Consider the following 57671-nt stretch of genomic DNA (forward strand, 5'->3'; position numbering starts at 1 on the left):
ACAAAGCTCGAGGGCCTGAGCCCGGTGCAATACCGTGCTCAGGCCCTCGCGGCTTAGGCTCTTACTTACCCAGTCCAACTTTCGGGGACCAGTTCAATGGGCGTCCCTTTTCTTTGCGACCTCTAGCTCACAATGTGCTTGGCGAGGCGGGGCAGCGAATCGAACTTGCCCTTCTGGACCGACTTCAGGATCAGGGAAGCGGCGTTGAGCCGGGATGTCGTGTGGAAACTTGCAGCCCGGGCAGCTCCCTTCCAGCCCAACTTGCCAAAACGCTCGGCCTGCTCCTGGAAGAAGCGCCGCTCCTCATCAAACCGCCTGCCATCCAATGCACGCACCGATGAATCAGACGCCGAATGCCGGCGGTACAGGAATGCCAGGACCGGATCCACAACCATGGAGCCGTGCTCGGCAGCGATATCCAGCAGGAGTGCGAGGTCCTGGACCACGTCCAGGCCTTCGGTGAAGCCGATGCGCTTCACCGTCTCCGAACGCCACGCCAGCGAGGGGAAGTAAGCCCAGTCCGCGCGGACGAGGCTGGTTGCCATTGCCTCCCCCTTCAGTTCGATGCGCTCACTGGTCTTCGGGGCATAGACCTTCTTCACTGCATCCACCAGGGGGGTGCAGGCAATACCCTGTTCGTCGATCACCTGGACACCCGGCTGGACGACGTCTGCCTTGGGGTATTCCTCAAAGGCGCTGACCACAACGTCCAGATAGTTGGGGAGCATGATGTCGTCGGCACCCATGATGACCACATAGGGTGCTTCGACCAGGGTCAGTGCCTTGCGGTAGTTACCGTTGGCACCGAGATTCTGCTCGTTTTTCATGTACGTGACGCGGGGGTCCGTGATGGTTGAAAACCAGCGTTCGGGTTCCGGATCGGGGTACCCGTCGTCGATGACAACAAGCCGCCAGTCCTGGTTCTCCTGATTCATCACGCTGCGGGCGGCGAGCTTCATTTGATGGACATCGCCGTAGTACGGCAACATTACGTCAACGGTCATGGACCTGAGGTTCCTTCCGTGGTTTCCGCTCGAAGAGCTCGGCGGCTGCGTCCCCTCGAGTATAGTTGACCGGCACCCGCGTCCTTCCCGGCAAGCGCAGCTTGCTAGACTGCTTGGGACCTGCCCGCCCCGCTGGCACCGCCCGGAGGCACGAGGAGAAACTTATGGAGCCCGCATCCGCCCCAAACCCGCGCGTCAGCGTGTGCATGGCGGCATATAATGGCGCCCGCCACATCAAGGAACAAATCGACTCAATCCTGGCGGAAATCGGACCCCGCGACGAGTTGATTGTCGTCAACGACTGTTCCACCGACGAAACGCCGGCCATTGTGGCCGGAATGAACGACCCGCGGATCCGGCTGATCCAGGCGGAGCGGAACAACGGCTACGTGCGTACGTTCGAGTGGGCCCTCACTGAGGCCCGCGGCGAGTTCGTCTTCCTTTCGGACCAGGACGACGTGTGGCTGCCGGGCCGGGTGGAGCGCATGATCTCGGCCATGGACGGCAAGGACATGGTGGTCAGCAACTGCAAACACTTCGATGGGCCCCTGGGACCATTCCATGAGATCCGCCTGCGGCCCGAAGATTCATCACACACCGTCCGCAACATCCTCGGCATCCTGATCGGGTACCGGCTTCATTGGGGATGCGCCATGGCAGTGCGGCACAGGCTCCTCCAGCAGGTACTGCCTTTCCCGCCGTACATGAAAGAGTCCCACGACCAATGGCTGGCCACAGTGGGCAACGTTAACCGCTCCATCGTTTACCTGGAAGAAGACACCATCCTGCATCGTTTACACGGTGAAAACCTGACCCCACACGGCATCCGTTCCGCGTCCAAGATCCTGAAGGCGCGGATCGTCTTCCTCCGCAACGTCTATGAGGCGGTCCGGCGCGCGTGGCGGGCCAGGGCAGCGTGATGGCGCCCGAAGAGTTTGCAGCAACCCAGCCGTCACGGGACGTGTGCGGAGTCGTTTCGGCGTTCAACCCCGGCCCGGAAAACGTGGCCAACGTCACCTGGCTCCTGCGCTTTGTTGAGCACGTGGTGGTGGTCGACGATGGTTCACCCAGCGACGTCTCACAGTCGCTGGAAGAGATGGAGCGGGCGGGTGCTGTTGTCATCAGGCTCGGCACCAATTCCGGGATTGCGCGCGCGCTGAACGTCGGCATCAAGGAAGCCATTTCCCGCTGGAATCCTGAATGGGTTGTGACCATGGACCAGGACTCGCGGTTCACCGGCGACTATGTGGCTTCGGCGTTGGCTACGGCCTGTAACTCCCATGAACCGGAAACGGTAGGGATGGTCTGCGCTGAATCACACAACAATATCCCCCTGCCAACCTGGGGCAGCCAGGACGAACCCCAGATTTTCGATCCGATGACCAGCGGCACCCTGGTGCGCAGCAGCTCGTTCAAGGCCATAGGTTTTTTCGACGAGGGCTTCTTCATTGACTGCGTGGATTCAGAATTCAATGCCCGGCTCCGGGAGCGTGGACTGCGCGCCCTGGCTGGGAAGGGTTGCGACCTGGAGCACAGCCTGGGCAATGCACGTCCAATGAAGATCCTTGGCTGGCATGCACGGGTGGGCTCCAAGAAACTCTATGTCTACTACCACGCACCGTTCCGCGTGTACTACATCACACGCAACTCATTGATTCTCGCCCGCCGTTACGCCCTGAAACAGCCGACGTGGGTCCTCCGCCGGATCTACATGGAGATCCAGAGCCATGTTGTCAGGTTCGGATTTGGCCCCAACCGGAAAAAGCACCTCGTCGCCGCGCTGGCGGGCGTTCGCGATGCTCTCCGCCAGAGGATGGGCAAGATCGACGACTCCCTCGCCGCCCGGCTGCGGTAGCAATATTCCACCATTCAGCAGTGCCCTGGCCCGGCCGAGACCGAAAGACCAGTCATGACCACCACTTCAGGAAAAATCTTCGTCCTCTACCACAAGGGATTAAGGACCGGAGGCCCCGAAGCCCTTCACCAGCTCGTGGATATGCTCCGGGAGCTTGGGCAGGATGCCTACCTGGTTCCGCATCCCCACACGGCCCACAATTCGCGGGTGGAGCAGTACAGCGTCTACAACGCGCCCGAGGCTCCTGAAATCGTGGACGCGCCGGAAAACGTGGTTGTCTTCCCGGAAACCTACATCTATGAAATGCCGAAAGTTAAGCTCGCACGGCGCATGTGCTGGTGGCTGAGCATCGACAACTCGCTCACGTTCATGGCGGAGAGGATGTGGCAGCGCAACGCCTCCGGGCTGCTGGACAAGGCGAAAGAAGGCGCTGTTCCCTACGCGCGGATGTGGAAGAACAGGGTGAACCCCGGCATGCTCCGGAAGGACCGGGATGTGGTCCACCTGGTCCAGTCGTCCTACGCCTGGGCCTTCATCGCCACGCGCCTGGACGTCGTACCCTCTCTGCTTTCCGACTACACGCCAAACGCCGAGTTCCAAAGCAAGCCCGAGTCGCCGCGCAACCGGCAGCTGGTCACCTACAACCCGGCTAAGGGCGGACACCTTATTGAGGCCGTGAAGGCGCAGTGCCCCTCCTCCATCGAGTGGCGCCCCATCGCGGGGATGACCAGGTCCGAGGTTGTGGCAACACTGCAGGGATGCGGTATCTACCTCGATTTGGGGCACCACCCGGGCAAGGACCGGATGCCCCGCGAGGCGGCCCTGTCCGGTGCACTTACTGTGGTGGCCCGCAGGGGTTCGGGGGCCTTCTATGCGGATGTTCCTGTTCCCTGGGAACACAAGATCACGCCGGGCCGCGAGGAAGTGCCGGCAGCTGCAGCCATGCTTCCCCAACTCATCGACAACTTTGACGCCGAGGTGGCAAAGCAGGACACCTACCGGACGGCCATCCTCAACGAGCGCTCCAGGTTCAAGAGCGAAGTGGAAGATGTTTTTGTGCGGGGCCGGCTTGGCAAGGATGCGTATGACTACCTGTAGTGCGTGCCCCGGGCCAGGGGGACGGGCATGATCAAAAGGATCGCAGCGTTCGCCGGGCTGCCACTGCTGGGTTCGCTGGCGTCGTTCATCCTTCTGCCGATCATTGCACGCGTGGGTGGCGCCCCGGCTTGGAACTCCCTTGCCGTCGGCCAGGCGGTGGGCGCCATTGCCGCCATCGTCATAGCACTGGGATGGCCGCTCACGGGACCGGCTGCCGTGGCATCGGCACAGGAAGAGCACATACGACGGCGGCATTACGCGGTCAGCTTCGTGACCCGTTCCTTCATGTTCCTTTGCATTGTGCCCCTTATGGCGCTCGCCCTGATCTTCACCAGTGGCACCAACCAGTTTTGGGTCGCCTTCCTGATGGCATGCGCCCAGGCTGCGTCCGGCCTCACCCCGGCCTGGTACTGCATTGCGACCGGACATGCGGGACGGATAGCAAAGTACGACGTAGTTCCGCGGATGATTGCCACCCTTGGCGTCATACCGCTGCTGTTCGCAACGGGTGAGATCTACCTCTACCCCCTGGTGCTGCTGGCACTGGGTTTGGCAGGAACATTGTGGTTCAACAAAGACCATTCGAACCGCGAGGATTTCAAAGGACTCACTCCGCCCGTCGTGCTGAAAGAAATCTGGGGACTTCGGGCCGGCGCAGGTATTACCGTCGCCGCCGGGGCCTACGCCTCCACGCCTGTGCTGGTGGTGCAATTTGCCGCTTCAGCCGCCGGCTTGGCCGCCTTCGTCTCTGCAGAGAAGCTTTACCGTATCGGGCAACTTGCCACGGCAGCCCTGGGTAACAGCCTCCAGGGCTGGGTGAGCGAGTTCGGTGCTGACCACCGGCACCGCAGGAAGTTCTCGCTTATGGCGCTTACCGGGCTGGGCCTTACCGGCTGGTTAATTATGGCCCTGCTGGGACCTTGGGCCAGTGCGTTGCTCTTCGGTTCAGCATTGGCCGCCGACTTCTGGACGTGTTTCTGGTTTGGCCTGTCATTCCTGCTTGTCTGCGTGACAACATCCACCGGCGCCCATTGGCTGGTGCCGGCGAAGCGGATGCGCGTTGTATTCTCCAGCACCATCACCGGCGCGGTGGTGGGCCTGCCCGCCATGATCATCCTTTCCGGCCTCATGGGCGGCCCGGGCGGCGCCCTTGGCCTGGCGATCGGCGAAATAGCGGTCACAGCCATACAGCTGCGTGCGGTCCTGCAGCTCCTCCGGGACAAGGCGCAGGAGGACAGGACCGAGGAAGTACCTTCGTGAGCTGGATCGGTATCCTTCCCGCGGTGGTAGTGACCATCCTTCTGTTCTATATCCCCGGTGCTGTAGTGGCGGCATGCCTGAAATTCCGGCTGGGCGGCATCCTCGGCCTTGCACCGCTTCTGTCGACGGCGGCTGCCGGACTTGCGGGAGTACTCGCCGGGATGCTCGGCATCCCGTGGAGCGTCCTGCCGTTTGCCGCGGTGACGGCCCTGCTTGCCGGCGCCGCCTTGCTGGTCACACGAGGTCTCCGCCGGCGGATGGCGGGCGCGCCTCCCCGGCGGCAGTGGTTGCCTTTCGCTGCCATGGCCCTTGCCACTGTCCCTATTACCTGGCGCTTCGTCCAACTGGTCGGCTCACCGGAGCACCCGTCCCAGGTTTTCGACAACGTCTTCCATCTGAACGCCATCCGGTACATCCTGGACACCGGCAACGCTTCGTCCCTGAATCTCGCGTCGCTCCAAGGCGTCTCCGGCTTCGATGCCGTGTACCCTGCCGCGTGGCATTCGTTCGCGGCGCTCCTGGTCCAGCTGGCCGCCGTCGACATTCCTACGTCGCAGAACGTGCTCAACCTGGTCCTTTCGGCCATCCTCTGGCCGGCGTCGTGCCTGTTCCTGGTGGCTAAGACCATCTCGCGCCGGCCCGCCGCCCTCGTGGTGGCGTCAGTGATCGCTGCGGCCCAGGTCGCCTTCCCGTTCCTCATGATCGTCTGGGGTCCGTTGTTTCCGTATGCGCTGGCACTGAGCATGATGCCGGCGGTCATAGCCTGCCTTGCGGCAGTCGCCCGGCTTGGCCGTACGCGGACCGACCCGCTGCGCAGCTGGGTCTCGGCACTGTTCCTCGCGCTGGCGGGACTTGCCTTTGCACACACCAGTTCGATCAACACGACCATCGCCGTGAGTTTTCCGATTCTCGGGCTGCTTTGGTGGCACCTGGCGAGGAACACCAAGTTCCAGGCCAGCGTCCTGCGGGCATGGCTCTTCATCGGCGGGACCCTGCTCACCCTTGTGGTGGCAGCCGCTTTCTGGTTGAAATTGCGCCCTGCCCCCTACGACAACTGGGGTCCGACGGTGAAGCCGGGCGCCGCCGTCGGGGAAATCCTGACTGTAAGCCCCATGCAATCGGCCATACCGGCGCTGGTTGTTGCCATTCTCTCGGTTGCCGGTTTGCTCACAGTCTTCCAAACCCGAAGATTGCGTTGGCTGGCAGCCTGTTACGGCGTCGTTGGTGCGCTGTACGTGGTGGCCGCTTCGTTTCCCAAGGGTGCACTGCGCGATGCCCTCATCGGCACCTGGTACCAGGACACCTACCGGCTTGCTGCCCTGCTGCCGCTGTTCGCAACCCCGCTTGCAGTTGTGGGCGGCCTGCGTCTCTGGGATTCCTGGCGGAACTCCGCTGCTGCCCGCCGCCTGCACGGCACGCTGGAGCGGCGGTTGCGCTGGCTGGCTAACCGGGGAGCGGTTGCCGGGGCCGTACTCGCTTCCGTTGTCTTCGCACTGCTGGCGACATTCGCCGGCCCGGTCACGCACTATATTGGCGGTGCCTCCACTGTTTACCGGTTCGACGCGGCCTCAGAGCTGCTGACCCCGGATGAGCTCGCGCTGTTAAGGCGTCTCCCACATCATGTTCCTGCCGATGCGGTAGTAGCCGACAATCCGTGGAACGGCAGTTCCCTTGCCTACGCTTACACAGGCCGGCGGGTCTTGACCGCCCACCTGTTCGCGGAAAAGGACCAGGACGCAATCCTGATTGATGAACACCTGAAGGACACACCGGATGATGCCCGGATGTGCGAAGCATTGAAAAGCAAGAACGTACGGTACGTGTTGGACTTCGGGAGCCGATACCTGCTAAATCTCCCCGGATCCCGGGAGTATCCAGGCGTCACCGACATCGGGAATGCTCCCGGCTTCACCATGGTCGACTCACAAGGCTCCTCTGCCCGGCTGTACGAAATTACGGCGTGCGCATGACAAACCCCGTGCACCATCGAACGTTGGCCTGCCTCAACTTCCGTGGCACGGGCACTAGGCTGAAAGGGTGATTCCCGTTTCTCTCCGAGCAAAAATAAAGGCTGCCGCCTTGTTGTCGGGGCTCTTGTCCCTGTCTGCGTGTGCCACCACTCCCCCGGGCACTGTCCAAGGTGCCCTTACCGGAATCGGCAGCAACGCTGCCCAGGGCGCAGTCAGCGCATGGGGCCTGGCATGGGGCAGTGCTGTTAAAGGCACCTCGGTGAGCTTTTCGCCCGACGGTTCCGCAGCCGGGCTCAAAGCCCTCCAGGACGGACAGGCACATTTCGCGGTGGGTTCCGCGCCACTTACCCCGCAGGAAGCCACAGCTGTTCGCGGCATGTGCGCGCCTGGCGGTGCCATATCGGTGGCGGCGGGGGTTTTGCCTGTAGGCGTAGCCATCAAAATCAAGGGCGTCAATGACGTGGTGCTGGACGCCCCCACCCTTGCCGCCATCCTGCAGGGTGAAATCACGCGCTGGAACGATCCCCGAATCCTTGGCCTGAATACCGGAACGGACCTCCCCGACCTTGAAATCACGGTCATTGCACCGGAAGGTCCTTCGGATACGGTACGTCCGGTGAATGACTACCTCACCCGGGAGGCAGGTGTTGCGTGGGAGCCGGATTCCCAGGACACTTGGCCGTCCACGGTTATAGGGCAGGTATCGTCGCCGCCACTGGATCTCGCAGACAAGCTGGATGATACCAACGGCGGGATTTCCATCCTCGACGGAAGCATCATCGGCAACCGCTTCACAGCAGCGCAACTCGTCTTTGACGGCAAGCCGAGGCGGCTCCAGGCCTCCTCCGTCGTCGACGCCGTCACTACCGGGGATGTGGACTCGTCCCCGCACGGGGTGGTGCAGGAATTGGACGGGGCCTCCGGCTACGCGTTGGGCACCGTGATTTATGTACATATGTGCCGGGAATACTCCGAGCCCGCCTTGACGCGCTTGAGCCGGTCCCTGGGCCAGAGCCTCCTGAGCGAAGACGCGCAGAAGAACGCCAACGCCTTCGCCTTTGTCATGTCACCCAGCAAGACAGCAGTAAGCGAAGCCCGTGCACTGATCGGCACCAATGGAGACGGACAATGACCCTTTTCTTCAACAACGTCCGACGCGGACTTCCACGTCCCTTGCCGACGTTCGGGCTCCTGGCCACAATCTTTGCCCTGTTGTTCGGGCTGTGGGCGGTTGCCACCCCGCTTATGGGGTCGCCCGATGAACCCGCGCACACGATCAAGGCCGCCGCGGTGGTACGGGGCCAGGTCCTGGTGGAAGAAGGTACTTCCTTCGGCCACGGCGTCCATGTCCGGGTCCCTAACTACATCGCCAGCCTTCATGCCCAAAGCTGCTATAAATTCAACCGGGCACAAGCAGCCGATTGCGCAGCGCCGGTCTATGCGGACGACACTTTCACGAATATCGGCGTAACCTCCGCCGGCTCCTACAATCCGATGTACTACTGGGTGGTTGGGCTTCCCACTCTGTTCATGTCCGGTGCCCCCGCGATCTATGCCATGAGGCTCGTCAGCGCGGCGCTCTGTGCTTTGTTCTTTGCCGCCGGGTTCACCGCCCTGACAGAACTGCGGCGCCCCAAATATCCCGTCCTTGTCGCGGCCCTCACCATGACTCCGATGATCCTGTTCCTTGGAGGAGGCATCAACCCGAATTCCCTCGAAATCGCAGCCACCATGGCAGCCTTTGCCGGTTTCGTTGTGGTGCTGGACAACTGGCGCAACACAAGACTGGTCCTGCCTGCGCTTGCAACTGTCGTGGCCGCAACGGTGGTACTGGCAAACGCACGGCAGATTTCCCTTGTATGGCTGCTGTGTGCCCTGATCGTCGGCGTCTGTTCGTTCCGGCTGCGCCGCACGCTCGCTGTTTTCACCGACAGACGTGTGCTGACCGCCGTCGCGGTGGCCGTCCCGGGCGCTTTGCTGGGATTCCTTTGGATGTACGTTGCAGCCAACGGGCCGGCGAACGTAGGCGTGGCACCTGAGGGAATCGCGAATCCGCACCCGGATGCCCCCCTCTACCGCGGCTTCATGATCATGCTTGACCGGACCTACGATTTCTTCCCGCAGTACATAGGCACCATGGGATGGCTGGACACCCCGGCACCGGAACTGGTGACGCTTGTCTGGGGCGGTCTGATGGTCGCAGCGCTAATTGTCCCCTTCTGCGTCCGCCCCCTCCGCAACTGGACGGGCTACTGGGTGGCCCTGGCCATGCTCTACCTGGTCCCTGCGCTGCTGCAAACGGCCCTGTGGCGCGGCATGGGATTCATCTGGCAGGGCCGGTATACGCTGCCGCTCGTCGTCGTGCTGTTCGTCAGTGTTGGCTTGGGGCTCCGGAAGCTTCGATTCCCGACCTCCCCGGTTGCAGTGCACATTTCGCGGGTGTTGTTCTGGCTGATTGTTTTTTGCCACACCCTGACGTTCGTTTACGTTCTCCGCCGGTATGTGGTGGGAATCAGTGAGATTGCCAACTGGCAAACGCTCTTCTCTTCACCGGACTGGCAGCCGCCCCTCGGGTGGTTCACGTTGACGGCGGCCTATCTGCTGGTCACTGCTGCCGGAGTTCTGCTCCTGTTCCGCTACCTCCACCCGGGCCAGCCGCTTATTGTCCGGGCTGCCGCTGCTGGCGGTAAGGGCCTGGGACGGCTCAGGGCGGGCGGGCAGCATGAACAGCCGCAGATGGGCGGAGGGACTATCACCCCCGCGACTACCGGGGACCGTATTACTTCCGGATCCGGGGTATCAGCAGGACCGGGCCAGTCCTAGGTTCCAATCCCCTGCGAGGAGGAGACAAAACGTCCTCCTCGGCGGACGGCGTACAAAGCTACAGCCCCCTTTACCCTGGTAAAGGGGGCTTCTTTGTGTCGTCCGGCGGTACGGTCTCGGATTCGTCTGGGCTTGGCCTCAGGGCAGGAATCTAGTCCCCAGCCGTCTGACCACTTAAAGTCACGGGGTACCTGGCCGGTGGAGCTGGAGGAGCAACTTCTGGCGTGTTCAGAAGGACCCGCCAGTCAGCAGCAGCGTTATTCTCCGGAATCCCGCTTGAAGATCCAGTGGCGGTACAAGAAGTAATTCCAAACCGTGGTCATGACCGTGGCACATGCCTTACCGATGAGGTAGGACCAGCCGATGGCATCGAAGCCGGTCACCACGAGGTCGCTGACTGCGATGTTCACAATCACCAGCAGGATGTACTTGACGGCGGAAACGCTGCCCTTGTTGGTGGCCCGGAAGGTGAACATTCTCTGCAGCAGGAAATTGAACACCAGGCTGACGACGAATGCGATAGGTGTCGCAAGCCACAGTGCCACACCGAAAACCTCATGAAGCAGAGCAAGAAGCCCCAGATCAAGGGCGAAGGAAAGGCCGCCGACAAACAGGAACCGGACAACAGCGTTCTGGTACAGGCCGATGGCAAGCCCGGGAACTGAAGGGGGCGCGTCGACAGGCGATTGAGGAGACGACGATGCACCAGAAATAGAACTGCGCATCGTTGTTATCCTCCCCAGAAGCTGGAGCGCACAGATTTAAACCCCGTACGTCCAAAGTATGGTTAAACCTATCATGCAAAATTCCCTCACGCCGACGCTGCGGCGCCCGCTCAACTCCTCCCTGCCCGACAGAAAACGCCCTTCGCCGCTGCGCGTTTTGTTGGTGTCCTGGCTTCTGTTCGGTTGCATCGGGACCCTTTGGAGCTTCGCTTCCCCCCTGATGTCCATACCCGACGAACCCGCACACGCCATCAAGGCTGCGGCCGTCGCCAGGGGACAGTTCAGCGGTGCCAGTACTGGTGTCCAGGGAGAACGCCTGACCGTCAACGTTCCGGGTTATGTGGCCGGCCTCGACGCCTACAAGTGCTTCGCCCATCACCCCTATCTGACTCCGGCGTGCGCGCCGCCCATCGATGCGTCAGACCGAGGCCCGGTACCTGCACAGACTTCCGCTGGAAACTACAATCCGGTGTATTACGCCATCGTTGGACTTGGTAGCCGCGGTCTCAGTGGCGAGCCGGCACTGTACGCGATGCGGCTTATCAGCGCATGGCTGGTTGCGTTTTTCCTCGGGGCGATAATGTCCGCAGCATCGTCGCTGCGCCACTACCACCGGCCCGTCATAGCCAGTGCAATCGCCCTCACTCCTGCTGTCTTCTTCCTGTCCGGCTCCGTTAATCCGAACGGCCTGGAGATCGCGGCAGCGGGTGCTGTCTTCATGAGCCTGTGTGCCATATTCGAGCGGACTGCCGCCGGAATGCCTGGTAACAGGCTGCTCTTTGTCAGCGCAGCGCTGTCCGGGAGCCTGCTGGCCCATACCCGCCCGCTTTCCCTGCTCTGGCTTGCAATCGCCGCTGTGTCCGCTATTCTCTGCTTCGGAATCAAAGCGTTTATTCGAACTCTTGCGGTCCGTGGTTTCCAGCTGGCCGTCCTGGCCGTCGGCCTGTCAAGCGTGTTTGCCCTGTGGTGGGTGCTGTCCGCCAAGAGCTTTGACAGCCTGCTCGCTGGTGCCCCGTTACCGGCTGAGGAAGCCGCTGTTGCCATGCTGGACAAGACCGTGTTCTTCATGGTCGAGTACGTTGGCGTTCTCGGCTGGATTGACACCCTGCCTCCACCGGCTGCGGTTTATGCATGGGTCCTGGGATTCGGCGCCATGCTCTTCCTGGCTTTTACGGCGCGCCCTGTCCGGGGACGTTGGGTGATGGCCTTGCTGACTTTGACCGTCATCGTGGTCCCTCTGGCCCTGCAGGCCAGTTCCAGTGAGAAGCTGGGATGGATCTGGCAAGGCCGTTACACTCTGGCGATGGTTGTCACGCTGATCCTGGCTGCAGGAGTGACCACCCGCTTCCGCCGCTTCAGGGTCACTCCGTGGACAAAGTCCATGGTGCGGTGGGGTTTGGTGCTGGGAGCCCTGGCCCACGTTTATGTGTTCATGGAAGGACTCCGGCGCTACACGATCGGCGTCATGGACCACGTCAACTGGACGGAGATGTTCCAGCCGGAGTGGCAGCCGCCGGGTACCTGGCAGCTGCTCGCCGTCGCCTACCTCGTGCTGCTGGCCGTCAGCGGAACGTTGCTGTACCGGCTATTGACGGCAGCGCCTGCCTGGCGGAGCAGGCTGGCAACGCCGGCTACTACTGCCCGGCCAGCCGTGCATACGCACAGCGCTTAGTCAGCTGGAAGCCGCAGCGCTCCTGGCGGCGGGGCCACCAGCGTGGTCCTGCCCCGGGGCAGCTGCTTGGAAGGTCCTGCGCCAGGAGTCCATTGAGACCAGTTCCGGCAGGGCGGTTTTATAGGCCTCAGCGAGGCCGTCCCACTCTTTGTACAGCCGGGCATGCTGGCTTGCCGACTGCTTGAGCATCTCCCTGAGCTTCCGGGGGTCACGCTTATACCAGGACGCCGCGGTTCCCTCGGCATTGGACACAACCACGGAGTCGTAGTGCGCGATCCGGAACCAGCGGTTATCGATATGGGCAAGGTACGCCTGCGGGCGTTCCAGGGATTCCCGTGAAGGCCGCTTCAGTAGTTGCCGGGCCACTGTGGTGACTCCCCACTGGACCATGTCCTTCTTGGCCGGCATTTGGATGTCCACGGAGGTGGACAGCCCGGCACCCAGTGCCGGAGGGGGAAATTCGTCCACGTCCTCCAGCATCTGCGCGTCCGAGTAAGCGCCGCGGCGGGCCAGGATCTCGGCGAGCTTGCCGTGCAGTGAGGGATGGAGGTGCCCGGGGCCTGCCAGCAGGTCTGCCCTGGCGCTCAACCGGTTATGGACCGTGAAGTACTGGAGGGATACGAGGTGCTTGACGTCTTCCTGGAAGGACTCACGAAGAACGTTGCCGCCCTTTGGGTGGGGGCTGTGCAGCAGTGCGGTGATGAGCCTGTTGCGGTTGTGGAAGTATGCCTGCCATCCGACAAGATCGTCCTTGTCGATCCAGGAGATATGCCAGAGCGCCGCCCCGGGCAGGGACACAGTCCGGAATCCGGCGGCTCGTGCACGCAGGCCATATTCTGAATCGTCCCACTTGATGAACAGCGGGAGGGGCAGTCCAACCTGCCGGATGACGGAGGTGGGAATCATGCACATCCACCACCCGTTGTAGTCGACATCGAACCGCCTGTGCAGCCAGGGGGTTTGCCGAAGGTTGGACACGCTGAAGTCGTGCCGCATCTGCATATCCCGGTGGGGCTGGCTTGGGGAGAAGCGGCGGGAATCTATGGTTTCACCCATCGAGTACAGGGTGCTCCGGCTGTAAAGGTCGAACATGTGTCCGCCGACGATCGTGGGGCTCTTGCACCTGCCCGAAAAAGCCATCATCCGCATGATGCTTTCCGGTTCCATGACCACGTCATCATCCAGCAGGAGGACGTAGTCGCTGCCGTTTTCCACGCCTTCGTACATGCCGCGGGCGAACCCTCCGGAGCCGCCGAGGTTAGCCTGGTCGATGACGCGGAGCTTCTGACCGAGCAGGGCGGCTACTTCCGCAAACCCCGGCTGGTCGGCAACCTTCCGCGAGCCCTGGTCGACGATGATCACTTCCTTGGCGAGTTCCAAGGCTTCGGGATGGCCAGCGAGGGTCCGGACATTGGCCAGGCAAAAGTCCGGCTTGTCCATGGTGGTGATCTGGATTGTCACCGTTTCCCCGGTCCTCACCGGCGGCGGGCCCTCCCACCGTGCCTCCTTGAGGACGAGGTCTCCCCCGCTGGAGGCCAGATCGAACCAGTACCACCCGCCGTCGCCAAACGGCTTGATGGACAACTCAAATTCGGTGCGCGCGTCATTCTCAACCCTGGCACCATCCACGCGTTGGATGGTGCCGCGGGCATTTGACTTGTAGACGGTAACGGATCCCCGCCCGGCCGTCTCCACCACCAGGCGGATGTCCCGAAGGTGGGTCCAGCGGCGCCAGTAACTGGCAGGAAAGGCGTTGAAGTATGTTCCCAAGGAGAGCTGCTCCCCGGACCGCACCCGGACTGATTGGCGCGACAGCAGATCGTCCACGTGCACTTCGCGGGTATTGGAACCGACGAGGTGCAGTTTCTGTTCAACGGGTTTGGGGTTCCTGGCGAACTCATCGCTTTCCTTGAAGCGAACCCCGGTTGCCGGGCCGGCATCCGCATAGAGGGACATAGTGTCCACCCCCGACTCCGGCGGGAAAATTACCCTCTGAAGTGTTGACCAGCCCGGCGCCGCACTCATGCGTCGACGCCTCCGCTTTCCAGCTTGACGCCGCTCTCGAAGTGCGGCCGGATCTTGTTGTCGAACATGCTCAGTGCCGACCCGATGGCCATGTGCATGTCAAGGTACTTGTAGGTTCCGAGGCGTCCGCCGAACAGGACGTCCTTTTCAGCGCCCGCAAGGTCGCGGTACTTCAGCAGCCGCTCGCGGTCCGCAGTCGTATTCACCGGGTAGTACGGCTCATCGCCCTTTTCCGCGAAGCGCGAGAACTCGCGCATGATGACGGTCTTTTCCGTCTGGTAGTCGCGCTCCGGGTGGAAGTGCCGGGGTTCAATGACGCGGGTGTAGGGGACGTCGGCGTCGTTGTAATTGACGACGGACGTGCCCTGGAAGTCCTCCATGTCGAGTACCTCCTCCTCGAAATCGATGGTGCGCCAGGAAAGGTCACCTTCGGCGTAGTCGAAGTAGCGGTCGACAGGTCCCGTGTAGACGACAGGGATGTTGCCCACAACCTTGTTCTTGCTGTACTCGTGCGACTCGTCAAAGAAGTCCGTGTTCAGGCGCACCTCGATGTTCGGGTGCTCCGCCATCTTCTCGATCCACGCCGTGTAGCCGTTGGTCGGCAGTCCCTCGTACTTGTCGTTGAAGTACCGGTTGTCATAGTTGTAGCGCACGGGAAGGCGCGAAATGATCCCGGCAGGAAGATCCTTCGGATCCGTCTGCCACTGCTTGCCCGTGTAGTGCTTGATGAAGGCCTCGTACAGCGGGCGGCCAATCAGCTGGATGCCCTTGTCGTTCAGGTTCTGTGGATCTGTACCGGCGAGCTCACCGGCCTGCTCCTGGATGAGCTCCCGTGCTTGGCCCGGGGTCATGTTTGCGCGGAAGAACTGGTTGATCGTGGCGAGATTGATCGGCAGCGAGTAGACCTCGCCCTTGTGCACCCCGTACACCTTGTGGACGTAGTTCGTGAAGGTGGTGAACCGGTTGACGTACTCCCACACCCGCTCATTGGAAGTGTGGAAGAGGTGCGCCCCGTAGCGGTGCACCTCAATGCCGGTCTGCTCTTCTTTCTCGCTGTAGGCATTGCCGCCGATATGGTGGCGGCGGTCGATGACGACGACCTTAAGGCCGAGCTCGGTAGCGGCCTGTTCTGCGATTGTCAGGCCAAAAAAGCCAGACCCAACGATGACAAGGTCAGCGGTCACAAAATCTCCTGGTTTGAATGCGGGCAGCGCAATGATGCGCATTGTCTGCTGTTCTAGCCTACCCGAGGCATCGCGGCGCCCGTCGAATCAGCGGCCGGTCACGCCACCGGCGCTCGGCACGCGTAGTTGTCCACATAGAGGCTTACGGCGGGGGCGGTACCCGGCACGTCTGGTTAGCGTGGAATCAACGGCAAGAAGGATCGGTGCTTATGAGGCTGCACTGCACACTGGTGGGCGGACCCGGGTCCTGCCTGGCCCCCCACCCGCTCGAGCTGACGATCGAAGCCCCTGACGGCGCTCCAGGCACCCTGATCTGCCGGCAGCTCACGAAGAAATTCGGAACGGGTACGGTCACCGTCGCCGGCGAGGACCTGCAGTCGGCCAGGTTGGGGATCCCGCCCCTCGTCACAGGGGCAATACTGGTCGACGGCGGCACGGAACCGATGCGCCGGAAGCAACGGTTCCGTCCTTGCGGCGGCCATCCTGCCGGGCTTGTCCTTGCCGTCCACACTGGTGCCGGTGCCGGAACCGTCGTACCGCTGCAGCGCGGCGAATATACCGTGGGCAGGAGCAATACACGGATCGTCATTCCGGACGCTGAGCTTTCCCGGGAGCATGCGCGCCTTACGCTGACTGACCAAGACATCTTCATCGAGGACCTGGACAGCGCCAACGGCACCTACGTGGACGGCGGGAGGATCCGGTACTCGGCCCTCTCCACGGGATCAACCATAAGGTGCGGTAATTCAACCATGTCCCTGATGTTCGCCGACGTCCCGATCAAGTCCCTGGCCAAGGCCGGAGCATCAGCACAGGAACCGATCGCTGTCCCGGGACGGGCGGATGCGGGAAACCGGGCCGCCCTTCTTGTGACAGCTGCCCTCCCACTGGCCATAGGCGTCGGACTGGCCCTCTTTACGGGCATGTGGATGTTTTTGGCCTTCGCGGCCACCTCGGCGTTTGTCCTCCTGGTTCCCGTTGTTGCCGGACGGCGCCAACGGCGGGATACCGCCAGGGCAGTCAGGGAAGCGGTGACCCAGGACCGGGAAAGGCGCCTGGCATCCGGACCTTCGCTTGCGGCTATGGCTCTGGCCTTGCGGGATGGGACCAGGGCAGGTGCTGCCGCACCCGATGAAGGTGGCATCTGGCTGCGGCTGGGCGAGGTGGAGCAGGACGCCAATATCACAACGGTGCCGGCCGCCGCCCTCGACGTCCCATCCGTCGACTCGGTCCCGGTTACCTTCGACCTGCTGCGCCCCCGGACCGTCTTCCTCGGGACGAGACCGCTCCGGGACGGAATGATCAGGTCCATCATCATGCAACTCTCGGGATATCCCCTGTGCAGGAGCACGCGGCTCATCATCTACGGGCAGTCAACGAGCCTCCCCCTGGCCGCGCGATATCTTCCTGATGTCGTCCTCATGGTGGCAGCAGAGGCCTGCCGAGGTTCCTTGAGGGAGGGATTCGCACCCGGCTATGAGCACGGTGTCCTCCTTCTGGCAGACGCCACCGCTGACGGCAGGACGGCCGCCATACTCACGGAAGAAGCGCTCCGGCACGGCTGGCAGGTCCTGGAATTCCATTCCAGGGCAGCAGCCGCCACACCCAACGTTGACGTCGTCCTGCATCACCACGGCTCAACGCTGCGCGGACAGGGAGAAGACACCAGGTTCGTGGCCGACCTGGCACAGGATGAAGTCTTTGACGGATTTTGCCGGCAGCTTGCCACTGCCCCAAGCCGGCGGAACATTGGGAGGCAACCAATCCCGGGCACCTGCGCCCTGGAGGATGTCCTGCCACTGTCGCCCGCCCACGTGGCTGCACGCTGGGATTCGAGTATCCGGGAAGCGGGCCTTGCCGCACCGCTGGGACTCGATGCGGACGGGGCCAGGATGCTCGACCTCCATGCCGATGGACCGCATGTGCTGGTGGCCGGGACCACCGGGGCCGGCAAATCGGAGCTGCTGCGCAGCCTCACCCTGGCACTGGCACTCACCCATCCGCCCGACCGCATCAACTTCCTGTTCCTGGATTTCAAGGGCGGTTCCGGGCTCGGCCCGCTGACCGGCCTGGTTCACTGCGTGGGGCTGCTGACCGACCTGGACAGGGACGAACTGGAACGCACGCTGACCTCGCTGCGGGCGGAAATCCGGTTGCGTGAGGAAGCGCTGGCGGCCGCGCGGGTTCCGGACCTTGCCGGGTACAGGTCCACAGCGGAAGCCGAACGATTCCCCCTTCCCCACTTGGTGATCATCATTGACGAATTCCGGATGCTCGTCGACGATGCACCGGAGGTAATCCGCGAGCTGATGCGGATAGCATCCATCGGCAGATCCCTCGGTATCCACCTCGTCATGGCGACCCAGCGGCCGCAGGGAGCCCTGACGGCTGATATCCGGGCCAACGTCACCTCCAGCATCGCCCTGAGGGTGCAGTCGGAGATGGAATCCGTTGACATCATCGGTTCCAAGGAGGCAGCGGCCATCGGCGTTGATGCCCCGGGACGGGCATTCCTGGCCCGGGGCACGGAACCAGCTCGGGAGTTCCAGGCTGCAACAACAAATCTGGTCCACCCCCGGACAACCCCGGACGGGACCATCACCGTGCAGCTCACTACGGACCATCTCTCTTCAGGCATGCCTGAAGAAACGGAACCGCAGACTCCTGCGCAGGCGGTTGCGCCCCTGATCGCATTGATTCGTGAAGAATGGGCGTCCCGGCAGGGAGTTGTGCCACGTGTTCCGGTCGCCCCTCCCCTGCCCGATGAGATCATTGAGCCTCCTGCGGATGCCACCGGGTACAGCCCATCTTCCGGCGACCCTGTCTGGGCCATCACGCTCGGAGCATCGGACCTGCCGAAGGTGCAAGCTGTTCGTCCGCTCGTTTGGAGACCGGACGCCGACAGTCACCTGGCGCTGATCGGCGCCCCCGAATCCGGTACCGACGAAGCGGCGCAGCTGGTGCTTCGGGGTCTACTGGCCCACCCCGAGCCGGCGCACTGCTACGTCCTCGACGGCACTGGATCCTTCAGTGACGTGGCCAGGCACCCGCGCGTGGGTGCTTCCACCGGTGTTCATGAGCTTCGCCGTGCAGTGCGGATCCTGGAACGCGTAGCCCAGGAAATGATTCGCCGGCTCAGCAGGCCCGGGGAGGGGGCAGTTCCCCTGGTGGTGGTGGTCTCCGGCTGGGGCTCGTGGGTGTCGGCCTTTAGATCGGGTCCCCTGGCGTGGGCGGAGGAGCTCATGCACGATGTGGTCCGGGACGGTGGCCGGGCGGGCCTCACAGTGGTTATTTCGGGTGACCGTGAGCTCGTCAGCGCCAGGTTCTGCGGGGCTTTACCCAACAGGCTCTACTTTCCCGCCGGTTCAAACCAGGACAGCAGGGCGGGCTGGCCCCGTCTGCCGTCCACGATGGCAATCAAAAGCAGGGCCGTGGCTTCCGGCCCGGTTTCAGGCGGTGATTCCGCAGTTTGCCAGGTGTTCCGGCTGGCGCCCGGCCCGAACTGGCCCGGCGGTCCGTCGGGCGTTGGCCCCACTGAACCACCGCCATTCCGGGTGGAGCCGCTGCCCCTGCGGATCTCGGCGCCGCAGGTGCGCGGCCTCCAAGCGCCTGCGGCCGGGCCTGTAAACGCTGCACCCGGACAGACGCCGCAGGACCTGCTCATTGGAGTGGGCGGGGACGAGCCTTCCCCTGTTTACCTTCGGCTGGCTTCCGCAAATACCGTCGCCGTCCTCGGTCGGTCCGGCAGCGGCAAGACCAACACCTTGAAGGTGTTGGAGGAACTGAACCCCGGTCATCACTGGCTCCGCCCAAACTCTGGAATACCGGAAGCCAACCCATGGGCCAGGGTACTGTCGGCTGCGCGTGCCGGCGACTTGCCCAGGGATGCTGTGCTGCTCGCTGACGACGCAGACCTACTGTCGCCGGCCGCCATGCGTGACCTCTCGGAGCTGCAGGCACTCGGCAAGCCGTTGGTGTTGACTGCCGACTACAGTCCGCTGCTCCTGCAGCGGGTTCCGCCCGTCATGGGTTCCCGTGCTGCCGGAACGGCGCTGCTGCTTGGACCGGCGTCCGTTGCAGACGGCGACGCGTTTGGGGTGCGATTCGAAGTGGAACCGGCTCCACCCCCGGGCAGGGCGGTGCTCATCTCCGCAGGACGGGCCCACGCCATCCAAGTGGCATGGGCTTCCGGTGCCGGCATAAAGGAGCAGGCCGGCTACCGGACGGCTACTTCCCGTTACAATGCGGGCGGGGCGCTTCCGGTCCGGGATGCATAGCTGATGACCTTGTTATGGAACAGGAGCAGGGTGGCCGTTACCGCCGGCACGAGCATCGCCAGCCCGACGGCGACAAGGCCGCCGGTGAGGGTGGGGAAACCGATGGTGAGAACGAACAGTTGGGCCACAAGGGCAGCCGCACGGGTCCAGCGGTACCCCCGGTAGAGGAAGACCGCGACGGCGAAAAGCCAAACAGCGAACGCAAGCAGGAGTACGAGGGTGAAAACCGCCCCCCACAAGGACAGGACAGGGCTTCCGGCCAGCAGTTGATAGCCATACCAGCCTGCCGCGACCAGAAGAGCAGTCGCCTCAACGGCGACAATCAGCGCCACAATGATGGCGGCCGGCGGAGCACTTCCTCTTACCCCGGCGCTATCGCGGCCGGGTATGGGCTTCGCTCCCCTCGGGGAGGCCGGCGGTTCGGGATCTTCCGGGGGTCTTGACACACTGGCACCCTACCGGACATAGTCGGTCATTGGTGAGGGCCAGCATGGGCAGTGTGATGTATCGCTCAGCGTTACGGGGATATCGGGCGTTATTACCCCTTGTTTACACAGCGTTAACATGACAGGCTTGATTCAGATGACCAAGGGGGCCCTGCCGGGCCCTTTTCCTTTGTAGCTACTAGTGAATTATTTCACAAGAAGCACTTCCCAGAAATGGAGCAACTGATCAGCATGGATTGGCGTAACCGCGCAGCGTGCCTGGATAAGGACCCGGAACTGTTCTTCCCCGTGGGGAACACAGGCCCGGCCCTGCTGCAGATCGAGGAAGCCAAAAGCGTCTGCCGCCGGTGCGAGGTCGTAGACACCTGCCTGCAGTGGGCACTCGAGTCCGGGCAGGACGCCGGCGTCTGGGGCGGCATGAGCGAAGACGAACGCCGCGCCCTCAAGCGCCGCGCAGCCCGCGCACGCCGCGCTTCCTAACAGCAACGCAAGAGCCCCTTCCGCAAGCTGCGGCAGGGGCTCTTTCCGTTTAATACAAGCGGACGCCAACTGAGGCACGCCTGCCACGTCTACTTGCCGGCCAGGCTGAGCCGGATCTGTACGGCGGTGCCGCCTCCCTCGCGCGGCAGCCACTGGATGATGCCGCCCAGTTCACTGGTCACCAGCGTGCGCACAATCTGCAGGCCAAGTCCCTCAACGTGGGGCGTGTCCGGCAATCCCACGCCGTCGTCGGCGATCGTCACCGTAAGGTCCTCGCCGTCTTCCCCCTCGGAACGGTCCGCAATGAGCCACACGGTTCCCGCCCTGCCCTCCAGGCCGTGCTCCACCGCGTTGGTCACGAGTTCATTGATGACGAGGGCCAGTGGCGTGGCAAGGTCGCTCGGCAGTTCACCGAACGTGCCGGACCGCTCGGTCCTTACCTGCTGGGAAGGAGAAGCAACTTCCGCGGAAAGCCTGAACTGGCGTCCGATCAGCTCGTCAAAATCGACGCTCTGGGTAAGCCCCTGGGACAGGGTCTCGTGCACCAGCGCAATCGTGGCGACCCGGCGCATCGCTTGTTCAAGCCCCTGCTTCGCCTCTTCGCTGACCATCCGTCGGGACTGCATCCGCAACAGCGCGGCGACAGTCTGGAGATTGTTCTTCACACGGTGGTGGATCTCGCGGATGGTTGCATCCTTAGTCACCAGTTCCATCTCCCGGCGCCGCAGCTCGGAGACGTCGCGGCACAGGACCAGTGCGCCGAAGCGCTGCTGTTCGTCCCGGAGCGGAATGGCCCGCAGGGACAAGCTGACGCCGCGGGACTCGATCTCACTCCGCCACGGCATCCTGCCCGTGACCACCAGTGGCAGGGTCTCGTCCACCATACGCCGGTCCTTCAGAAGGCTTGCGGTGACCTCGGCGAGCGAGCGGCCCTCCAGGGATTCCCCGTCACCGAGGCGCCGGAACGCGGAGACCCCGTTGGGGCTGGCGTACTGCACCACTCCCTCGGCGTCGAGGCGGATCAGCCCGTCCCCCACGCGCGGGGCGCCGCGCCGTGATCCCGTGGGCGAGGCAAAGTCCGGCCACAGCCCGAGAGTGCCCATCCGCAGCAGGTCATAAGCACACTGCCGGTACGTCAGTTCAAGGCGGGAAGGCATCCGGGAGCTGGACAGGTCCATGTGGGTGGTGACCACTGCCAGGGTCCGGCCGTTGCGGACCATGGGCACGGCCTCCACCCGGAGTGCCATGTCGCTGCTCCAGTTTGTTTCGCTGGAGCGCTCGATAGCCCGGCTGTTCCACGCCTTGTCTACTAGCGGCTGCAGGTCCGACCGGATTCCCTCACCCACAAAGTCCCCGTGGAAGACCGTGTGGGTGGTGGACGGCCGGACGTGCGCCAGTGCGATATACCCATGGTCCGGGTGGGGGAACCAGAGCGCCAGGTCGGCGAACGCCAGGTCCGCCACCATCTGCCAGTCCCCCACCAGCAGGTGCAGCCACTCGGCATCGCCCGGCCCGAAATCAGCGTGTTCCCTGATGGGGTCCGTAAAGATTGCCACTGCACCTCCATTTGCGACGCCGAATTGGCTAGCGTCGGACGATTGACCTCAAGAGCCTCAATGCTACCGACAGTGAAGCCATATCGTCTGACTCGAGGGCGTTCACCTCGTCGAACATGCTCTTCGCCCGTCCCAGATGCTCGGCGTTCCGCGCCTCCCATTCCTTAAGGCGCGCCTCCGGCGAGTCACCCGGCTCTGTAGCGTCCAGCACCGCCGTCGTCATATCCGAAACTGTGGAATACAAATCGTCCCGCAGTGCCGCCCTGGCCAGGGCCTGCCACCGGTCCTGCCGGGGAAGGCTGCTGATCCGTTCCAGCAGCGAGTCTGCATGGAAGCGGTTGAACACGGTGTAGTAAACGGCAGCGATCTCCTCCACCGGTTCCTTCCGCGCCCGGGCTATCTTGGCGATATCCAGCAGCACGAAGCTCTCGAAGAGCTCGGCCCACCGCAGTGCAAGCCCTTCCGGAAGTTCCCATTCACGCCCTGTTTCAAGCCAGCCGGCAACCCGTTCCCGGTCATCACCGCGCAGGTAGTCCAGCAGGCGGGCACGCATCGGATCCATCAACGGCTTGAACTCGGCCACCACATCCGCAATCGGCTGGGAAATGGACCCCTGGGTGAGGAGCCACCTGACCGCGCGGTCCAGCAGGCGCCGGATATCGAGGTGCACGGTGCTCCAGTGCTCCGTCGGGAACGATGCAGGCAGGCTGTTGAGCTCCCCGACCATCGAATCCAGTTCGTAGATTTCCCGCAGCGCCACAAACGCCTTGGCGACAGCAACTTCACTGGCCGAGGTCTCTTCCATGACCCGGAAGGCGAAGGTGATGCCTCCGAGGTTGATGATGTCGTTGGCCACCACCGTCGCGATGATTTCACGGCGCAGCGGGTGGGTGTCCAGTTCGGCGTCGAAGCGCTCGCGCAGCTGCCGGGGGAAGTAGTCCCGCAGCGTCTGCCGGAACCACGGGTCGTCGGCAAGCTTGCTGTCCCGGAGTGCGGACGTCAGTTCGATCTTCGCGTACGCTGCGAGGACCGAAAGCTCAGGCGACGTCAGCCCCTGGCCTTGCTGCAGACGCTCGCGCAATGACTCCGTGGTGGGCAGCGCCTCGAGGTCCCGCTTCAGGTCGGCTTTCTTTTCCAGCCAGTCCATCAGCCGCTCGTAGCTAGGGCTCCACTCGGCCACCTTGGTCCGGTCATTCAGCAGCAGGATGTTCTGGTCGATATTGTCTTCCAGCACCAGACGGGCGACTTCATCGGTCATCGAGGCGAGGAACGCGGGCCGTTCCTCCGGGGAGAGCTTGCCCGCCGCAACCATCCGGTCGACGAAGATCTTGATGTTGACCTCATGGTCGGAGCAGTCCACGCCGGCGGAGTTGTCGATGGCGTCGGTATTGAGGATCACCCCTTGCAGTGCGGCTTCGATCCGGCCGCGCTGGGTCATGCCGAGGTTTCCACCTTCACCCACCACCTTGACGCGCAGGTCCCGGCCGTCAACCCGGATGGCATCGTTCGCCTTGTCCCCCACCGACGCGTTGGACTCCGTGCTGGCCTTGACGTAGGTCCCGATGCCACCGTTGTACAGCAGGTCGGCGGGGGCCAGGAGGATCGCCCGCAGGAGTTCCGGCGGGCTGAGTTCGGTCGTCTCGGCGGGAAGCCCCAGCGCTGCGCGGACCGGCGGCGATACCGGAATCGATTTGGTCTGCCGCGGGAAGACACCCCCGCCCTCGCTGATGAGCGATTTGTCGTAGTCGTCCCAGGACGACCTCGGCAGTTCGAACAGCCGCTGACGTTCCACGAACGAGGCCTCCTCGTCCGGGTTGGGGTCCAGGAAGATGTGGCGGTGGTCGAAGGCGGCCACCAGGCGGATGTGCCGTGAGAGCAGCATCCCGTTGCCAAAGACGTCACCTGACATGTCGCCGACGCCTACCACCGTGAATGGCTGGGTTTGGGTGTCCAGGTCGAGTTCGCTGAAGTGGCGCTTCACGGATTCCCAGGCACCGCGGGCAGTGATGCCCATGGCCTTGTGGTCGTATCCCACGGATCCCCCGGAGGCGAAGGCGTCGCCCAGCCAGAACCCGTATTCCGCGGCCAGTCCGTTTGCGATGTCGGAGAACGTGGCCGTTCCCTTGTCTGCAGCCACCACGAGGTAGGAATCGTCGTCGTCGTGCCGGACAACGTTCGACGGCGGCACGAGCCTTTCGCCGTCGCCTTCCGTTACGAGGTTGTCGGTGAGGTCGAGCAGGCCGCTGATGAACGTCTTGTAGCTCTCGACCCCCTCAGCCATCCAGGCGGCCCGGTCAACAGCGGGGTCCGGAAGCTGCTTGGCGAAGAATCCGCCCTTCGCACCGGTGGGCACGATGACGGCGTTCTTGACGGTTTGCGCCTTCACCAGGCCCAGGACCTCGGTGCGGAAGTCCTCCCGGCGGTCCGACCAGCGCAGCCCGCCGCGGGCAACCTTGCCGAAGCGGAGGTGGACACCCTCCACCCGGGGTGCGTAAACCCAGATTTCGAACATGGGCCGCGGGAACGGCAGCCCGTCGATCCGGGAGGGATCAAGCTTGAAGCTCAGGTGCCGCTTGTCCTGGTAGTAATTGGTCCGCAGTGTGGCCTCGATCAGGTTGGCGAACGTGCGCAGGACCCTGTCGGCGTCGAGCGTGGCCACCTTCTCAATCGAGGCAGCGAGCTCCTGCCGCACGGTCTCCTGGGCGTCCGCCCGCTCGGCGTCGTTGAGATCCGGGTCGAAGCGCGCAGCAAACAGCGCGCTCAGGCCCCTGGCGACGTCCGGGTTGGCCAGCAGGGTGTCCGCCATGAAGCCGAAGGAGTTGCTGTTTCCCATTTGCCGCATGTACCGGGCGTATGCGCGGAGCACGGTGACCTGCCGCCAGTGCATGCCCTCACGGAGGACAAGCCGGTCAAACGCATCCGATTCGGCGGCCCCTGTCACTGCGGCACTGAACGAGTCGGCCAGCAGTTCGCCGGTGGACACGGGATCCACACCCGCCGGGTACTTCAGCCCCAGGTCGTACAGGAAGAAGTCACGGCGGTCCGCGGTTTCAATCTCGAACGGGCGCTCGTCGAGGACTTCAAGCCCCAGGTTGTGGAAGTAGGGCAGGATCTGACTCAGGCTCTTGGGCTCAAGCATGTAGAGCTTCACACGGGCGTCCTCTTCGAGCGTCGCCCCTGCCCCTTCGGGAAGGTAGACGTGGACACCGGGCCGTTCCTGGCGGGCTCCCACCGCACGTTCGGCGGCCGCACCGTATTTCTCGAAGCGGGCGATGTCCTCCAGGGCATCCTCCACCTCGTAATCCACCCGGTAGCTTGCGGGGAAGGCTTCAGCCCAGATAGCGGCGAGCTCCTTCGCTTCCTCGGCATCCCGCCCCTCACGCAGGACCTCGGCGATGCCTTCGCTCCAGGAGCGGGCCGCGCGGACCAGCCGTTTCTCGAGTTCGGCCGTGTTCACGTGGCTGACGTCCGCGTTCTTGGGCAGGCGGATGCGGAAGAACAGGCGTGCGAGTGCCGACTCGGTCATGCGTGCCTCGTAGTCAATGGACACGGCCTGGAACGTTTCGCGCAGTTCCTGTTCGATGCGGAGCCGGACATTGGTGGTGTACCGGTCGCGGGGAAGGTAGACGACGGCGGACATGAACCGTCCGTAGATGTCCGGCCTCAGGAACAGCCGGGTCCTGCGGCGCTCCTGCAGTTTTTGGATGCCCAGGGCAGTTGCGGCCAGGTCAGGGACTTCAATCTGGAAGAGTTCGTCTCGGGGGTAGGTTTCCAGGATTCCCAGCAGGTCCTTGCCGGAGTGGGAGTCAGGCGGGAAGCCGGCGCTGCGCAGGACGGCGTCCACTTTCTCGCGGACAATCGGGATGTTCCGGACGGAGCCGGTGTAGGCGCTGGTGGCAAAGAGTCCGATAAATCGGCGCTCGCCGTTGACGTTGCCGGCGGCGTCGAAGCTCTTGACCCCGATGTAGTCCAGGTAGGCGGAGCGGTGGACGGTGGAGCGGGAGTTGGCCTTGGTGATGACAAGTGCCCGCTTTTCCCGCGCCTTCTTCCGCCCCGTGTCGGTGAGGTGCTGGATATGCGGTGAGTCGGCGGCCGCCCGCAGGAGCCCCAGCCCGCTGTCCTCGCGCAGCTCAAGGACATCCTCGCCGTCCACATTGATGAGGTCGTACTCCCGGTAGCCCAGGAAGGTGAAGTTGCCGTCGTCCAGCCAGCGGAGGAGGTCCTTCGCCTGCCGCAGCTCGGCAATCTGAGCCGGGTTTGCCACCTGGTCCAAGCTCTCGGAGATCTGGCGGGCCTTCTGGCGCATTTTCGGCCAGTCCTCCACGGCAGCACGGACATCTTTAAGGACGCGGTTGAGGCCCTCAAGCAATGAAGTCTTGGCTTCCTCGGACACGCGGTTAATTTCGACGGCGATCCAGGACTCCATGTGCGAGGCGTCTTCGCCCTGCGCAATGAGGTGGGACAGGCTGGGCATCGCCGCCGTGTCACCGCTGGAGATTCCGATGTGGGACGGGACCCTGTTCACTTTGACCAGGTTTCCGTTTTCCCTGTTGCGGGTGGCGACGATCAGGGGGTGGACCACCAGCTTGATTGCGGCGTGCTGGCGGACGAGTTCCGCGTTGACCGAATCAACCAGGAACGGCATGTCGTCCGTGACCACGAAGACGACACTGCTGTCTTCCTCGTCGATGATGGCGGTTTTCGCCTGGCCGGGCCGCCGTACAGCCGCAACCTCACGGTGGTTCTCTGCCCGGGCCACGAGTATCTCGCGGGGATAGCTCCGCGCGTCCTCCTCGGCCAGATGCTGGTAGTAGTCCCCAATGAAGCCCTCAGCGCCTTCAATAGAAAGGGGCTGATCCTCCACGCTGGATCCCGACGACATCGACACACGCCTCCATCACAAGTTTTTGCCGCTCCATTGCAGCTCTTATGGCGAGCCTAGTCCTTTGCCCGGCGCCGTGCTGTGGAAGAAAAAACAGAGGATCTGGACTTTTGCTGGTCAGGTGCACAAACGAGCCTACGCACTGCACGGCGAAGCGTCGACTCGGGTGCCGCCTCAAGCAGCAGTGAACCTGACAGGAGGGCTGCGTCCGCAGCTGCGGGGTCATAGGGAAGGAACTCCCTGAGGGCAGACGCCGGGCCAAACCTCTCCCAGGCGTCACGCAACTGCCGTTCAGGATTCCTGCCCACAGACGATGCACGTACCTTGTTCATCACCACAACCGGAGAGGCCTGCGGCACTGCGGCCTCAAGTTCTGCAAGCCCACGCACCAGGCGCGGCACTCCCACCGGATCCGCGGCGCCGACCGCATAAATTGTGTCGGCCAGCTCGAGCGGACGCAGCGTGGCGGCATTGCGGCGGGGGGCCATGGTGTCGAAGCTGAGTTCCTCATCTGCTTCGAGGCAAAACCCTGTATCGACAATGATGGCGTCAGCGTTCCGGCGTGCCCGCTCCAGGACCAGCGCAAGGGCGGGCGCCCGAAGCTCGGTCCACCGGTCTGCCCGGGTAATGCCGGTCAACACCCTGAAGGTGCCGGAAGCAGTGGCAACCGGGGTGGCAATCCGTTCCAGGGCGGAATCGTCCAGCCTCCCCTGGTCGGCCAGCCTGCAGGCCTGCGCCAAGCCGGCTGATTCATCCAGCAAACCCAGCACGGCGGCGATACTTGCTCCGTAACTGTCGGCATCAATGAGGAGCACCTGTTGCCCGTCCGCGGCCAGCTCGCCGGCGATGTTAGCCGCGAGGGTGGTGCGTCCCGGAGACCCTGCCGGACCCCACACGGCAATAATCCGTCCTGCCCCGGGACCCTCGGGAGAAGTTGCGGGTGTGTCAGCCGGCTCCGCCTGGAGGGCTGCGCCGGTGTCCGCAAGGGAGGAGGTACGGCCGGAGGATAGCCGGCCTGCAGTCGTTAATTGTTCTACTGCTTCCGCGATCCGTCGGGACAACTCAGCTGATTCCACCCCGGACAAAGCACAGGAGACGCCGATTTTCCGCAGCCTGGCGGCTTCTTCGGCATTATCCGTCAGCGCGATGATGGCGACTCCCACGGCTTCAAGCCTGTCCACGAGCGAAGCCGTCAATCCCTCACTGCCATCCGCAACCACAGCAGCCCGCGCCAGCCCGCTTTGGCATGCGGCCAGCAGTTCCGGGAGTTCGGCGCATCTCCTGACGACAGTGACAGGGCCGTGCAGCCGTTCAAGTCCGCCCACCAGATCCTCCCGGCTCTGGCCGACGGTGACCACCGGAATACTCATCGCGTTCCGCCACCCGGATTCCAGACAACCGAAATCTTGGCTTCGTTGGCCTGCGCGCCGAGCAGAGCCGGCATCTGGCCGTCCTCCACGAGGACCATGAGCACCGTTGTCTTGGTGGAGCCGAGCGCAGAGGAACCTTCTGCCACCTCAGCTATCTCAGCTCCGGGAAGAAGGAGCTTTGGCTCGCTGAAGCCGTTCTTCGCATCCGGCTGGGCTACCCAAACGTCTACCCTGGCACCAGCTACCGCCTGCGACGGAAGGGTCTCCTCGATGCTGATAGCCACCGGTTTGCGGTCAAGGTCATCAACTTCACCAAGGCTTGCCCGGGGTACAAGCTGGTCCTTGCCGATCCGCTGCACGGCCACCACCCCTTCCGGCAAACCGGATTCAACGGGGATGTAGTGCTGCTCGGTTTCGCCTAGCCGAACCTTGGCCCGGACAACGTTTTCAGGGGTCAGCTCCTCTCCCACTGCGATGCCGTCACGGGCCGCGTAGACCTCCGTGGTCCGATCCGCACCGTTGATCAGGAAGACAACCCCTGCCACGGACACCAGGACCAGCAGTATGCCCACCAGCAGCCGGGGATCCTTCCAGGAGGGGCGCCTCAGGCGCCCAGCCGTGGCTGTCGATTCTGGAACCATGCCGTGTCTCCCCCTGATAGCGCCGGCACCCCCGTTGCGGCCGGACACCTCATTGTTGCGGCCTGGGCTGCCAAACGAAAGTGATTGGTGTAAACAATGCCAATCTGTGGATAACGAACGCAAAATCCTTCAGGCAATGGCAAAATGGAGGCATGCCCAGGTTCCTGACGCTCGCGGATGTCGCCGAGCAGCTCCAGATCAATTCGCCTGCCGCGTACGCACTGGTGCGAAGCGGAGAACTGAAGGCTATCCAGGTGGGCGGGCGCGGCCAGTGGCGCGTGGAAGAGAAAATGCTCGAGCAGTACATCGAGGAGCGCTACGCCGAGGCCAGCCGCATGATCCAGGAGTCCAAGTCCCGGTCCGTCTGACCAGGCACGCGCCCCGGAGACCTTCCGGCCGTGCGGTCACATGTCCCGCACAAGGGGCGACCTGATAGCTGCCAATGCCGCGAACGGAACGGTCGAAACCCCCGTGACGTGAGGGCTTCGCCGCGGCTCCCCCGGAACCACTGCCGCGAGGTCGAGGTAATCCCTGCCCACCCTGTCGATGACCCCTTCGAGGCGGACGGTGCCGGCGCCGGATCCCAAGGTAACGGTAAGAACCGCCCGGTCCCTGGCGAGGGCACGCAGAGAGTGCGCGAGACCCAACGCCCGGCGCACCTGAGACGGCTCGGAACGCGAGAACCTGCCCAGGCCCGTGTACCGGACCACCGCGGCGTAGGGAACCAGGATCTGGTGAGGATCGTCATGCAGGACCAGGGCGTCCGCACCCGCATGGCTCAGTGTGCCGTGCAGCGTTTCCCCGCCGGACAGATGCACACCTACGAGGCAACCGAGCGCCGCGCGCAACCGGTCGGCCAGCCCCAAGTCCACCTCCTCGACCCTGGCGCGTTCGTTGACTTCGGCGTCGAGCGAGAGCCTGTCTGAGTCCGCCAACTGGCTTTCCATGTCATTGAAGAGTGCATCCCAGCGCATCCGGCCAGAGTAGGGCCGCATCCCCCGCGGGTCAACAAAAAACTTCCGGACTCCAGCGTCTGGACAAACACCAAGATCCGGGAGCAAACTGAACCAGTCACATCAAACTGCATCAAAGTGCATCAAAGGGGTAAAGATGGCACGACCGGACTCCACCCTCGGCGCCGACGCAACGATAGCCGCCGGCCTGCTGCTCCTGGGCGTGCTGCTTTCAGTCATCGGCGCGGGGCTCCTCGACCAATGGCAGGAATCCATTGCCCGGAACCACGAATTCACCGTGGACCAGATTCTGGGGGCGGCCGCAACAGCCTCCGGTGCCATCCTGCTCCTTTGGTGGCTGCTTTCTCTCGCCAGTGCGGCAGCCAGTTTGAATCTTGAGAAACGTGGCAGGATGCGTGCCGCCGCAGCGGCAGGCAGCATGGCACCGGCGTTCATGCGGCGGCTGGTCATTGCCACAGTGTCGTTCCAACTCTTGTCCGGGGCTGCAGCCAATGCGGCAGCACCGGGACCGGAATGGGCACCCACCAGCCAGGGACAGGAGCGAACCTCGACTGACACCGGGGACAACGCTTTGGCCCGGGAACAAGCCGCAGGAACCCCGGCTTCACCGGCTTCTGAGGCCCCCTCCAGCGACACTCCCCCATCAACATTTGAGCCCGGGTGGCAGCCGCGGGAACCTGTCGTCGAACCCGGGCCGCTGGCCGCGTCCCCCGTCCGGGGTGATTTCTCCTCACCGGCAACGGGCTGGCCTGCCGGGGCCGTGACCGTCCTTGCCGGCGACAGCCTGTGGGGCATTGTGGCGAACCATCTGGGCCACGGGGCGTCGGACGTGGACGTAGCCCTCGAGTGGCCGCGCTGGTACGAGGCCAACAGGGAGCTAATTGGCCAGAACCCGGATGTCCTCCTCCCGGGTCAGGTTTTGCTTCCGCCGGCACCTGCCTAACCAGCCGCCACCCGGCAGGAACTTGACCCGCCGGGCACCGACGGCACGAATTCATCAAACGAAACCACTACAAAGGGGAATCCATGTCTGCAGTCACGCCAATCCGTGCCGCCCAGGGACCAACAGCCAGCAATCCTGGAACAGGACGGGCGCCGGGGACAGCGGGAGTTCCGCTGGACCAGCGCCGCACCAGAACTCCCCGGCCGCCAAATGCACCAGGGCTTCGGGCAGTGGACGAAACAGCAGAGGTGCGGGCCATCACCCGCGGTACCGTCCAGGCCGCGATGGAAGTACTGGCCGGGATACGGCCTATCCACCAACTGGCCCGCCGGCTGGATCCGCGTTGCCTGGGGAATCTTCAGCACCGCGCTTCCCTCATCAGGCGGGAGATAAACCGCACCGGAAACCCGGCGCTGGCCCGGCTTCACCGAAATTCCATCGTCCGCTCGGTCCGCGTCTGCGAAGTCGCCGAAGGTGTTTTTGAAGCAAGCGCGGTGGTGGTGGACGATGTCCGTGCCCGCGCCGTCGCCGTCCGACTGGAGCGCAGCAAGCAGGTGTGGAGGGTGACCGAACTTGTCATCGGCTGATATGCAGAAAGGAGGCAGGTCCGGAACTTGCGGACCTGCCTCCTTAGGTGCCTACCGTCCGGGCACCCGATCAACAAGCGCTGGGTCAGCGGCGCTTCTTCTTGCCCGTCGACCGCCGGGCCGCATCCTGCGCCGCTGCCTTGGCGGGATTTCCGGAACGTCCGGACGATCGCGTCTCCACCCGGGTCTGGGTTCCGCCGGTTTCGCTCGGTGCCGTGTATTGCAGCTGAGCAGGCTTTTCAGGCGCTTCCAGGCCAGCCGCCTTCACCTGTGGCTCAACATGTTCAGTGTGGCCGCCGGCGGCATCCGGAACCACGACGTCCTGTGCAGGCGTGACTTCCACTTCCAGGTTGAACAGGAACCCAACACTTTCTTCGCGGATAGCCTCCATCATGCTCTGGAAAAGGACAAACCCTTCACGCTGGTACTCGACGAGCGGGTCGCGCTGGGCCATGGCGCGCAGGCCAATGCCTTCCTTGAGGTAATCCATCTCGTAGAGGTGTTCCTGCCACTTCCGCCCGATGACGGACAGGACCACACGGCGTTCCAGCTCCCGCATGCTCTCGGAGCCGATGGCTTCCTCCCGTGCCTGGTAGACCAGGCGGGCGTCGGACAGCAGCTCTTCCTTCAGGAATTCAACCGTCAGGCGCGACTTGCCGCCTGCCTCATCAATGATGTCCTCGGCCGTGACGGTCACTGGGTAGAGCGTCTTCAGGTTGGTCCAGAGCTGCTGGAAGTCCCAGTCGTCGCCGTTCCCTTCCGCCGTAGCGTCGTCGATCAGAGCCGTGATGGTGTCCTCAACGAAAAACTGCACCTTCTCGTGCAGGTCGTCGCCTTCCAGAATTCGGCGGCGGTCGCTGTAGATGGCCTCGCGCTGGCGGTTCAGGACGTCGTCGTACTTCAGCACGTTTTTGCGCTGCTCGGCGTTGCGGCCTTCCACCTGTCCCTGCGCAGAGGCAATGGCCCGCGAGACAAGCTTGGATTCCAGCGCGACGTCGTCCGGTACCGAGCTGTTCATGAGGCGTTCAGCAGCACCAGAGTTGAAAAGCCGCATCAGGTCATCGGTCAGGGAGAGGTAGAAGCGGGACTCGCCCGGGTCCCCCTGGCGGCCGGACCGGCCGCGGAGCTGGTTGTCGATCCGGCGGGATTCGTGCCGCTCCGTGCCCAGGACGTAGAGACCGCCGAGGTTCAGCACTTCCTCATGTTCGTCCTTCACCGACTGCTTGGCTGCTTCCAGGGCTGCCGGCCAGGCGGATTCGTACTCCTCCGAATTTTCCTCCGGGTCCAATCCGCGCTTTGCAAGTTCGGCAACCGCGGTGAACTCTGCATTGCCGCCCAGCATGATGTCCGTACCACGGCCGGCCATGTTGGTAGCCACGGTGACGGCTCCCTTGCGGCCGGCCTGGGCGACGATGGCAGCCTCACGGGCATGGTTCTTCGCGTTCAGGACCTCGTGCCGGATGCCTTCTTTGGCAAGGAGCCGGGACAGGTATTCGCTCTTTTCAACGCTGGTGGTGCCCACCAGGACGGGCTGGCCCTTTTCGTGGCGTTCGGCGATGTCACGCACCACGGCGTCGAACTTGACGGTCTCGTTCTTGAAGACCAGGTCCGGCTGATCGATGCGCTGCATATCCCGGTTGGTGGGAATGGGCACAACGCCGAGCTTGTAGGTGCTCATGAACTCGGCAGCCTCGGTTTCCGCGGTACCGGTCATGCCGGAAAGCTTGCCGTACATGCGGAAATAGTTCTGCAGGGTCACCGTGGCCAGCGTCTGGTTTTCGGCCTTGATCTCGACGCCTTCCTTGGCCTCGATCGCCTGGTGCATGCCCTCGTTGTAGCGGCGCCCGGCCAGGATGCGGCCCGTGTGCTCATCAACAATCAGGACCTCGCCGTCGAGGATGACGTAGTCCTTGTCCCGCTTGAACAGTTCCTTCGCCTTGATGGCGTTGTTGAGGAACCCGATCAGCGGAGTGTTCGCCGATTCGTACAGGTTGGAGATGCCGAGGTAGTCCTCGACTTTCTCGATGCCGCTCTCCAGCACACCGACGGTCCGCTTTTTCTCATCGACCTCGTAGTCCTTCTCTGGCTGCAGCCGGAGAACAACCTTTGCAAACTCGCCGTACCACCGGTTGGTGTCGCCCTGGGCGGGGCCCGAGATGATCAGTGGCGTACGTGCCTCGTCAATCAGGATGGAGTCCACCTCGTCCACGATGGCGAAGTGGTGCCCGCGCTGGACCAGTTCGTTCCGGTCCCAGGCCATGTTGTCGCGCAGGTAGTCGAACCCAAACTCGTTGTTGGTGCCGTACGTGATGTCGGCTGCATACTGCTGGCGCCGCAGGGCAGGATCCTGGTTGGACAGGATGCACCCGCTGGTCAGGCCCAGGAACCGGTAGACGCGGCCCATCAGGTCGGACTGGTATTCGGCCAGGTAGTCGTTCACAGTCACCACGTGCACACCCTTGCCGGTGAGGGCATTCAGGTAGGCAGGAGCGGTTGCCACCAGGGTCTTTCCTTCACCGGTCTTCATTTCGGCGATGTTGCCAAGGTGCAGGGCGGCGCCACCCATCAGCTGGACGTCGAAGTGCCGCATGCCCAGGGTCCGGGACGCGGCTTCCCTTACCGCGGCGAAGGCCTCCGGAAGCAGGTCGTCCAGTTTCCCGCCGTCCTGGTGCCGTTCGCGGAGACGGTCCGTTTCCTCGCGAAGTTCAGCGTCGGTGAAGGTCTTGAACGAGTCTTCGAGTGCATTGATGGAGTCGGCATAGTTCCGCAGTTGCCGCAGGGTTTTTTTGTCACCCGTGCGGAGTAGTTTTTCGATAAGTGATGCCACGTGAAAATGCTCCCAGTCTCATGCCGCCGAATTCTGGCGTTTTTAGTCTACGGGAGAGACCACCGGCAGACGCCGGTTTCCCTCAGAGCTGATACTCACCTATCCGAGTGCCACGGCTTTGGCGAGGCCCGGCGCCAGGTCGCCCGTAGGCTGCACCTCCACCTCACTCAGCCCCAGCCACTGAGCCATGAGGGCCAGTTCCGCGGCGAGTTCGACGCCGGTGTCCGCCGGTGCTTCCGGCTCGGCAAAGGCGGATCTCACAAGCAGCTTCCCGCCGGCGCGGTCGGCTTTCAGGTCCACGCGGGCGACGATCCTGTCGCGGAGGAGAAACGGAAGGACGTAGTAGCCAAAGCGCCTTTTATGTTCGGGAGTATAGATTTCGATCCTGTAGTGGAACCCGAACAGTTCCTCGAGCCGGCGGCGCTCAAAGACCAGCGAGTCGAACGGGCTGAGCAGGGCGCGCCCCACGGCCCGGCGTGGCAGCACGGCGTCCACGTGCCGGTAGATGTCACGTTTCCAGCCGGTTACCGTTACGGGTTCAAGCCTGCCCAGCCGCACCAGATGATCAACGGACTGGGCGGTTGCCTTGACGGGCGTGCGGAAGTAGTCGGCAAAGCAGCGGATGCTTCCGATGCCGTGGGCCTGGGCTGCGGCCTCCGTCAGCCGGTGCAGTGCCGCCGCCGGATCCGCGTCGCCGTTCCGGTCGGCGTGTGGCAGCACTCGTTCAGCCAGCGTGTACTTGCGCTCGAACTGTTCTGTCCGGGAGGCCGCGGAGACCAGCCCCTCCTCAAACAAATGCTCCAGCACCCGCTTGACCGCGTTCCAGTTCCAGCCCCAGTTCGCTTCCTGTTTTTCCTCGACGTGGCCAATCCTGGCGGTCAGTTCCGAAGCCGTCAGGGGGCGGCTGCTGGCAAGGGTTTCGAGTATTTTGGCCGTGATGGCGGCGCGCTGGCCGGGATCCATCCGCCCTGCACCCACCCAGGCGCGCCGTTGCCAGAGCCGGAGGTCCTGGTAGTGCTCGGGCCGGATATAGCTTGCCTCGTGGGCCCAGTACTCCACCATGCGGCGTGGGTGGGTGCCGGACATCCGCTGCAGGATGGTGCGGTCGTAATTGCCAAGCCTTGAGAAAAAGGGGAGGAAATGGCTGCGTGAAAGGACATTGACGGAGTCGATCTGTACCAGCTGTATTTGGGCAAAGGTCCGGCCCACCGTCCGTGAAGTTACGGGGCCGGCGGGCCGTCCTTTGTGAAGTCCCTGCGCTGCCAAGGCGATCCGCCGTGCCTGGTCCAGGCTCAGCGGTGGCACGTCAGTCCTCTCTGGCGGCTATGGCCACCTTAAGCGTTGGCTGCAGATTCATCCGAGCGGTAGGCAAGGATCTTTTCCTCGATTACCGTGTCCCCGGGCTCGCATTCGTGGTCAAGCGTGATGACCCCGTAGGTCCAGCCGCGGCGCCGGTAGACCACCGACGGCGTGTTGGTTGCTTTGTCCACGAAGAGGTAGAAATCGTGGCCCACAAGCTCCATATTGTCCACGGCGTCATCCAGCGAAAGGGATGCGGCCGGAAAGACCTTGCGGCGGATCAGCACGGGGGAATCCCCGGCCGGGATGTCGTTGTCCACGTCATAAGGGGACTTGTCAACAGGCGTTGCCGTGGCTTCGTTCCGGTGGCTTGCCTCGACATAAAGCGGTTCGTGGGTACTGGCAGGCTCGAGTGTGGCGGTCGCTTCCCGGACGGCCTTCGGAGTGTGCCGCCCGTGGTGGACCTTCTTGCGGTCCTTGGCGCGGCGGAGACGCTCAAGCAGTTTGTTGTATGCAAGATCGAACGCTGCGAACTTGTCGGCGGCACTGGCTTCGGCACGGATCACAGGCCCGCGGCCCAATACTGTCACCTCAACGGTCAGCTGGTCGCCGGTCTGCCGGGCATTCGTCTCCTTGGAGACTTTGGCATCGACGCGCTGGACTTTGTCTCCAAGCGACTCGATCTTTGAGATCTTCTCCCCGGCGTATTCGCGGAACCGGTCTGAAACTGTCAGATTTCGTCCGCTGATCATAAACTCCATGGTGCCCTCCAAATGACTTCGGTGACACGACGGCGGCACTTCGCTGGGCCGAGCTGTTTGACAGTCAAGCCCCTCTCCGAGCCGCCATCGACAGGTACATTCTGTTCTTGGTACCCACCACCGACGTTAGTTCATAGCCATCCGTTATTCATCCTTTCCCGGTTTATTTTTTTCTAAGTCATGGTTGCTTCCGCGGCCCCGGAGGCATCCGTGCCGGCGCCAGCAGCGTCGGGCGGGCGTGTCGCGGCCAGGACCACCGCACCGGTGACTAAGGCCCCCGCCTGGTGCAAAGCCCGGGCCGATTCGGCAAGGGTGGCGCCGGTGGTAAGGACGTCGTCGACGATGATGCAGCGTCGTCCGGCAATCCGTACCCCATCCCGGCGCCGGACCTTCATTGAGCCGCGAACACGCTTGGCCCGGGCTCCCCGGCCGAGCCCCTTCTGCCCTCCGGCCCCCTGGACGCCCGCCTTGCCGGCCTTGCCGAGGACGTCCGCCACCGTGACTCCCGGCATCAGCCGCGCCACCTGTGCCAAGAGCAGGTGGACGGGGCTGAAACCCCTGCTCATGAAGGCCGTGGAACTGGTGGGAACGGGGACAAGACAGGCTGCCTGCCCCTCCCCCGCCGCGGCCAGGACACCGCGGGCAAGGGCTCTGCCAAGGCTGCTCCTGAGCTGATGCTGGCCATGCCGTTTGAACGACAGGAGCGCCTGCGCAAGTTCCTCCCGGTACACGCCGGAGGCTACGACCGGCAGCAGCACCCTCCCGCCAATGTCCATCAGCGCCGGCGCTCCGGTCTCCGCACGGAACGGATCCCTGGTCAGGCGCCTGATTTGCCGGTCGCAGGCGGCGCAGAGCACGTGGTCTTCAGCGCCGCAGCACACGCAATCCACCGGAACGGCCAATGCCAGCAGCTCAGCGGCCGCGCCGGACAGCTGCTCCGCCAGGCGCAGCAACCGGCTGCTGTGCTCCGACCGGTGCCGGGCGGATCGGGGTGGCAGGGGAAAGAGATCGGGATCGGTCCGGGGGCAGCGGCCGGGGGGAGGCAGGAAAACTGGACTGGTCATGGCTCCACGTTCCAGGCCGCGGGCGTTGAAGGACAGTCCTCCGTCATGCCATGTGGACAGTGTGGGGGAGCATGCGGCAGTTCGGCCGCAGCTCCTGTGGTTAACCGGGGAAGGACGGATCGATAGGTCCCTTGATCTGCGGTGACCAGCCGTTGCCCAGCCGCTGGAAGATGCCCTCGGCTGACTGCCCGTAGACCTCTTCGGCGCCATTTCCCGCGCTGAGGGCCACAAGCCCGGGCCACGGCGCCAGTTGCTGCGGCTGGCCGGACGTGAGGGACAGCAGTTCCGGCGTGACGTTGGACGCCGCCGCCCCCTTCATCACCGCCACCGTTGTGTCACTGACCCACGCCCCCTGGTCAGGGTTGCTCTCGGTGGCCAAGGTGACAGGTGCCGTCAATTCACGAGGGGTTCCGTCACCGCCACGGATGATGCCGGCCACCTGTACCCGCGTCCTGCCGTTCTGTTCCGATATGACCAGGGCCCGTACCCCCTCCCGCGAGATCCGGAGTTCCTTGACGGTCCGGCCGGCGAGCCATGCGGGGGCAAGGGTGACCGAAGGGACGGACGCCCCCTCGGCCACCCCGCCCGGGCGGTAGGCAACTACTTCCGTGGCGCCGTTCGCTCCCGGCCCTGCAGTCCACACCCAGTCGTTGAGGTCAAAGGAGGGGCGGCTCAGCGTGCTCCGGGTGGTAAGGGACCGTGCGGGCTGTCCAGGGTTGATGCCGTAGAGGGTGGTCCTGCCGTCGTTGAGGAACGCTGCCGTCTGCGATACCGGGGATTCCGCCGGGAACCGGGGATTCAGTGCCGAGACCGGCTGCATGTCCGGCAGCGGGGAAACCCTGTTGTTCTCGTACCTCACCAGTTCGTTGCCGCTGATGGCGATCTGGCGCGACGGCACGCTCTTGTCCTGCACCGGCGGCAGCACGGATCCGTCGTCCTCCACCCGCACCAGGTCCTGGTTCGCCCGCAGCTCCACATTGACCACATCGGGCTGGCTGCGGAACGTCAATGTCAGCTGCATCTGCATGCGCAGGCGGTCCTCCGGGGAGGTCTCCATCAGTTCCTTCGCCGTCAGGTCAACCTGCGCTGCCCCGGACACCACCGGGACGGATTCACGGGCCAGCTTGATGCCGGAGGGGAAAGCGCTGGCCACCACGCCCCGCAGGTACGGTGCAGGCCCGGCAAGCAGGGCGCTGGTCATCGCCTTCACGGTCTTATTCCTGATGAACCACCGCACGTCCGGGACCGCAAAGGTGAAGGTGGGATCGTAGAAGTAGATGGGATAGGCGCCGTAGATCACCTTGAAGGTCTCTTCGGCGATGGCTGTACCGTCTGGAATTGCGGAGATGCGCCACTCACCGTCCACCTGGGTGACGGTCACGGGGATCTTCTCCACTGTTCCTTCCGGCGATTGCGTGGCGATCCCGTCCGCATCGATCGTGTAGGCGACGTCGAGCTCGTAGTTGTAGACGTTTTCGGTGTCTGTTGCCACCACCCGGGCGTCCCTGTAGACGAGGGCACGCTGGTCCGGCTTCCAGGACACGGAGGAAGCCTGGGTCAGATATTGGCGGGCGACGGCGTAGTCGTCCTCATACCCGCTTCCGGCCCGGTAGAAGTAGTCGATGATGGTCTCGGGCGAGGCGCCCGGCTGCGGTGCTGCCGGAAGGAACACGGGTGCGCTGAGGTTGCCCGCGCTGCCTTCGCTGCTCTTTCCCACTGGTCCGGAGGTGGGGATGCGCGCGCAGCCGGCCAGCACGAACGCAAGGGCGAGCAGGAAGGCGGCCACCTTCACCAGGAGCAGGCGACAGGGCATCATGGAGTTTCTTTCGACGTCGGCACCGGGGCCAGGCGCGCAGCGCCGGTTTCAAGGACCAGCATGTTGCGATTGTCCATTTCCCTGGGAATGTTGCGCGGTTCACCGGGAGCCATGACGTCGTCGGGTTCGAGCTGGACAGGCGACGTATCGATGTCTTCCCCCTGGTGGAGCGGCAGGGTGAGCCGGAAGTTGGCGCCGGAACCTTTCCTGCCCCAGGCTTGCAGCCAGCCGTTGTGCAGTTTGGTGTCCTCCATGGCGATGGACAGGCCCAGTCCGCTGCCGCCCGTGGTGCGGGCCCGGGCAGGGTCCGCACGCCAGAACCGGTCAAAGACCCGGGCGGCCTCCGAAGGCTCCATGCCTATGCCGCGGTCACGGACAGCAATTCCGACGGCGGCCTGGTTGGCTGCCACGGTGACGGTGACGGGTTTCCCCTCACCGTGTTCAACTGCATTGAGGATCAGGTTCCGCAGGATCCTGTCGATGCGCCGGGCGTCCATGTCCACGACGATGGGCTCGGCGGGGGCACTGAGGACGATCTCTGAACCGTATTCAGCCGCCACCGGCGCCGCGCCTTCGATGACGTGCGCAACAACCTGCAGGATGTCCTCCGGCTCAGCATCCAGGACGGCCACCCCGGCGTCGAAGCGGGAAATCTCCAGCAGGTCGGACAGCAGTGACTGGAAGCGTTCCACCTGGTTGTAGAGCAGTTCCGCCGACCGCTTGTTGATGGGGTCGAAATCATCGCGGGCGTCATACAGGACCTCAGCTGCCATGCGCACGGTGGTCAGCGGAGTCCGGAGCTCGTGCGAGACGTCGGACACGAAACGCTGCTGCATCTGGGACAGGGTGGCCAGCTGGGTGATCTGTTCCTGGAGGCTGGCAGCCATGTGGTTAAAGGACGCACCAAGGCGCGCCACCTCGTCCTCGCCGCGGACCACCATGCGTTCCTGCAACTGCCCGGCGGCAAGTTTCTCAGAAACCATGGCGGCGTGGCTGACCGGGCTGACCACGTTGCGGGTCACGTACCAGGCCACTGCGCCGATCAACAGCACCAGCACTGCGCCGCCCGCCCAGAGCACGCGCTGGATTTCATCCAGGGTCTGCTGGGCGGTATTCAGGTCGTAGATCAGGTACAGCTCGTAAACGGTCCCGTTGAACGTCACCTTGTTGCCAACGGCGATACCCGGCCTGTCCTCGGTGCCCACGGGAATGACAGTGGATGCCCAATACTGGTCCTTCCCGGATTCCTGGACCGCCTTCCGCAGTTCAGGGGGGATAACACTCACCGTCAACTGGTCCGAAGCGCGGGACTCAACCCACCGGTTCCTGGGCTTGGTCTGCTCAGGCATCGCTTCGAACACGTAGCGGCGCTGGATGACGGAGCCCCTGCCTTCCACGGCGTTCAGGGTGTCGTAGACCAGGGTTATGACGCTGGACTGGTCGGTGACCTGGGCGCCGTCGAACGTGTCCTGGACCTGCTTGACGTTGTAACGGGTCTCCGACTCCGCCTGCGTCAGGCGCTCCTGGAACAAATTGTTGGCGATCTGGTGGGAGAGGTACGCCCCAACCGCTGCGAAGGACGTGACGGCCAGGAGCAGAGTAGTAAGGACAGTGCGGAACTGCAGGGAGCGGCGCCACCGCCGCTGTAGGGCGCGACCGAGGTGGCGCAGTGCCGGAAGCAAGCGGCGGAAGCCTGTACCGACGAGGCGTGCAACGCGAAGACTGACAATCAGGGCCCGGCGCTGCCAGATGCGCCCTCGAAAGGCCAGTTCCCGGAATCCGGGGGTCAGGGAGTCCGAATGTTCGGGGGCCGGCTGCAGCCCGCCTGCCCCCTGAACAGTTGGGGGGCCTCCGGTTGAGGGGGGTTCCGGCGGCGGTACGCCGGCTTTCCGTCCCTCCCCGGAAGCAGCGGGGTCAGGCCCCTGCTTTGTAGCCGACACCACGCACCGTCATTACAACTTCGGGAGCCTCAGGATCCCGCTCAATCTTGGACCGCAGGCGCTGTACATGGACGTTCACCAGGCGCGTGTCCGCAGCGTGGCGGTAGCCCCAGACCTGCTCGAGCAGCAGCTCGCGGGTGAACACCTGCCACGGTTTGCGTGCCAGTGCCACCAGGAGGTCAAATTCGAGCGGCGTGAGCGAGATCCGTTCGTTACCCCGGCTGACGGTGTGCCCCGCGACGTCGATGGTGATATCGGCAATCCGGAGGGTTTCCGGTGCTTTCTGGTCGCCCGGGCGGAGGCGTGCCCTGACACGCGCCACCAGCTCGGCGGGCTTGAACGGCTTGGGCACGTAGTCGTCGGCTCCTGATTCCAGGCCGCGGACGACGTCAGAGGTGTCCGACTTGGCTGTCAGCATGACGATGGGCACGTCCGATTCGGCACGGATCTGCCGGCACACCTCGATGCCGTCCACGCCGGGAAGCATGAGGTCCAGCAGTACGAGGTCCGGCCTGGATGACCGGAAAACGTCCAGCGCCTGGGCGCCGTCGGCGCAGAAGACCGGCTCAAAGCCGTCATTGCGAAGTACAATTCCAATCATTTCGGCCAGCGCTTCATCATCATCAACCACCAGAATGCGTGCCTTCATAGTTATATATTCCCTTATCAGGCAGCCTTTGTCCTGTTCAGCAGCCTCCGGCATGGCGGAACGCTAGGACGGCCGACGCCGGAACTATAGGCTGGGGGCATGCCGGACCTTCCCGGCGCCCTTCCGCGCAGCGCGCCGGGCGCTGCGGGCAGCTGACGGCCTGGTACGGGGGAAGGAATAGGGTGGCACCACAAGATTCAGGCCCGCAGTGGCCCTCTGATTCGCCGTGGCCGGGGCGGCAACCTTGGCCCGGGCAGCAACCAGGTTCGCAGTGGCCAGGTCAACAGCAGCCTCCCGGGCAACAGCCCTGGGGACCGCCCGGCTGGCAGCAGCCCGCCGGCCAGCAGCCGCCGGCGGGCCCGCCGCCCGCACCCGGCTCGCCCTACGCCGGGGCTCCTTACAACGGAACGCAGAACGGCGGCCCGTATGGCCAGCCCCGCTACGTGGCACCGCCTAAGCCTGGCATCGTCCCGCTGCGCCCCCTGATGTTCGGCGAGATCATGGACGGCTCCTTCCAAGCCATTCGGCGGAACCCGAAGGCCATGCTGGGCGCCGCCGTGCTGGCCCAGTCTCTGTCGGCCATCCTTGCGGCCGTCATCACGGCCTTCACCGCGACCTCCATGGGATCCGTCGAAGCCTGGGCGGGAAGCGCCAGCCCGGCCGAGGCAGCATCGCTGGGCATTGGCTTCTTTTCCGCCTTCCTTGTGGTCGGCCTGCTGACACTGCTGATTTCGGCGGTCCTGCAGGGCGCGATGGTGGTCCCGGTGGCACGCGCAATCCTGAATCGGCGGACGGGTTTCCGCCAGATGTGGGCACTCTCCCGGTCACGCGCCGGGGCCCTGATCCGCCTGGCGCTGCTGCTGGCGGGCGCCGGCCTGCTCGCGTTCGGGCTCCTCGTGGCGGTTGCGGTAGCCCTGGTGTCCAGCATGGAAGGAACCGGAGCGCTCCTGCTCATCCCGCTTGTCCTGGCGTTTATCGCGCTGATCATCTGGATCGCCGTCAAACTCATGGTGGCTCCCGCCGCCGTCGTGATTGAGGAACTGGGAGCCCTGGCGGGGCTGCGGCGGTCCTGGGACCTGACCCGCGCCAATTGGTGGCGGATCCTCGGCATCACGCTGGTGGTGGGCATTTTGGTGGGGATTATCAGCCAGGTGGTGATGATCCCGGTCAGCCTGCTGGCAGGATTCCTCACCACATTCACCGATCCACTGGGCGGCGGTGGTGAGGCGGCAGCCACCGCCGTGGCACTTGGCGTGGTCACTGCTGTCCTCGGCGCCCTGGTAGGTGCCCTCGGATACGCGTTCCAGACGTCCGTCATGGCGCTGCTCTACATGGATCTGCGGATGCGGAAAGACGGCCTGGACATCACCCTCCTGCGCCTTGCAGAATCGGGCGCCGATCCCGACGGCGTTCCGGGCCGCGGGACAGACGGCGTCCGGGGACCGGAAAACGGACCTCCCTCCGGTCCTTGGCATGTCCGCTGAGCCCCCCGTACTCCCCGGCGCAGGGGAAGCCCGGCGGTGGGCCGAGGAAGAACTCGCCAAAGCGGAGTACCGCGAGGCCGCGCCGTCATGGATTGAAACCGTCTGGGAGAACTTCCTTGACTGGTTTTCGTCCCTGGACGGATCCACGGACTCCGCGGGGCCCCTGCCGAGTCCTGTGATCGGGATCGTGATTGCCCTGATCATCGCGGCCGCCGTGATCCTCGCCAAACCACGCCTGAACGCCGCGTTACGCCGATCCAGGGAAGTCTTCGAACCGGACAGCGTCCTTTCCGCCGCTGAGTACAGGCGACGCGCCGAGGCGTCGGCGGCGTCAGGGAAATGGGGCGACGCCGTCGTCGAACGCTTTCGTGCACTGGTACGCGCCGCTGAAGACCGGACCATCCTGGAACCGCAGCCCGGGCGCACGGCAGACGAAGTGGCCCGTGAGCTGGCTGTGCCGTTCCCCAAGGAAGCAGGGCGCCTGGAGCGCGCGGCAGGCGTTTTCGACGCTGTCCGCTACGGAAACCGGCCGGCAAGCCCAGGCGATTACCAGGACCTGGCCGGCTTGGACGCCGACCTCGAGGCATCGAAGCCAGAGTCCGCACTGCAGCCACCGGCGGCCCTGGGATGACGGATACCCTTCCTGCCGGTGTCCCCGGGACGGCGCCGCCGCCCGCCCCCGGGTGGACACCTCTGCCCTGGGTGCGCAAGCACCGTGCGTTCACGGCCCTATGCGCGGTGGTCGCCGTCGCCCTGGGCCTGGTTGTCTGGGGCCAACTGGCTCCCCGGGGTGACGCGGTTCCGCTGTCCCCCGGCAACGCGGGTCCGGACGGTGCACGGGCCGTCACCCAGATCCTGGGGCGCCACGGAGTGGACGTGCACACCGCCGGAACGTTCGAGGATGCGATGTCGGCGCTGGGGGGAAGTTCCGCCGCCACCCTCCTGCTGTATGACCGCCACGGGATCCTCGACGAACCGCGGCTCCGTGAGCTGGCGGCTGCAGCTGGTGAGGTTGTGGTGGTCACGCCGCGGCTGGAAACACTCACTGCTCTGGACAGCGGTATCACGCAGGCAGGAGTGGTGCCCGACGATGCTCCCCCGCTGGCCCCTGGCTGTCCGTTCCCCGACGCCCAGGTGGCAGGGGACATCTCGGGCAGCCAGGGTTTCGTGTACGACGGCGGGGTGTCCTGTTACCGGCCTTCCGGAACTTCCGCCGGGCTGCTGGCCGTCAGCGGCGACGGACAGCTGACAGTGCTGGGCAGCACGGTGGTCCTGGGGAATGGGCAGCTGGATGAGCTGGGACATGCTGCCCTTGCGCTCCGGACCCTGGGCAAGTCTCCAGACCTGGTCTGGTACCTGCCGTCACTGGAGGATTTGGCGGCATCCGGGTCCGGGCAGACCCTGGACGAGCTCGCGCCGGAGTGGGTCCGTTTCCTGGGTCCCTGGCTGCTGGTGGTTGCCCTGGCCGCGATCGCTTGGCGCGGCCGGAGGCTCGGCCCGCTGGTGTTCGAGCCGCTGCCAGTGGTGGTGAAGGCAGTGGAAACCGCAGAGGGCCGCGCCCGGATGTACCACGATGCACACGCGGTGGACCAGGCGCGGGACAACCTCCGCGCCGGGATCCTGGTACGGCTGGCCGCGAAGCTGCGGCTGGGACCAGGCGCCTCTGCTGACACCATCACCGAGGCGGCGGCACGGTTGCTGGGCCGGCCGGCAGCCGATATCCGGGACCTCGTCAACCAGCATCCCAACAGCGAGTCCCGGCTGGTCGCCTGGGCACAGGAACTGGACAACCTAGAGAAAGAGGTCAACAGCCGATGAGTGAACACGGCAGCGGCCAGCGGGTCCTGGACCCGATGGAGCACGATTCCGCCCGGCAGGCCCTGCTGGATGTGCGCCACGAAGTATCGAAGGCGGTGGTGGGGCAGGACGCTACGGTCACCGGCATGCTGATCGCCCTGCTGTCCCAGGGGCATGTGCTGCTGGAGGGTGTGCCGGGCGTGGCAAAGACCCTGCTGGTGCGGGCCCTGTCCGCGGCACTGGACCTGGACACCAAGCGGGTGCAGTTCACCCCGGACCTAATGCCCGGCGATGTCACCGGGTCCCTGGTTTACGACTCGCACACCTCGGAATTCACGTTCCGGGAGGGGCCGGTTTTCACCAACCTCCTCCTCGCGGACGAAATCAACCGGACGCCGCCCAAGACCCAGGCCTCGCTGCTGGAGGCGATGGAGGAACGGCAGGTCTCGGTGGACGGCGTGTCCCGCCCGCTGCCCGCCCCGTTCCTGGTGGCCGCCACGCAGAACCCAGTGGAGTACGAGGGCACCTATCCCCTTCCGGAAGCCCAGCTGGACCGCTTCCTGCTCAAGCTCACCATGCCCCTGCCCGAGCGTTCGGCGGAGATGGAAGTCATCCGCCGCCATGCAGCCGGTTTTGACCCGCGTGACCTGGCAGCGGCCGGGGTTAGGGCGGTCGCGGGCGCCACAGACCTGGAGCGGGCCCGGCACGCCGTGACGGGCGTCGCCGTCGAGCAGGAAATCATCGGCTACATCGTGGACGTGGTGCGGGCCACCCGCACGGCGCCGTCCTTCCTGCTGGGCGTTTCGCCGCGTGGAGCCACGGCCCTTCTCAACACCTCCCGGTCCTGGGCCTGGCTGTCCGGCAGGAGCTTCGTCACCCCCGACGACGTCAAGGCGCTGGCCCTGCCCTGCCTCCGGCACCGGGTTGCGCTGCAGCCCGAGGCCCAGATGGACGGGGTCCGGGTGGATGACGTGCTGGGCAGCATCCTGGCATCCGTTCCCGTTCCGCGCTGATGGCCATTTCCGGGCACTTTGTCCTGTTGGTGCTGCTGGGCCTGGTTCCGGTCCTGCTGCTGCCCGGATGGGGAACGGTATTTGCCGTGCTGGCCGTCCTCGCCGCCGTATGCGGCACCGACCTGTTATTCGCCGGCGCACTGAAACCGGTCCAGGTGCTGCGATCCGATCCCGGCAACGTCACGCTGAACGGGACGACGGAGGCCCGGCTCATTGTCCGCAATGACGGGAGCAGACGACTGCATGGCACGCTGCGGGACGGCTGGCAGCCGTCAGCCGGAGCGCAGGACCCGGTCCAGGGCATCGATGTTCCCGCGCATGAAAGCCGGCGCATCACCGTGCGGCTCCGGCCGGTACGCCGTGGCGACCTCAAGGCCCCGCACGTCACGCTGCGCTCCTTTGGCCCCCTGCGCCTGGCAGCCCGCCAGCGCACCATTGATTGCCCAGGCGCGCTGCGTGTCCTGCCGCCGTTCCATTCGCGGCGGCACCTGCCCTCCAAACTGCGGAAGCTGCGGGAGCTGGACGGGAAAGCGGCCGTCCAGATCCGCGGGGCCGGCACCGAATTCGATTCGCTGCGGGACTACGTCCGGGGCGACGACGTCCGGTCCATCGACTGGCGCGCAACCGCCCGCCGGTCCGCCGTCGTGGTCCGCACCTGGCGGCCCGAACGCGACCGCCGGGTGGTGATGGTCCTCGATACGTCGCGGACCGCGGCAGCGAGGATCGGCGACGAAACCCGCCTCGATACCGGGATGGAGGCGGCGCTCCTGCTCGGTGTCCTCGCCGAGCGGGGTGGCGACCGGGTGGACTTCCTGGCCTTTGACCGCAGGGCACGGGCCCGGGCAGGTTCCGCCGTTCAGGGCAACCTGTTGGGACAGCTGGTCCAGGCCATGGCACCGCTGGATCCGGAGCTCATCGAAATGGACTGGCCGGCCGTCCCTGCCCAGGTCCGCGCCGTCACGGCCCACCGCTCCCTCGTAGTGCTGCTGACTTCCCTCGACGGCGGCGCACCGGAGGAAGGGCTCCTGCCCGCCGCCGCCCGGCTGGCCCAGGACCATGTGGTGGTGGTGGCAGCTGTCCGGGACCCGCAACTGCGTGCAATGGTGCGGGAGCGCGGCGATGCTGCCGGGGTGTTCCGGGCCGCCGCGGCGGAACGTGCCCTCCTGCAGCGCGCCGCCGTCAGCGCCGAGCTCCGCCGGTACGGTGTGGAAGTGGTGGACGCCGAACCGCACCAGCTGCCGCCGCGCGTCGCGGACATGTACATCCGGCTCAAAGCTGCCGGTAAATTGTGAGACCAGTAGTGTGTTGCGCCCAGGAGGAGCTTTGTGAACGTGCCCATTTACCAGCAGGTCCTTGGAACGGACTTCGCCAGGCTGCAGCCGGAACTGCAGGAGTACTTCTCCCTGGTGCCCGGCTCGGGCCGCTACGGCATCGGTGAAGGGACATTCGATGTGGTGGGCTGCCGGCAGGAGTGGCTGCGCCCGCTGCTGCGGCTGACCAGCGGGGAGGAGGCCTTCTTCCCCGAATATGGCGAGAACATTCCGTTCCGGATCGAGAACCACGCCCACCAGGACCCGTTTGGCCGTTCCAGCCTTACCGCCCGCAGGGAGATCCGGTTTCCCGGACGGACCCGGATCTTCCAGGACACCACCAGCGCCACCATCCGTAACGGGTCTCCACAGCTGGTGGACTACGTGGGCCGCTACCGCCGCATGGTGACCGACCTGAACCTGAGTGCCACCGCGGAGGGACGGCTGCGCGGCGTCTCGGAAGCCTCCCGGCTGTTCCTTGGCCCGCTCCGGGTGCCCTTGCCGGCGCCGGTCGACGCCAAGGCGTACGCCGAGCAATGGTGGGATCCCGCAGGCGGTACCAATGGCAAGCACCGCATCCAGGTCAAAGTCATCCAGCCGCAGATTGGTTTGGTCCTGGTTTACGCCGGAAGCTTCGACTACCGGTTGCGCCCCTATACCGGAGGCAGCGCAGCCCAAAGCTTCCTTCCCCGCTACGCACAGCCGGACCGCTGGGAGAACAGGGTCTAGGGCGGGCCCGCCCTGGCCGGCCGGCCCTGCCGGTTAGCCCAGGGCGAGCTGGTTCAGCCCGTCCGCCAACTGCGTCAGCCTGCCCAGCACCGCGGTGGCCTGTGCAGGGGTGCGGCCGGCCAGGCCCGCCGACGGCGTGACGCGGAGGGTCCGCAGGGACGACGCCGGCAAGCCAAGCTGCCGCCACGGCCGCCAAACGGATTCCACGCAGTCCACAACCTTGGGAAGGGTTTCCCCATCCACGTCCAGCGCCCCGGCCCACAGCCGCTTGCCTGCCTCCACCGTCCCGGCCAGGTGCTCCCACTGCCGGGTGGTCAGGGCCTTCAGGGGCACAGCGACGCCGTCCGCGCCGGACGCCAGGATCGGCTCGAAAGGTGCTTCGATGGCGGGCACGGACACCACCACCTCGCCGGCTCCCGCGGCGCGAAGGGCTTCAACCACCAGGCGCCATGCTTCACGGGCCTCCGCGGTGGCAACGGCCCGCAGCGTACGGTAGCCACTGGCAGTAGGGATGGTGCCGGCGAGCACGGCGGCGATATCCGGTTCATCCAGCTGGACCACCAGCCGTGCACCGGGCACGGCTGCGGCTACACGGGCCAGGTACCCTCCTACACCCGCAGCGAGCGACTCAGCCAGGTCCCGCCGTGCACCATAGTCGACCAGCGCGCGTTCGCCGTTATGCAGGTGCAGGCCGGCGGCCAGGCTAAGGGGGCCGACCAGCTGGACCTTGATTTCCTCCGCGGACGCCTCCTCGGTCCCCGCGACGTCGGCCAGGACGTTGATGTCGGTGGCAAGCGCCGAGGCTGCACGGCGCACATCCTTGCCCGGACGGTCCACGAGCCGCCACCCGTAGGGCTGGACATCCACGGCCAGTTCCTCGAGCAGGGACGCGGTACGGCCCAAGGCATCGGAGCCTACGCCCCGGGCCGGCAGTTCAGCCAGGAACGGCAGGTGCGGTCTGCCGAGTTCTCCACGGATAATCCTGGCAGCTTCCAGGGGGTCCTCGCCCGGCCATGGCCCCAGCCCGGTCGCCGTTACTTCCGCTGGCGGGGCCTTCTTGGGCGCGGCGGCGGGTTCGTGACGTTCAGCCACGGTCATGCGAGTGCTGATGCCTGCGGGTGCTGGCCGGAGGCGGCCTGGTGGTCCTCGGCGATCGCCTCGTGGTGGCGGATGACCTCGCCGATGATGAAGTTCAAGAACTTTTCGGCAAAGGCCGGGTCCAGGTGGGCATCCTCGGCGAGCCTGCGGAGCCGTGCGATCTGGGCAGTCTCGCGCCCCGGGTCACCCGCGGGAAGCCGGTGGGCGGCTTTCAGGAAACCCACCTTCTGCGTGGCCTTGAAACGCTCCGCAAGGAGGTACACCAGCGTGGCGTCGATGTTGTCGATGCTGGAGCGGATGGACAGCAGTTCAGCCATCACCGAACTGTCCACCTGGCCGGCCAGGGAGCTGGCGGAGGGATCGTATTCGTCGGAGTCTGGTGAGGGGAGGTTGTGCTGCGTCATGATCCCAGTCTATGGGCAGCGGGACTGATGGGCCGGGTGTTAAGCGCGGGTGCCGGGGCCGCCCCGGGGCCAGCGGCACAGCTCAGATGCCCACCCGTGGTTTACAGCGCGGCGCGCTGCAGGGACCGGGCGGCGTCGATGGTCGCCTGGCCCAGGACGCGGCTGCCCTGGTAGAGGACAACTGTCTGCCCGGGCGCCACGCCGCGGAGGGGGTCTGCCAGCCGGACCACCAACTGGCCGGCTGACTCCCCGTCCGTCTCGATGCGGGCGGTGGCGGGCACCGGGTCGCCGTGGGCGCGCACCTGGGCGTAGCAGTCAAACTCCTCCCCGGTTTCCACTTCCCGGATGGGCAGGCCCGCCCAGGACACCTTGATGCCGCGGATTTCATCGATGGCCAGCAACGCCTGCGGTCCCACGACCACCTTGTTTTCCTTGGGCCTGATCTCGAGCACGAAGCGGGGCTTCCCGTCAGCGGCGGGGGTTCCCAGCTTGAGGCCACGGCGCTGTCCGACCGTAAACGCGTTGGCGCCGGGATGCTCGCCCACCTTGGCTCCGGTCTCGTCCACGATGTCGCCGCGGGTCATCTCGATCTTCTCCGCGAGCCAGCCCGCCGTGTCGCCGTCGGGAATGAAGCAGATGTCATGGCTGTCCGGCTTGTTGGCCACCGACAGGCCGCGGCGCTCGGCCTCTGCCCGGACTTCGGCCTTGGAGGGCGTGTCGGCGAGCGGAAACATGGAGTGCTTGAGTTGTTCGTGGGTCAGGACACCCAGGACATAGCTTTGGTCCTTTGCCCAGTCCGCGGCGCGGTGCAGTTCGCGGTTTCCGTCGGCGTCCTCGATGACCTTGGCGTAGTGGCCGGTGCAGACGGCGTCGAAACCCAGCGCGATCGCCTTCTCCAGCAGCGCCGCGAACTTGATGCGCTCGTTGCAGCGCATGCAGGGGTTGGGCGTGCGGCCGGCAGCGTACTCATCAATGAAGTCCTGGACCACGTCTTCCTTGAAGCGCTCCGAGAAGTCCCACACGTAGTACGGAATGCCCAGTACGTCACAGGCCCGCCATGCATCGCGGGAGTCCTCAATGGTGCAGCAGCCGCGGCTGCCCGTCCGCAGGGTGCCAGGCATCCGCGACAGCGCCAGGTGGACGCCGACGACGTCGTGCCCGGCCTCGACGGCGCGGGCGGCGGCAACGGCGGAGTCAACTCCGCCGCTCATGGCTGCTAGAACTCGCATGCTGGCTTTCTGTCGGGGAAGGTTTTGGCCGGCGCCACGTGGCTGGGGACCGGCTGTGCGGATCGAACGGGCAGGCTCCCGGAAACGATCCTCGCCTATCTATTCTACGGCCTCATGTAAAGTGTCCCGCCGCAGATGTCGAGTCAGCGGCTGCCTGGCCCTCGGCGGGCAATGGTCCCGGCCGTCTGGATCGAGGACTCGTGACCGGCCATGCCTGCCTGCCGGGCACGCACGTAGGCATCGGGCAGGGCACCCAAGAGGGCGTCGACGTCGGCATCCGTGGAAGCATGGCCCAGCGTGAAGCGCTGTGCCCCGCGTGCTGTCTCCTCGTCAAGCCCCATGGCCAGCAGGACGTGGGAGGGCCGCGGCACTCCGGCGGTGCAGGCGGAGCCCGTGGATGATTCCACCCCGGCGAGGTCCAGCAGGAAGAGCAGTGAGTCCCCTTCGCAGCCCGGGAAGGTGAAGTGTGCGTTGCCCGGGAGCCGGCCGGTACCGGGGGCGCCTCGGAGGACGGCTTCCGGAATCCGTTCGAGGACGCCCTCGATCAGGCGGTCCCGCAGGGCTGCGATGCGCGCCGCTTCATGGCCCAGATGGAAGGTCGCGGCCGCGGCGGCCGCAGCGAAGGCGGCAATAGAGGCCGTGTCCAGGGTGCCGGAGCGGACGTCCCGCTCCTGGCCGCCGCCGTGCTGGACCGGCGTCAGCTTGACCGCGCGGCCCAGCAGGAGGGCTCCCACGCCCACCGGCCCGCCGATCTTGTGGCCGCTGATGGACATGGCGTCCAGGCCCGACTCCTTGAAATGCACAGGAAGCGACCCGAACGCCTGCACGGCGTCCGAATGCACGGGAACGTCCGCGGCATGGGCCAGTTCCACTATGCGGTGGATCGGCTGGATGGTACCCACCTCATTGTTGGCCCACATCACGGTCACCAGGGCAATGCCGGCGGGATCACGGGCGAGTTCAGCCTGAAGGAACGCCAGGTCCAGCACGCCCTCGCCGTCCACGGGCAGCCACGTCACCTCCGCGCCTTCATGGCGCTCCAGCCACTCCACGGTGTCCAGCACTGCATGGTGTTCGACGGCGGAACACAGGATGCGCCGCCGCTCAGCGTCCTCCGCCCGGCGGGCCCAGTACAAGCCCTTGACGGCAAGGTTGTCCGATTCGGTTCCGCCCGACGTGAAGATCACTTCGGACGGGTGGGCCCCGGCGGCGGCAGCTATTGTTTCCCGGGCGTCCTCCACCGTCCGGCGTGCCCTCCTGCCCGAGCCGTGCAGTGACGACGGGTTTCCCGTGCGGGCAAGTTCGCGGGTCAGGGCAGCCAAAGCCTCAGCTGAGAGCGGGGTGGTTGCAGCATGATCGAGGTAGGCAGGCACCCTGTAATTCTAGCCGTTTGGGGCCCGGCGGCTCCCGGCAGGCAATCCTTGCAGGGACAGTTTCGGGACATCGCTCCCCTGGGTGCCGCCTGGCAGCCTAGTTCGACGGCGGCAGGACCTGGAGCCGGGTGCCGACGTCGGCGCGGGCTCCGGCGAGGGAGGCGGCATCGGGACAGGACACCGAGACGTAGACAGATGCGCCCGCCGTCGCGAAGAGCCGCGCCATTACAACTGTTGCCCTGGCGCCGGGTGCGGCCTGCTCGAGGAGCAGGACCTCCACCCGGCGCTCCGGCGCTTCCGGATCTTCACCCCAGCGCAAGGAGTCCGTCTTCAGGTAGCCCGGCAGGATGGTGGGGTCCAGGTACTCGAAGAGCGCAACAGTCGATTCCCGGTCGTCCGCACGGGCGAGGGCCTCCTGGCCGCCGCGGACCCTGGCAGAAACCAGGCAACCATCCGCCTTCAGGTACTGGCTTTCCCCCGCCACGTTTTCCTTGACTGCCTGCCAGCCCGGCGCGTCCTTCAGCCCGTCGGAAATCCCGACGGGCACCCCGCGGGCCAGGATGCCACCGGCGCTGAAGGGCAGGTCCTGTGCAGCCACGGCTGCTGCATCATGTCCCGGTGTAATGGTGGGGGTGGCCGGGTGGGTTGGACTTTCCGCCGCTTCCGGGGCGGCGGGATCCGGCACGTCCAGGCTGCACCCGCTGAGGAGGACGGGGACCAGCGCGGCTGCCAGCACCGCCCTCCGCCCGCCGTCGATGGCGGGCCGTCCCGCCGTCGGCGTTTCCATCTCCACCCCAGTACCTTCCCCATCGGCCGTCCGGCCGTGCCCCCACGAGTCTAGACTGCCGGAAGGGCGGGAACCTGCGGAGCCAGGACGGTCGTTGTCACATCAGGGCCGGCCGCAATGCTGGCTAAACTGGGCTGGCCCGGCTCCATTCACGGGCCGGACCACAAGGAAAAGGATGTGTGCTTGAGCGAGCTCAACAGCTCCCACTACCAGGTCCTCCAGGTGGCGGTCACGGCCACCGACAAGGAGATCAAGGTGGCCTACCGCCGTGCCGCCCGCACCGCCCATCCGGACCATGGCGGTGACGCTGCGGCCTTCCGCCGGGTGACCGCCGCCTACGAGACCCTCATCGACCCGCAGCGCCGCAAGGCATACGACCGGTCCTACGCGGCAGGCACGGTCCGAGAGGCTGCCGACAATGAGGCCCACTTCGACGCCCCTCCCGCGGGCAGCCGTGCGTCAGCCACCGTCCACCGGCCGGGCAGCGCCCGGAACACGGCCGGGGACCCTCCCGTCTACGTACCTGCCTACGAGGGCGGGACGCCGGGCAGTGTTCCGCTCATCCCCCTGGCACAGGCCAGCCAGCAGGTACACGGCATGCCACGCAAGCGCGGCATTTTTGGTGCCGAGGCCCGGATCCAGCGGGAAATGCGCACGGTGCAGCTTCTGACCCGCCAGGTCCTGCCGGCGATTCCCGCCGCCCGGCTTGTCAACGGCCTCCAGTCGCCGGCGGACAACAGCCACATCGACCATGCGGTCCTCTCCGGCTACCGGTTGGCCCTGGTCAATTCCATGCTCCTTCCCAAGGGCGCGTACGCCTGGGATGGCAGGACCCTGAACCACGGCGCGCGCACCATCGCCCCGCCGCAGCTGGCCCACCTGGTCCGGGCGATGCAGGACATCTTTCCGGAACTAAACGTCACCGGCTGGACCGTGGTCCTCAGCCCCACCGGCAACCTGCACGAGCCCGTCATCGACCACCACCGGCGCCCGTCCGGAGCCCTGGACACCGTCCAGATAGTCAACGCGGCCGGCATGGTCCGGGGCATTAAGGAGTTCCTTGCCTCCGGACCGGCACCCAACACCGTCAATGTCCCCGTCCTGGCCCGGCTGCTGCGCGGCATGCACTGAACGGATTGGCCGGCCGGCTGTCGCTAGGATGGAACCGTGTTCCGCATTCTCTTCCACGCCCCTGAAATCCCCGGCAATACCGGCAACGCCATTCGGCTTGCCGCCATTACAGGGGCTGAGCTGCACCTTGTGGAACCGCTCGGCTTCGACTTCTCCGACGCCAAACTGCGCCGCGCTGGCCTCGACTACCACGACCTCGCCGTCGTGACCGTCCACAAATCCATCGAGGACGCCTGGCAGCACCTGCAGCCGGAACGCGTCTACGCCTTCACGTCGGACGGAACGGCAAGCTACACGGACATCTCCTACCAGCCGGGCGACGTCCTGATGTTCGGCAGGGAATCCGTGGGACTTCCGGAAGAGCTGAAGAAAGACCCCCACGTTACCGCCACCGTGCGGCTGCCCATGCTGCCGGCCCTGCGGTCGCTCAACCTTGCCAACGCCGCCTCCATCGCCGTCTACGAGGCATGGCGGCAGCAGGGGTTTGCGGGCGCACGCATCTGAGACCGCCGACGTCCTTCCGGCCCATAAAGATTCCTCTGCGCCACCCATCCTTATCCCCTTTTGCCCCGAATGACTCCTGGAAGCATTTCCAGGACTGATCAAGGAGCGGCAGGTGACATTACTGGAAGCAGGCTCCCGGGCCGGCCCGACCGGCCGTAGCGGAACCGCTAAGGATTCACCGCCGCGAGACTTATGCTTGGTAGTAATGGAAACTCCCAATGCGCCAAATGCCGAGGCTTCTGCCGCGCTGACAGATCCGCCGGCTGACCTCAGCCGCCGTCTTGCGGTCCTCCTGGCCGGCATCGCCCAGGGCGACCAGGCGGCCTTCGCGGAGTTCTACCAGCTGACGTCCCGCAGGGTGTTCGGTATGGCGCGCAGGGTGCTGATCGACCCCGAACTCAGCGAGGACACCACACAGGAAGTCTTCCTGCAGGTGTGGCAGAGCGCGGCAAAGTTCGATCCCGCCGCCGGCAGCCCGCTGTCCTGGCTGATGACCATTTCGCACCGGCGTGCGGTGGACAAGGTCAGGTCCTCCCAGTCCTCAACGGACCGCGAGGCGAAGTACGGGGCCAGCACCCAGGACATTGACCATGACACGGTTTCCGATGAAGTGGGCAGCAGGCTCGAAGCCGAAGCGGTTGTCCGCTGCCTGGGAACCCTGACCGATACCCAGCAGGAGTCCGTACGCCTGGCATACTACGGCGGCCTCACCTACCGCGAGGTGGCAGAGCGGCTGAACACAGCAGTACCAACCATCAAGTCCCGCATCCGCGACGGACTGATCCGACTGAAGACCTGTTTGGGGGTGAGTTGAGATGACAGAGATGAACCAAGGGCCCAACGGCCGCTCCGGGGCTTTCGGCGACACCGTATCCACGGACCTTGCTTCCGGCCGTGCCCTGGACCTGGCGGAACTCTATGCCCTGGACGCCGTCACGGACCACGAACGCCAGGCGATTGAGGACTACATCTCGGCCGCCCCGGACGCGGAGCGGCTTGCCTTCCTGGAGCGTGTCCGCCAGGCACGCGAGACCCTCGCCACAACCTTCCGGTACGAGGAAGAGCCCCCGGCTGACCTTTTCAACCGCATCGTCGCCCAACTGCCGGACACCACCAATATGCGGCAGGACGGACAGCCCGGCGCCGGAGCTACCCCTGCCCCGCCGGCCACGGTTGCAGGAACGGCCAGCGTGGATGAACTGGCCGCAGCACGGCAGCGGCGGGAGGAACGGCGCAGGCCCGGTGGAGCGCGCCGCTGGCTTGCCGGGGTTGCCGCCGCCGCAGCAATTGCGCTGGGCGGGGTCGGAGTGGGTTCCTACCTTGCCGACCAGAACGATCCCGTAAACCAGGTGACCCGGGCCGGCGACCTTCGCGAGGCGTCCGTAGATGTGTCCGCAGGCGGCACCGCCACGCTGCTCATCTCGGCATCAGAAGACGCGGCGGTGGTGAAGATGAACGACGTTCCCGCCCCGCCGGAGGGCAAGGTCTACCAGATGTGGCTTATCCCCAAGGACGGCTCGGCCCCCGTCTCGCAGGGCCTGATGGACGAGGACGCGCTGTCCAAGCCGGCCGTGGTCCAGGGCATCTCGTCCGCGTCCGCCCTGGGCATCACGGTGGAACCGGTGGGCGGGTCCCAGTCCCCCACCCTTCCCACAGTGGCTGCAGCACCCCTGGGCGCCTAGCACCGCACCAGAGACAGCAGAACGCCCCGTTCCCTTCGCTGGAAGGGAACGGGGCGTTTCCTGTTGCGGGCTAGAACCCGGCGATAGTGCCAGGTCCGTTGATTGCCACCACGTGGAAGGCTTCCGCGCTGCTGCCCTCGGGGAATCCCGCGCGCGCCGCGTTCGCGCGCATGCCGTGGCGAACGGCAGCTTCCATGGCCTCCACGTCCGGGTGCTGGCTGACGTGGACGTGGATGGCGGCCAGCTTGGCCTCCACCTTGGCGGTGACGTCCACGAAATGGTTTTCCCGCTCTTCCGGGCCGGCATACAGCCAGAGCCAGGGCAGTTTGAAAGCTTCCAGCCCGGCCTCCGCCAGTTCCGGGTACGCGAACGGGTTCTCCAGACCCGGGTAGACGGCGCGGGTCACTGCTTCTCCCACCGCCAGATGGTCAGGGTGGCTCTTCTGGATGCGCCGCCAGTTCCGCTCGGGGTGCATGGAAAGCACGACGTCGGGCCGGATCTTCCGGATCAGCCGCACCACTTCCTTCATCACCTCATGAGAGGGTTCCAGGTAGCCGTCACGCTGGTGCAGGTAATGGATATCGGTGACACCCACCAGTTTCGCGGCGCGGCGCTGTTCGGCGTCGCGCAGGGCGATGATGTCCCCGCGGTGGGCGGGGTCGAAGCCGCCGGCATCGCCGTCGGTCATGATGCAGTAGCTCACCTCAACCCCCGCAGCCGTCCAGGCCGCGATGGTGCCGGCGGCGCCGAAGTCGATGTCGTCAGGGTGCGCCGCAAAACAGAGGACCCGCCCAACCCGGTCCGTGGCCGGGTTGAACGGGCTCTGTGCCTGCAGGTTCAATGCAGTCAAAGATTCAGCCCTTACGCTTCTTGATCTCCGCGGTAGCCTGCGGCAGCACGTCGAAGACGTCCCCGATGATGCCGAAGTCGGCGATTTCGAACACCGGCGACTCTGCGTCCTTGTTGACGGCGACGATGACCTTGGAGGTCTGCATGCCGGCC

Annotated in this window: 47 protein-coding genes (1 of these 47 running past the window's edge); 23 read left to right on the forward strand and 24 right to left on the reverse strand. The window is 65.0% G+C overall.

All coding sequences use genetic code 11. The features are described 5' to 3' along the window. Positions 1–122: 122 nt before the first annotated feature. The gene (locus tag AC5RT3_RS17480; RefSeq protein ID WP_494050815.1) at positions 123–1004 is read right to left on the reverse strand and encodes a glycosyltransferase family 2 protein; all 882 of its coding nucleotides are present in this window, start codon (positions 1002–1004) and stop codon (positions 123–125) included. A gap of 164 nt (positions 1005–1168) precedes the next feature. Between AC5RT3_RS17480 and AC5RT3_RS17485 the strand changes: the two genes are divergently transcribed. The 7 genes from AC5RT3_RS17485 to AC5RT3_RS17515 all read left to right on the forward strand — a co-directional run bounded on the left by AC5RT3_RS17485 (position 1169) and on the right by AC5RT3_RS17515 (position 10010). After that, positions 1169–1924, forward strand: a complete 756-nt coding sequence (locus AC5RT3_RS17485; protein ID WP_494124763.1) for a glycosyltransferase — start codon at positions 1169–1171, stop codon at positions 1922–1924. After that, positions 1903–2859: a glycosyltransferase gene (locus tag AC5RT3_RS17490; RefSeq protein ID WP_494124764.1), complete on the forward strand. Its 957-nt coding sequence runs from the start codon at positions 1903–1905 to the stop codon at positions 2857–2859. Before AC5RT3_RS17485 ends, AC5RT3_RS17490 begins: the two co-directional genes overlap by 22 nt. A gap of 54 nt (positions 2860–2913) precedes the next feature. Then, positions 2914–3957: a hypothetical protein gene (locus tag AC5RT3_RS17495; protein WP_494124765.1), complete on the forward strand. Its 1044-nt coding sequence runs from the start codon at positions 2914–2916 to the stop codon at positions 3955–3957. Between the two features lie 27 nt (positions 3958–3984). Continuing rightward, positions 3985–5217 (forward strand): lipopolysaccharide biosynthesis protein, encoded by a 1233-nt coding sequence (locus AC5RT3_RS17500; RefSeq protein WP_494124766.1) that lies wholly within the window; start codon positions 3985–3987, stop codon positions 5215–5217. Beyond that, a complete protein-coding gene (locus tag AC5RT3_RS17505) occupies positions 5214–7187 on the forward strand; it encodes a DUF6541 family protein (RefSeq protein ID WP_494124767.1) in 1974 nt (657 codons plus the stop codon). The genes AC5RT3_RS17500 and AC5RT3_RS17505 overlap by 4 nt, the downstream gene beginning before the upstream one ends. A gap of 67 nt (positions 7188–7254) precedes the next feature. After that, a complete protein-coding gene (locus AC5RT3_RS17510) occupies positions 7255–8319 on the forward strand; it encodes a substrate-binding domain-containing protein (RefSeq protein ID WP_494124768.1) in 1065 nt (354 codons plus the stop codon). After that, the gene (locus tag AC5RT3_RS17515) at positions 8316–10010 is read left to right on the forward strand and encodes a DUF2142 domain-containing protein (RefSeq protein ID WP_494124769.1); all 1695 of its coding nucleotides are present in this window, start codon (positions 8316–8318) and stop codon (positions 10008–10010) included. Before AC5RT3_RS17510 ends, AC5RT3_RS17515 begins: the two co-directional genes overlap by 4 nt. Positions 10011–10267: 257 nt before the next feature. Here the strand turns inward: AC5RT3_RS17515 and AC5RT3_RS17520 are convergent, their stop codons facing one another. Beyond that, a complete protein-coding gene (locus tag AC5RT3_RS17520) occupies positions 10268–10735 on the reverse strand; it encodes a GtrA family protein (protein WP_494124770.1) in 468 nt (155 codons plus the stop codon). A gap of 73 nt (positions 10736–10808) precedes the next feature. Between AC5RT3_RS17520 and AC5RT3_RS17525 the strand changes: the two genes are divergently transcribed. Then, complete coding sequence (locus AC5RT3_RS17525; RefSeq protein ID WP_494124771.1) at positions 10809–12407, forward strand: DUF2142 domain-containing protein; 1599 nt, start codon at positions 10809–10811, stop codon at positions 12405–12407. On the opposite strand, the gene AC5RT3_RS17530 is transcribed toward AC5RT3_RS17525, so the two are convergent. Both AC5RT3_RS17530 and glf read right to left on the reverse strand, forming a co-directional pair. After that, entirely contained in the window at positions 12408–14432 is a 2025-nt protein-coding gene (locus tag AC5RT3_RS17530; RefSeq protein WP_494124772.1) for a glycosyltransferase, read from the reverse strand. It lies immediately after the preceding gene. Further along, positions 14429–15616 carry a UDP-galactopyranose mutase gene (gene glf, locus AC5RT3_RS17535; protein WP_494050826.1) on the reverse strand — a complete coding sequence of 396 codons (1188 nt, stop codon included), beginning with the start codon at positions 15614–15616 and terminating at the stop codon, positions 14429–14431. The genes AC5RT3_RS17530 and glf overlap by 4 nt, the downstream gene beginning before the upstream one ends. 209 nt (positions 15617–15825) lie before the next feature. On the opposite strand from glf, the gene AC5RT3_RS17540 reads away from it, so the two are divergent. Next, positions 15826–19893 (forward strand): FtsK/SpoIIIE domain-containing protein, encoded by a 4068-nt coding sequence (locus tag AC5RT3_RS17540; protein WP_494124773.1) that lies wholly within the window; start codon positions 15826–15828, stop codon positions 19891–19893. Here AC5RT3_RS17540 and AC5RT3_RS17545 read toward each other — a convergent pair. Continuing rightward, complete coding sequence (locus AC5RT3_RS17545; RefSeq protein ID WP_494124774.1) at positions 19854–20339, reverse strand: hypothetical protein; 486 nt, start codon at positions 20337–20339, stop codon at positions 19854–19856. The genes AC5RT3_RS17540 and AC5RT3_RS17545 overlap by 40 nt on opposite strands. Before the next feature lie 231 nt (positions 20340–20570). On the opposite strand from AC5RT3_RS17545, the gene AC5RT3_RS17550 reads away from it, so the two are divergent. Then, positions 20571–20819: a WhiB family transcriptional regulator gene (locus tag AC5RT3_RS17550; RefSeq protein ID WP_009356837.1), complete on the forward strand. Its 249-nt coding sequence runs from the start codon at positions 20571–20573 to the stop codon at positions 20817–20819. Positions 20820–20908: 89 nt separating this feature from the next. Here AC5RT3_RS17550 and AC5RT3_RS17555 read toward each other — a convergent pair whose 3' ends face one another. From AC5RT3_RS17555 to AC5RT3_RS17570, 4 genes are read right to left on the reverse strand one after another with little or no spacing between them, the layout of a single operon-like run. Further along, a complete protein-coding gene (locus AC5RT3_RS17555; RefSeq protein WP_494124775.1) occupies positions 20909–22375 on the reverse strand; it encodes a sensor histidine kinase in 1467 nt (488 codons plus the stop codon). A 28-nt stretch (positions 22376–22403) separates the two neighbouring features. Further along, positions 22404–27257 carry an NAD-glutamate dehydrogenase gene (locus AC5RT3_RS17560; protein ID WP_494124776.1) on the reverse strand — a complete coding sequence of 1618 codons (4854 nt, stop codon included), beginning with the start codon at positions 27255–27257 and terminating at the stop codon, positions 22404–22406. A 56-nt stretch (positions 27258–27313) separates the two neighbouring features. Continuing rightward, the gene (locus AC5RT3_RS17565) at positions 27314–28627 is read right to left on the reverse strand and encodes a CpaE/TadZ family protein (RefSeq protein WP_494124777.1); all 1314 of its coding nucleotides are present in this window, start codon (positions 28625–28627) and stop codon (positions 27314–27316) included. Next, complete coding sequence (locus AC5RT3_RS17570; RefSeq protein ID WP_494124778.1) at positions 28624–29268, reverse strand: hypothetical protein; 645 nt, start codon at positions 29266–29268, stop codon at positions 28624–28626. Before AC5RT3_RS17570 ends, AC5RT3_RS17565 begins: the two co-directional genes overlap by 4 nt. A gap of 152 nt (positions 29269–29420) precedes the next feature. Between AC5RT3_RS17570 and AC5RT3_RS17575 the strand changes: the two genes are divergently transcribed. Continuing rightward, positions 29421–29636 carry a helix-turn-helix domain-containing protein gene (locus AC5RT3_RS17575; RefSeq protein ID WP_009356834.1) on the forward strand — a complete coding sequence of 72 codons (216 nt, stop codon included), beginning with the start codon at positions 29421–29423 and terminating at the stop codon, positions 29634–29636. Positions 29637–29672: 36 nt separating this feature from the next. Here AC5RT3_RS17575 and AC5RT3_RS17580 read toward each other — a convergent pair whose 3' ends face one another. Further along, positions 29673–30242 (reverse strand): hypothetical protein, encoded by a 570-nt coding sequence (locus tag AC5RT3_RS17580; protein WP_494124779.1) that lies wholly within the window; start codon positions 30240–30242, stop codon positions 29673–29675. 136 nt (positions 30243–30378) lie between these two features. Here AC5RT3_RS17580 and AC5RT3_RS17585 point away from each other — a divergent pair, with 136 nt between their 5' ends. Together AC5RT3_RS17585 and AC5RT3_RS17590 are read left to right on the forward strand one after the other, a co-directional pair. Next, the gene (locus AC5RT3_RS17585) at positions 30379–31185 is read left to right on the forward strand and encodes a LysM peptidoglycan-binding domain-containing protein (protein WP_494124780.1); all 807 of its coding nucleotides are present in this window, start codon (positions 30379–30381) and stop codon (positions 31183–31185) included. A gap of 230 nt (positions 31186–31415) precedes the next feature. Next, complete coding sequence (locus tag AC5RT3_RS17590) at positions 31416–31772, forward strand: Rv3235 family protein (protein ID WP_494050834.1); 357 nt, start codon at positions 31416–31418, stop codon at positions 31770–31772. 85 nt (positions 31773–31857) lie between these two features. Here AC5RT3_RS17590 and secA read toward each other — a convergent pair whose 3' ends face one another. The 7 genes from secA to mtrA all read right to left on the reverse strand — a co-directional run bounded on the left by secA (position 31858) and on the right by mtrA (position 42128). Beyond that, positions 31858–34599 carry a preprotein translocase subunit SecA gene (gene secA / locus AC5RT3_RS17595; RefSeq protein ID WP_494124781.1) on the reverse strand — a complete coding sequence of 914 codons (2742 nt, stop codon included), beginning with the start codon at positions 34597–34599 and terminating at the stop codon, positions 31858–31860. 99 nt (positions 34600–34698) lie between these two features. Continuing rightward, positions 34699–35904 carry a winged helix-turn-helix domain-containing protein gene (locus AC5RT3_RS17600; RefSeq protein ID WP_494124782.1) on the reverse strand — a complete coding sequence of 402 codons (1206 nt, stop codon included), beginning with the start codon at positions 35902–35904 and terminating at the stop codon, positions 34699–34701. A gap of 29 nt (positions 35905–35933) precedes the next feature. Next, entirely contained in the window at positions 35934–36659 is a 726-nt protein-coding gene (gene hpf / locus AC5RT3_RS17605) for a ribosome hibernation-promoting factor, HPF/YfiA family (RefSeq protein ID WP_494050836.1), read from the reverse strand. 173 nt (positions 36660–36832) lie between these two features. Further along, on the reverse strand, positions 36833–37723 hold the full coding sequence (locus tag AC5RT3_RS17610; RefSeq protein ID WP_494124783.1) for a ComF family protein: 891 nt from the start codon (positions 37721–37723) through the stop codon (positions 36833–36835). Positions 37724–37823: 100 nt separating this feature from the next. Beyond that, positions 37824–39536, reverse strand: coding sequence for an LpqB family beta-propeller domain-containing protein (locus tag AC5RT3_RS17615; protein ID WP_494051341.1), 1713 nt, complete (start codon positions 39534–39536; stop codon positions 37824–37826). Next, positions 39536–41329: an MtrAB system histidine kinase MtrB gene (mtrB, locus tag AC5RT3_RS17620; protein ID WP_494124797.1), complete on the reverse strand. Its 1794-nt coding sequence runs from the start codon at positions 41327–41329 to the stop codon at positions 39536–39538. Before mtrB ends, AC5RT3_RS17615 begins: the two co-directional genes overlap by 1 nt. A gap of 124 nt (positions 41330–41453) precedes the next feature. After that, positions 41454–42128: an MtrAB system response regulator MtrA gene (mtrA, locus tag AC5RT3_RS17625; RefSeq protein ID WP_009356825.1), complete on the reverse strand. Its 675-nt coding sequence runs from the start codon at positions 42126–42128 to the stop codon at positions 41454–41456. A gap of 443 nt (positions 42129–42571) precedes the next feature. Between mtrA and AC5RT3_RS17630 the strand changes: the two genes are divergently transcribed. The 6 genes from AC5RT3_RS17630 (at position 42572) to AC5RT3_RS17655 (ending at position 48461) form a co-directional block, all read left to right on the forward strand. After that, entirely contained in the window at positions 42572–43612 is a 1041-nt protein-coding gene (locus AC5RT3_RS17630; protein WP_494124784.1) for a DUF7847 domain-containing protein, read from the forward strand. Then, positions 43602–44243 (forward strand): DUF4129 domain-containing protein, encoded by a 642-nt coding sequence (locus tag AC5RT3_RS17635; RefSeq protein ID WP_494124785.1) that lies wholly within the window; start codon positions 43602–43604, stop codon positions 44241–44243. Before AC5RT3_RS17630 ends, AC5RT3_RS17635 begins: the two co-directional genes overlap by 11 nt. A gap of 71 nt (positions 44244–44314) precedes the next feature. Continuing rightward, the gene (locus tag AC5RT3_RS17640; protein WP_494124786.1) at positions 44315–45430 is read left to right on the forward strand and encodes a DUF4350 domain-containing protein; all 1116 of its coding nucleotides are present in this window, start codon (positions 44315–44317) and stop codon (positions 45428–45430) included. After that, entirely contained in the window at positions 45427–46422 is a 996-nt protein-coding gene (locus AC5RT3_RS17645) for an AAA family ATPase (RefSeq protein WP_494124787.1), read from the forward strand. Before AC5RT3_RS17640 ends, AC5RT3_RS17645 begins: the two co-directional genes overlap by 4 nt. Continuing rightward, positions 46422–47714, forward strand: coding sequence for a DUF58 domain-containing protein (locus AC5RT3_RS17650; protein ID WP_494124788.1), 1293 nt, complete (start codon positions 46422–46424; stop codon positions 47712–47714). Before AC5RT3_RS17645 ends, AC5RT3_RS17650 begins: the two co-directional genes overlap by 1 nt. Positions 47715–47747: 33 nt before the next feature. Then, positions 47748–48461 (forward strand): DUF4166 domain-containing protein, encoded by a 714-nt coding sequence (locus tag AC5RT3_RS17655; RefSeq protein ID WP_494124789.1) that lies wholly within the window; start codon positions 47748–47750, stop codon positions 48459–48461. 33 nt (positions 48462–48494) lie between these two features. On the opposite strand, the gene AC5RT3_RS17660 is transcribed toward AC5RT3_RS17655, so the two are convergent. From AC5RT3_RS17660 to AC5RT3_RS17680, 5 genes are all read right to left on the reverse strand, one after another. After that, complete coding sequence (locus AC5RT3_RS17660; RefSeq protein ID WP_494124790.1) at positions 48495–49559, reverse strand: uroporphyrinogen decarboxylase/cobalamine-independent methonine synthase family protein; 1065 nt, start codon at positions 49557–49559, stop codon at positions 48495–48497. After that, entirely contained in the window at positions 49556–49963 is a 408-nt protein-coding gene (locus AC5RT3_RS17665) for a chorismate mutase (protein WP_494008749.1), read from the reverse strand. Before AC5RT3_RS17665 ends, AC5RT3_RS17660 begins: the two co-directional genes overlap by 4 nt. 101 nt (positions 49964–50064) lie before the next feature. Continuing rightward, the gene (gene mnmA, locus AC5RT3_RS17670) at positions 50065–51192 is read right to left on the reverse strand and encodes a tRNA 2-thiouridine(34) synthase MnmA (RefSeq protein WP_494124791.1); all 1128 of its coding nucleotides are present in this window, start codon (positions 51190–51192) and stop codon (positions 50065–50067) included. 143 nt (positions 51193–51335) lie between these two features. Further along, positions 51336–52565: a cysteine desulfurase family protein gene (locus AC5RT3_RS17675; protein ID WP_494124792.1), complete on the reverse strand. Its 1230-nt coding sequence runs from the start codon at positions 52563–52565 to the stop codon at positions 51336–51338. 97 nt (positions 52566–52662) lie between these two features. After that, a complete protein-coding gene (locus AC5RT3_RS17680; RefSeq protein WP_494124798.1) occupies positions 52663–53352 on the reverse strand; it encodes a hypothetical protein in 690 nt (229 codons plus the stop codon). A 183-nt stretch (positions 53353–53535) separates the two neighbouring features. Here AC5RT3_RS17680 and AC5RT3_RS17685 point away from each other — a divergent pair, with 183 nt between their 5' ends. The 4 genes from AC5RT3_RS17685 (at position 53536) to AC5RT3_RS17700 (ending at position 56669) form a co-directional block, all read left to right on the forward strand. Then, positions 53536–54483: a J domain-containing protein gene (locus AC5RT3_RS17685; protein WP_494050846.1), complete on the forward strand. Its 948-nt coding sequence runs from the start codon at positions 53536–53538 to the stop codon at positions 54481–54483. Positions 54484–54519: 36 nt separating this feature from the next. After that, positions 54520–54987 (forward strand): tRNA (cytidine(34)-2'-O)-methyltransferase, encoded by a 468-nt coding sequence (locus AC5RT3_RS17690; RefSeq protein ID WP_494050847.1) that lies wholly within the window; start codon positions 54520–54522, stop codon positions 54985–54987. A gap of 205 nt (positions 54988–55192) precedes the next feature. After that, positions 55193–55801, forward strand: coding sequence for a sigma-70 family RNA polymerase sigma factor (locus AC5RT3_RS17695; protein WP_494050848.1), 609 nt, complete (start codon positions 55193–55195; stop codon positions 55799–55801). A 1-nt stretch (position 55802) separates the two neighbouring features. Then, a complete protein-coding gene (locus AC5RT3_RS17700) occupies positions 55803–56669 on the forward strand; it encodes an anti-sigma factor (RefSeq protein ID WP_494050849.1) in 867 nt (288 codons plus the stop codon). A 70-nt stretch (positions 56670–56739) separates the two neighbouring features. Here AC5RT3_RS17700 and AC5RT3_RS17705 read toward each other — a convergent pair whose 3' ends face one another. Next, complete coding sequence (locus AC5RT3_RS17705) at positions 56740–57519, reverse strand: PIG-L deacetylase family protein (RefSeq protein WP_494124793.1); 780 nt, start codon at positions 57517–57519, stop codon at positions 56740–56742. A gap of 4 nt (positions 57520–57523) precedes the next feature. Continuing rightward, positions 57524–57671 carry the final stretch of an electron transfer flavoprotein subunit alpha/FixB family protein gene (locus tag AC5RT3_RS17710; RefSeq protein ID WP_494124794.1) on the reverse strand. Its footprint extends 800 nt past the window's final position, so only the last 148 of its 948 coding nucleotides appear in the window; its start codon lies off the right edge, out of view — the gene reads right to left on this strand; its stop codon occupies positions 57524–57526.

The sequence above is a fragment of the Arthrobacter sp. Y3221159 genome (assembly GCF_059089885.1).

What these genes read in the sequence shown, in the direction of transcription:
- AC5RT3_RS17515 (WP_494124769.1), top strand. Translation starts at nt 8,316, where the DNA reads ATGACCCTTTTCTTCAACAACGTCCGACGCGGACTTCCACGTCCCTTG.
- AC5RT3_RS17660 (WP_494124790.1), bottom strand. Translation starts at nt 49,559, where the DNA reads ATGACCGTGGCTGAACGTCACGAACCCGCCGCCGCGCCCAAGAAGGCC.
- AC5RT3_RS17650 (WP_494124788.1), top strand. Translation starts at nt 46,422, where the DNA reads ATGGCCATTTCCGGGCACTTTGTCCTGTTGGTGCTGCTGGGCCTGGTT.
- mnmA (WP_494124791.1), bottom strand. Translation starts at nt 51,192, where the DNA reads ATGCGAGTTCTAGCAGCCATGAGCGGCGGAGTTGACTCCGCCGTTGCC.
- mtrA (WP_009356825.1), bottom strand. Translation starts at nt 42,128, where the DNA reads ATGAAGGCACGCATTCTGGTGGTTGATGATGATGAAGCGCTGGCCGAA.
- AC5RT3_RS17565 (WP_494124777.1), bottom strand. Translation starts at nt 28,627, where the DNA reads ATGAGTATTCCGGTGGTCACCGTCGGCCAGAGCCGGGAGGATCTGGTG.
- AC5RT3_RS17585 (WP_494124780.1), top strand. Translation starts at nt 30,379, where the DNA reads ATGGCACGACCGGACTCCACCCTCGGCGCCGACGCAACGATAGCCGCC.
- AC5RT3_RS17500 (WP_494124766.1), top strand. Translation starts at nt 3,985, where the DNA reads ATGATCAAAAGGATCGCAGCGTTCGCCGGGCTGCCACTGCTGGGTTCG.
- AC5RT3_RS17485 (WP_494124763.1), top strand. Translation starts at nt 1,169, where the DNA reads ATGGAGCCCGCATCCGCCCCAAACCCGCGCGTCAGCGTGTGCATGGCG.
- AC5RT3_RS17570 (WP_494124778.1), bottom strand. Translation starts at nt 29,268, where the DNA reads ATGGTTCCAGAATCGACAGCCACGGCTGGGCGCCTGAGGCGCCCCTCC.
- AC5RT3_RS17615 (WP_494051341.1), bottom strand. Translation starts at nt 39,536, where the DNA reads ATGCCCTGTCGCCTGCTCCTGGTGAAGGTGGCCGCCTTCCTGCTCGCC.
- AC5RT3_RS17635 (WP_494124785.1), top strand. Translation starts at nt 43,602, where the DNA reads ATGTCCGCTGAGCCCCCCGTACTCCCCGGCGCAGGGGAAGCCCGGCGG.
- AC5RT3_RS17580 (WP_494124779.1), bottom strand. Translation starts at nt 30,242, where the DNA reads ATGCGCTGGGATGCACTCTTCAATGACATGGAAAGCCAGTTGGCGGAC.
- AC5RT3_RS17550 (WP_009356837.1), top strand. Translation starts at nt 20,571, where the DNA reads ATGGATTGGCGTAACCGCGCAGCGTGCCTGGATAAGGACCCGGAACTG.
- AC5RT3_RS17680 (WP_494124798.1), bottom strand. Translation starts at nt 53,352, where the DNA reads ATGGAAACGCCGACGGCGGGACGGCCCGCCATCGACGGCGGGCGGAGG.
- AC5RT3_RS17525 (WP_494124771.1), top strand. Translation starts at nt 10,809, where the DNA reads ATGCAAAATTCCCTCACGCCGACGCTGCGGCGCCCGCTCAACTCCTCC.
- AC5RT3_RS17560 (WP_494124776.1), bottom strand. Translation starts at nt 27,257, where the DNA reads ATGTCGTCGGGATCCAGCGTGGAGGATCAGCCCCTTTCTATTGAAGGC.
- AC5RT3_RS17645 (WP_494124787.1), top strand. Translation starts at nt 45,427, where the DNA reads ATGAGTGAACACGGCAGCGGCCAGCGGGTCCTGGACCCGATGGAGCAC.
- AC5RT3_RS17495 (WP_494124765.1), top strand. Translation starts at nt 2,914, where the DNA reads ATGACCACCACTTCAGGAAAAATCTTCGTCCTCTACCACAAGGGATTA.
- AC5RT3_RS17480 (WP_494050815.1), bottom strand. Translation starts at nt 1,004, where the DNA reads ATGACCGTTGACGTAATGTTGCCGTACTACGGCGATGTCCATCAAATG.
- hpf (WP_494050836.1), bottom strand. Translation starts at nt 36,659, where the DNA reads ATGGAGTTTATGATCAGCGGACGAAATCTGACAGTTTCAGACCGGTTC.
- AC5RT3_RS17700 (WP_494050849.1), top strand. Translation starts at nt 55,803, where the DNA reads ATGACAGAGATGAACCAAGGGCCCAACGGCCGCTCCGGGGCTTTCGGC.
- AC5RT3_RS17610 (WP_494124783.1), bottom strand. Translation starts at nt 37,723, where the DNA reads ATGACCAGTCCAGTTTTCCTGCCTCCCCCCGGCCGCTGCCCCCGGACC.
- AC5RT3_RS17540 (WP_494124773.1), top strand. Translation starts at nt 15,826, where the DNA reads ATGAGGCTGCACTGCACACTGGTGGGCGGACCCGGGTCCTGCCTGGCC.
- AC5RT3_RS17695 (WP_494050848.1), top strand. Translation starts at nt 55,193, where the DNA reads ATGGAAACTCCCAATGCGCCAAATGCCGAGGCTTCTGCCGCGCTGACA.
- AC5RT3_RS17520 (WP_494124770.1), bottom strand. Translation starts at nt 10,735, where the DNA reads ATGCGCAGTTCTATTTCTGGTGCATCGTCGTCTCCTCAATCGCCTGTC.
- AC5RT3_RS17665 (WP_494008749.1), bottom strand. Translation starts at nt 49,963, where the DNA reads ATGACGCAGCACAACCTCCCCTCACCAGACTCCGACGAATACGATCCC.
- AC5RT3_RS17575 (WP_009356834.1), top strand. Translation starts at nt 29,421, where the DNA reads ATGCCCAGGTTCCTGACGCTCGCGGATGTCGCCGAGCAGCTCCAGATC.
- AC5RT3_RS17530 (WP_494124772.1), bottom strand. Translation starts at nt 14,432, where the DNA reads ATGAGTGCGGCGCCGGGCTGGTCAACACTTCAGAGGGTAATTTTCCCG.